Source organism: Micromonospora sp. LOL_023, from assembly GCF_048060115.1.
Classification (GTDB): domain Bacteria; phylum Actinomycetota; class Actinomycetes; order Mycobacteriales; family Micromonosporaceae; genus Micromonospora_E.
The window spans coordinates 56,455-113,057 of sequence record NZ_JBHMIM010000002.1 but is presented as its reverse complement, the minus strand read 5'-3'; the positions used below and the strand labels follow the sequence as shown (position 1 = coordinate 113,057).

The following is a 56,603-nucleotide window of genomic DNA, read 5'->3' as shown; positions in this document are numbered from 1 at the left end:
TTCGTCATCGTGAGTGGTCCCCGGGACGCCCCGCCGGTCGTCCTGCTGCACGGCGGCAGCTTCAACTCGGCGGCGTGGACAGGTGACGTCGCGACCTGGGCGCAGACCCACCGGGTGTACGCCGTGGACGTCATCGGTGAACCCGGACTCAGCGCACCGTCGCGACCTCCGCTCACCTCCGGCTGCTACGCCGAGTGGCTCGACGACGTGCTGGGCGCATTCGACATCGGTCAGTCGGCGTTCGTCGGTACCTCGCTGGGCGGCTGGCTGGCGCTCGACTACGCGCTGCGCCGACCGGAGCGGATCACCCGGCTCGCGTTGCTCGTACCCGGTGGCATCGGCCGCCAGAAGAACGGCGCGGTCATCGCGGCGCTCTTCCTCCTGCCGTTCGGGGCGTGGGGTCGGCGCGCCGCCGTCCGACTCGTACTCGGCCCGCCGCCGGCGGTGTCCGCCGTCGCAGCGGAGTCGGCGGAGCTGGCCGACTTCCTGCTGCTCATCCAGCGGAGCTACCGTCGACGCCGCGACCGGCTACCGATCTTCAGCGACGACCGACTGCGCCGCCTCGACGTGCCGCTGCTGGTCGTCGCCGGAGCGAAGGACCGGCTGCTGGACTCCCGGCAGACCGCCCGCCGGGTGCGACGACTGCTGCCGCGAGCGACCGTCGTCCTGCTGCCCGACACCGGGCACATCCCCATCGGCTACACCCGGACCGTCCAGCGGTTCCTGATCGGCGAGGACGCGCGCCAGGCAGGTGGATGATCGGGAATCGGCGGCGGTAGGCTGCGGAATCCGGTCCGGGACCGCGACGGAGGGATTGCCTTGCGTACGGATTTCGTCGTCCTCTTCGAACGGGCCGGCCGGCAGTTCTGCGACCTCGTCGCGCAGGTCGGTGACGGCCAGTGGAGCGCTCGGACGCCGTGCTCCGAATGGGACGTGCGAGCGCTGGTCGACCACGTGGTCCGCGGCAACGTCGCGGTGGTCCCGGTGCTCTGGTGCACAGCTGGGATCTGGCCCAGGCGATCGGCGTCGAGGACACCCTCGACCCGGTGATGGTCGAAGCCGCCCACGCGTTCGTCGAACCGGTGGCGGACTCCCTGCCGACGGGGTACTTCGCGACCGCACCGCAGCTGGGGGCGGACCCGGACCGCCAGACCCAACTGCTCGCCCTGCTGGGCCGGGACGCGCGGGCGTGGAACCGGCCCCGGTAGCCGTGGGAGGGACGCTGTGCCCTCAGCGCCGAACGGGCAACAGGTAGGAGCCGGCCCTGCCCGCCGTGAGGTTGGATAGAAAGCCGACCCGACCCCATTGGCGAACCTCAGCCCATGACGGGCCGGGACCCAATGATCGTCGAGCAAGGACACCGACCGGCGCTACAGGGACAACCGTCGGCTGCCGATGATGCCGTACAGCCGGCTCACGCTCAGCAGCCCGTCCGGGTTTCTCATGGTGTGCGACTTCTCTCGATCAGACGCAGCCGGCGTTCTCGCCGGTGCCCTCGCCGCGATGCGGTAGCCAGGTTCTGGTTCGGTCCCACCACTACAGAGCCGGTCGACACCGCATCGGCGGGACGTAGATCTCCGGGATCTCATTCATGATCCGCTGTACGGTCTCGGCAACGTCCAATGCCGTCGTGTCGATGCCGATGTAGCGGTAGCCGGCGTCGGATGCCTCGCGGATGGTCCGATCTTCCGGGATCAGATCGACCCGGTCACGCCACTGCTGTGTCGTCCGCTTCGCCCGGGTGAGCCGGCGCTGGTCGCGTACGGCTCGGTCGACCAGCAACTCGACCAGGAACACCGCCGTCTGGGGCGGCAGGAGCTGCCGGAACGCGCGATAGTCGTCGTAGTCGCGCAGGAAGCTGCCGGTGAGGACATTGACATAGCCGGCAGCCCAGAAGTTCGTCACCAGAGCTGCGATGTTGCGTCGGAGCAGATCGAAGAACCCGTCGTCCATTGGGCACGGGTTGGTCTGCCCGATGTCCTCTGCGTCGACCCGCGTGCCGTCAGTCGTGCAGGGGAGCAGCGCACGCAGGATCGTCGATTTGCCGGCGCCCTCCTCGCCGGTGACGAGGACGATGTTGTTGACCGCCGGGGCAGCCGGATCCGCTGATCGCTGCCTGGCCGGCAGGGGCGTCATCGGCGTACCTGGTCGGGGAGGGGCTCGCGGCGGGCCAGCCACTGCGCCGGGATCCCGCCCGGTCCGGAGCCGGTGTACGCGGCCACGACGCCACCGACGATCGCTGCGGTCGTGTCGACGTCACCGCCGGCCTCGATACAGGCGTGGATCGCCGCCGGGTAGTCGGCGAGCCGGGTGGCGGCGACCCACAACGCGAACGGAACGGTGTCGAAGGCCAGCACCTGCGACCCGTTGCCCAACTCGTACGCGGCCTCGGCGACGCTGACCCCCAGCAACCGTTTGGCCCGGACGATCCTCGCGTGCAGTCGGCCGTCGATCAGGTGGGCCAGCACCACGTCGAGCAGTTCGGCCGGCTCGGGCCGCGACCGGGTCAGCCGGGACCAGCCGGCTTCCGCCGCTGCGACGGCGACCGCCGCCGCGCCCAGGATCGCTTCGGGGTGGGCGTGGGTGACTTCCGCCGAACGCCAGGCCAGCAGAGCGGCGGTCCGGTTGTCGCCGGCGTGGAAGGCGCCGAGCGGGGCGACCCGCATCGCCGCGCCGTTGCCCATCGACCCCTGGCCGTCGAACGCCGCTGCGGCGGCCTCCCGCCAGGCGACACCCTGCCGGATCTGGCGCAGCAGGACCACCGCGCCGGCACCGTAGCCACGGTACGGCTCGAAGTGCTCGGCGAACCGGGCCGCCAGGTGGTCCTGGTCGATGCGGTCGTGCTCGCGCAACTCGGCGACGATCGAGCAGGCCATCTCGGTGTCGTCGGTCCACGGCCAGGGCCCGGCCGGCGGATCCCCGTCGAGCAACGCGGCAAGACTGCTGCCGGGGACGAAGAACTGGGCGCCGAGGGCATCACCGACGGAAAGCCCGTCAAGACTGTCGTAGCAGAGGTCGAGCGACGTCATGTTGATGCAGACTCTGCCAGTTGCGGCGGCGGTCCGGTAGCCCTGGCTGTCATCCGGTGCCCGTGGTGGCACGTCGACGGTCACCCCAGGTTCCTTTCCCGTACGGCGATGAGCAGTCGGTCGACGGCGGCCCGGTCAGGTTGGTCTGGTAGCGCGGTGCCGGCCGCCGCGTCGTCGAGCTCGGCCAGCAGGTCCGCCGCCCAGCGGGTGACCGCCGCCCACGGCAGCTCGCCGCGCCGGACCGCCAGCAGCCGGTCCCGCAACGGTCCCACGTCGACCAGGACCTGCCCGGTGCGCAGCACATGCGCACCGGCGGTCAGCAGCCGGATCATGTGCATGGCCTGCTTGTGGTTGGTCTCGCCGGTGCGTTCCCGGCGGGCCGCCACCCGGTCGAGCTGGTCGCGGGCGTAGCCGCCGTACGTCTGGGCGAGTCGCGTCGACAGGAACGCCTGCCGGGCCGCCACCAGCTGCTCGCCGTCCTCGCGCAGCGTCTCGACCAGCGGGGACCAGAGCACCTCCAGGACGGTCGGGTTGCCCTGCAGCGCCAGGGTGCAGAAGCGTTCGAACTCCCAGGAGAACTGCTCCGGCGCCGGCCCGTCGAGGTGGGTGGGCGGTTTGTCCAGCTGCCAGAACGCTCGGGTCGGGGCCACGTACACGCCGCGCCGGTCGTAGTCGGAGTCCGGCCCGTGCAGCCCGTACGCCCGGGATCCGACGACGACGGCGAGTACGGTGTGCCGCTCGACGAGCTCAACCACGCTCGGCAGGGTACTCCCGCTCAATAGAGCTGAAGGTAGATATAGCGGGTGTCGCCAGGGCCGGGGCGGCTGTGGCCGTCGGCGCGCCAGCCACGCTCGGCGTAGAAGCGCTGGGCCCGAACGTTGTGTTCCCACGCCTCCAGCACCCCACCGGTCCGACGGGTCCGCCGCAGGTACGCGATGAATGCGTCGTGCAGCAGCCCGCCGATCCCCCGACCCCAGCAGTCGGGAAGTACGTGGATCTGGTGCAGTTGGCCGACATGGGCCGGGTCGACGTGACCGGCGGCGGCGGGTCCCATCGCCGCGCAGCCGACGATCCGGCCATCGAGGACAGCGGCGACGGTGAACAGCTGCGGCGAGGTGACCGCGTTCGCCCAGGCGGCACGGCGTTCGGCGTACGCCTCGGGCGACGACAGCGACGGGTCGTCCGGGTCCAGCCCACCGGCCGCCGTGTAGTAGGCGGTGCGGGCCAGCGTGTGCACCTCGGTCAACTGATCGACATCGGCGAGAGTCGCCTCGCGTACGAGTGCCGGTGCGGGCTGGCGGTGGGGAAGGTCGACACCGTCAGGCGAGGTCATCCGGTGTCTTCTCTGGTCAGTCGGCGAAGGTGAGGCCGCGTTCGGCCAGTGCGGTGGCCAGGATGCCGACGGCCTTCTGACCGACTCCGTGCATGGCGCTGTTGGCGGGTCGTCCGATTGGCGGCAGGTCACGGCAGATGGCGAGTGCTCATCCGCCATGGTAGCGAGGCCGCGGCATTGCTGTGAGCCACTGGCCGACGGTGGAGAAGTCGGCATCGGTGAGGCCGAGCTGCGGGTCGACGCGGTGCAGTAGCGCCCTGCCGGGGTGATGCACTGCGACCCAGTGTCGGTCCAGGTCGGTGATCTCGTCGTCGAGCCAGACGAAGGTGCGCCCGGCCGCCCACCTGGTGAGGAACGCCGTCTTCCAGTGCACGCCACGCGGCGGCTCGTCGTCGGAGTCCGGCCACGGGACGACCGGCAGCTCAGGCAGGCCGAGTAGCGGCGAGATCACGTCGTTCGCCTCGGCCAGCCAGGTGGTCGCCCAGACGAGTTGGCAGTCGAGCGCCAGCAGCCGGCGGCCGTCGTCCGGATCGACCCGCTCCAGCAGCGGATTGCCGATCGAGTCACGATGAGCCGCACGGTGGGGCGAAGGTGACCGGCCGGTCGTGCGAGCGGCGAAGGGAATCAGCACTCCGTCGACGTCGAGGAAGACGTACGGGCGGTCGGCGGGCACGGGTGTCGGTCGTCGGAGGGGGTAGGCCGGTCGGGTCAGCGGCCGGACACCGTGGTGAGGAACGCCGTCCATGCGCCGGCGGGGAAGAGCAGCGCCGGGCCGTGCGGGTCCTTCGAGTCGCGTACGCCGATCGTGCCGCCGGCTAGCGCGGCCACCTCGACGCAGTTCGAGCCGCTGGCGCTGCTGCGGCTGCTTTTGCGCCAGTGAACGCGGGACAGTTCTGGTGCGGTCATCCCGCGTCTCCTCTGGCCGGTCGGGGTCAGTCGGGAAGCTCCTCTGCCGCCCGAGCCAGGAACCTGCCGGACTCGTCCGGGTCCATGGCCTTGGCGCGGAGGTGGTCGAACATGAGCTTATATCGCGCCACGTGGGCATCCTCCTCCAGCAGCAGGGTGTTCGCATCGTTCTCGATGTAGACGATGGGCGGGTCGAGGATCGGGTCGGCGTAGCCGAGGATGGTGAACGGGCCGGCCATGGCGGCGTGGGCGCCCGCCCCGAACGGCACGATCTGCAGCTCGATCGACGGCTGGGCGCAGGCATCGATGAGCCGGGTGAGCTGAGTGCGCATCACCTTCGGGCCACCGACGACCCGGCGGATCGCCGCCTCGTCGAGGACGATCCAGAGTCTCGGCGGCACATCCCGCGACAGCAGCGACTTGCGGGCGAGCCGGGCGGCGACCCGCCGGTCGATCTCGTCCGCGTCGGCGGTGCTGCGGCCGGCGTGGATGATGGCGCGGGCGTACTCCTCGGTCTGCAACAGTCCCGGCACGTACAGGCACTCGAAGCTGCTGATCGCGGTGGCCTCCGCCTCGAAGCCGACGTAGTCGTCGGGCAGTACGTCGCCGTACGCGCTCCACCAGCCCTTCTGCCGGGCCTGCTTGGCGAGCGCGGTCAACGACTCGCGGTCCTCGTCGGACGCCTCGTAAAGGCCCAGCATTTGCTCGGTGTCCTTGAGCGTTATCCGTGAGTGGCCGTGTTCGAGCCGGATGACCTTGGTGCGGTGCCAGCCCAAGCGGCGGGCGACCTCCTCGGCGGTCAGACCGGCCGAGTCGCGGAGCCGACGTCCGTACTCGATCGGGCTGACCTGTCCGAACCGGCGCGGGCCGCCGTCGCGCACGCCCTCGGACCCGACACCGGCCCGGCCGGGCACGCCGAAGCGCTGGTCAACCGCTACCTCAACGAGCGCGAGCGCCGCCGGCCGGTGGCGCAGACCAACGGCAGCGGCGACGGTCCGGGTGGGATCGGCAACCTGCCGGACTGGTTGCGGCACGATCGGCGTGGCCGGTACACGCTGCATCTGACCTTCGCCGCCGTCGACTTCGACACCGCGCGGGAGCAGGCCGTCGGGCGGCCGGGCTCGGCGGGCTCTGCTGGGGCGACGGCGACGCCGACAGTGCCGGCACCGGCGACGCTGACGGCGCACTGCCGTGACCGGCACCCCGGTCACGCCGCCGTACCCCCGGGTCGCGCCGTGCCGGCACTGCGGCCGGCCGGTGCTGCGCGACAACGACGGCGTCTGGATCCACGCCGACCTGTCGTACGTCTGCCGCGATCGGTGGGGTGGCATCACGGCCACCACCGCCGCACCCGAACCACCCGCCTGGTACGTCCAGCAACACTCTTCCGACCTGATCCCCTGAGGGGATTTTGATCCCGCTAGGGGATCACGCTCGAAGAGATGTCGGTGTCAGCGGTGGCCGGTAAGGGAAGTGGTGGGCAAGAGCTCACCGGTACGGGTCGCGGCCCGGCCCGCGTACGGCTGCGGTCGCGGCCTGGGCGATCTCGGCTGCCGCTCCGGCCGGGAGATAGACCCGGGTGGTCGCGTTGCCGTGTGGGGTCAGCAGGTCGGCGCGGGTCAGCGCCTGGATGTCGCGGATGGCCTGGTCGCGGCTGAGACCTTCGTCCTGTTGATACGTGGTCCGCCGTAGCTCGCCGGCGGCGGCGGCGTAGAGCGCCGAGACGACCCGTTCGGGCAGGCCCTGCTGCTCGGTGAGGCGTTCCAGATCCGTCCACAGTCGAACTGTCCACTCGTGGCGTCGTTTCACCCGTTGCGCCTGCCGATGATGCGCCGCCAGCACGAACCGCAGCCAGGGGTGGGCGTCGCGGTCGGGTTGGAAGCTGCCGTCCTGGGCGGATTGGAGTGCCGCGTAGTACTGGACGGTGTTGATCTGCTCGCCCAGCCACTCCTCGATCGAGGAGAACTCGGCGGCGAGTTCCCCGGTGCGGGCGAGCACCAGGGTGTGCAGGGCACGGGCGGTCCGGCCGTTGCCGTCGCGCCAGGGGTGGATGCCGACGAGGTTCAGGTGTGCCATCGCCGCTCGCGCGTACGCCGGCGCGTCGAGGTCGCCGTGGCGGAGCCATTCGGCCAGTTCGCCCATCAGCCCGGGGACCCGCTCCGCGTCCGGGCCGGTGTACACGGGCTCCAGCGGATCGGCACTGGTCACGAAGATCCCGCCGGTCCGGTAACGGCCGGGCCATCTCGCCGGCTGATACTTGGTGATCATGAAATGCAAGGTCGAGAGCAGCGTCTGCGAGTATTCGAAGAAGTCCAACCCAGGCGTCTGCTGCACGTACGTCATCGCGTCGCGGTAGCCGACGACCGCCTGGCGGACCTCGTCGCTGGTCTCCGCCGACATGGGTGCCTGCTCGACGAGCGCGCGAGCGTCCGAACCGCTGATCGTGATGTGCTCGATGGTGTTCGAGCCCTGGATCGCGGCGGCGAACAGGCTGCGCCGCAGTTGGCCTGCCCAGCGTGGGGTGGCACGCAGCTGCAGCCGCAGGTCGGCCCGCATCTGGTCCAACTCGTGCAGCACCCGCCGGTCGGCGGCGTCGAGCCGTGGCATCGCGTAGAGCATGCCACCATGCTACAAGGGTGGTAGCATTTGCGGGTCAGGGTAGCCAGCCGGGGCGGACCAGGCCGGCCTCGTACGCGAACACGACCAGCTGGGCGCGGTCCCGGGCACCGAGCTTCACCATCGCCCGCGACACATGCGTCTTCGCCGTCGCCGGGCTGACCACCAGCCGGGCGGCGATCTCGTCGTTGGACAGCCCGGTGCCGACCAACGCCACCACCTCCCGCTCCCGCTCGGTCAGCTCCGCCAATCGCCGAGGTGCGGCCGGAGTCGCGGTGCGGGCGGCGAACTGCTCGATCACCCGCCGGGTCACGCTCGGCGACAACAGGCCGTCCCCGGCGGCCACCACCCGTACCCCCTGGATCAGCTCGGCCGGCTGCGTGTTCTTCACCAGGAACCCGGCCGCCCCGGCGCGCAGCGCCTCTCCGACGTACTCGTCCAGCTCGAACGTGGTCAGCACGACGATCCGTACCTGGGACAGCCGCGGGTCGGCGGCGATCTGCCGGGTCGCGGTCAGCCCGTCCACGCCGGGCATCCGGATGTCCATCAGCACGACGTCCGGGCTGGTCTGCCGGGCCAGCCGGACCGCCTGCGCGCCGTCGCCGGCCTCACCGACGACCTCGATGTCTCCCTCGGCAGCCAGCAACGCCCGGAACCCGGCCCGGACCAGCACCTGATCGTCGACCAGCAACACCCGGATCACGACGCGACCTCCTCCGGCGACGGTTCAGGATCAAGCGGCAGGATGGCCCGTACCCGCCAACCGCCGCTGCCGTCCGGCGCCGGACCGGCGGTCAACTCGCCGCCCAGCGCGGCGGCCCGCTCCCGCATCCCGGTGATGCCGTTACCCGCCGGGGCGGCCGCACCGGGGGCCGCTGCCGGCCCCGGCACATCGGTGCCGTCGTCGTCGACCTGGATCACCAACGCATCCTGCCGGTAGGTGATGGTGACGCTGGCGGCGGCACGCGGGCCGGCGTGCCGGCGGACGTTGGTCAACGCCTCCTGCACGATCCGGTACGCCGCCCGGTCCACGGCGGCGGGCAGCGGCCGGACCGTACCGGCGATCACGGTCCGGGTCGCCACGGCGGCGTCGTCGGTCAGCTCACCGAGGCGGTCCAGCCCCGGCGCGGGCGCGCGCGGCGCGGTCTCGCCGCTCGGGTACAGCGTGTTGAGCACCGTCTGTACCTCGCGCAGTGCCTCGGCGCTGGACTGCGCGATCGCGTCGAGCGCCGCGCGCGCCTGTTCCGGATCGCGGTCCATCAGGTGCAGACCGACCCCCGCCCGTACGTTGATCAGCGACAGATGATGCCCGAGTACGTCGTGCAGTTCGGCGGCGATCAGCAGCCGCTGCTCGGTGGCCCGGCGGCGTTGCCGCTCCTCGGCGAGCCGACGCTCCTCCAGGATGCCGTCGCGGATCTTGCCGGCGATGACCGTGCCGATCTCGGTGACCACGCCGGTGCCGGCCAACAGTGCCAACGCCAGCAACGCCTGCCGCAGCGTCGCACCGTCGACCAGCACCCAACTGGCGTACGACCCGGCGACGGCCGCTGCCACCAGCAATCGGTGACCGGCGGCCGTCGCCGCCGACGCGGCGATCATCAGCGCCAGCAACGTCACCCCGACCGGCAAACCCAGCAGGTGGTACGCCAGGGTCGCGGCGAGCACGATCAGGAAATTGCGCCTCGGGAACCGGTGCCGGTCGGCCAGCGCCAGCCCGCTGAACACCAGCAGCGCGTACCCGATGATCCCGACGCCGCCGGACTGCCAGCCGGCGGCGATCGCGGTGCCGACCGGCTGCACGATCGCGGTCAGCACCGCCAGGCCCGGTCCGGGCCGCGACGTCGCTTCAGCGTCAGGGCTCGATCGGCTCATGTGCGCACTGTAGGCCGGTCGGCGTGCAGGGCGGCAGCCCCGACGGAGGCAGCCCGGCGTACGCCCGGCGGAGTAGATCGGCCGGGCCGCTGCCCCGCGGGGAGCAGGCGCGGTGTCGTCGCCGCGCCGACGCGCCACCCCGGCGCGCGCCGACATGCTGTGGCACAAGCGAACCCCCAGTGAGGAGATCCAGCGATGAAGGCGATGACGCAGGACCGGTACGGCTCACCCGACGTCCTGAAGTTGTGCGACGTCGACACCCCGACCCCCGGCGACGGCGAGGTGCTGGTGCGGGTGCAGGCCAGCTCGGTCAACGCGTACGACTGGCACATCATGCGCGGCGACCCGTACGTGGCCCGGTTGTCGTTCGGGCTGCGCCGGCCCGACGTCAAGGTCCTGGGCCGGGACTTCGCCGGCCGGGTCGAGGCCGTCGGCCCGGGAGTGACCCGATTCCGCCCCGGTGACGAGGTGTACGGCGAAACTGCCGCGACGTTCGCCGAGTACGCGATCGTCGCCGCGGACCTGGTCGAGCCGAAGCCGGCGAACCTGAGCTTCGCGCAGGCGGCGGCGATCCCGCTGGCCGGCAACACCGCGCTCATCTGCCTGCGCGATGGCGCCCGACTGCGCGCGGGGCAGCATGTCCTGATCAACGGTGCCTCCGGCGGGGTGGGCCTGTTCGCCGTGCAGTTGGCCAAGGCGTTCGGGGCGCAGGTGACCGGGGTGTGCCGGGCCGGCAACGTGGATCTGGTGCGCTCGGCCGGCGCGGACCACATCGTCGACTACACCCGCGAGGACTTCACCCGTCCCGATGCGGTCCAGGCTGGCCACCGCTACGACGTGCTGCTCGACCTGGTCGGGAACCGGTCGCTGGCCGACTGCCGGCGGGTGCTTACCCGGGACGGGACGCTGGTGTTGTGCGGTGGCGGGGTGTCGACCGGCGGCAGCCTGCTCGGGCCGTTGGCGCTGTTCATCCGGGCCCGGATGGTGGCCGGCTTCGTCCGGCAGCGCATCGTCGCACCGATGGCGGTGCGCAGCCGGGCCAATCTGGCGACGCTGCGGGAGCTGGCCGAGGCCGGCAAGCTGACGCCGATGATCGACCGGACGTTCCAGTTGAGCGAGGCGGCCGCCGCCATCCGGTACGTCGAGACCGAACACGCCCGCGCGAAGGTCGTCGTGACCGTATGATCCTGCGCCGCGGGTCGGACGGGGCAGCGGCGGTCGACCAGCCGGCATATGGTCGGGATCCATGCGACGAGGACATGACGATGCGGATGCGTGAGCTGCTGGCCGAGGCGGTGGCGGCCGGCCAGGTGGACGGACTGCACGCGGCGGTGGTGGTGCGCGGCGGCCAGACCCTGCTGGAGCGTTACGGCACCGGTGAGGACTTCTCCTGGGAGCACCCGCTGGGGCCGGTCGGCTTCGGCCCGACGACGCTGCACGACCTGCGGTCGGTCAGCAAGAGCGTCACCTGTCTGCTGTACGGCATCGCGCTCGGCGACGGGCTGGTGCCGGCCCCGGCGGAGCCGCTGCTGGGCGGGTTTCCCGAGTACCCGGACCTGGCGGCCGACCCGGATCGGGCCAGGCTGACCGTCGAGCACGCGCTGACCATGTCGCTCGGGCTGCAGTGGCGCGAGGACATCCCGTACGACAGTCCGGCGAACGGCGAGATCGCCATGGAGTTGGCCCCGGACCGCTACCGGTACGTCCTGGAGCGGCCGATCGTCGGCCCGCCCGGTGAGAACTGGGTCTACTGCGGTGGTGCCACGGCGCTGCTCGGCAAGCTGATCGCCGACGGTGCCGGGCAGCCCTTGCCGGCGTACGGCCGGGAGAAGTTGTTCGCGCCGATCGGCGTCGAGCGGTTCCAGTGGATGACGGGCGAGGACGGGGTGGCCTCGCCCTCGTCCGGCCTGCGGCTCAGCCCGCGCAGCCTGGCCCGGATCGGCGAACTGGTGCTGGCGAACGGGGCCTGCAACGGCCGGCAGATCGTCCCGGCCAGCTGGATCAGCGACATGCTCCAGCCGCGGCTACCGACCAGTTGGGGGGCCGAGTACGGCTACCACTGGTATCTCGAAACAGTCGCCGACCATCGGATGGCATCGGCGATGGGCAACGGCGGTCAGCGGGTGATGATCCTGCCCGACCTCGACCTCGTGGTCGCCGTGACCGCCGGCAACTATGACGACCCCGAGCAGTGGCGTACCCCGGTGGCGGTGTTGGAGCAGGTCGTCCTGCCGGCTCTGGCCGCGAGTTGACTCGCGTTGGTCGACTGTTCACCTTGGGCCCGGCGGCCATCGAGCTAATGTGGATCGGGCTCTGCGGCACGGCGACAAGCGTCTCGTCCACGGCTGTGTCTTCCTCCGGGATCGAAGCTGCTGCCGCCGCGCCGCCGCCGCTACCGGAGGTGCACGAACGTTGCGTCGAGATCCGCTAACGGGCGCTACGGGCTGCTGACCTGAGTCGTCGGGCCCACCGGGTTTGCTTGGATGACCTTCGTCGACAAGGTCACCGGGACCGGTACGCACCGCCACGGTGCTCGACGGCCGTGACGGTGACCACGCGCTGCTCATCATCGATCTCGTACAGGACCCGGTAGTCGCCGCGTCGGCCGACCAGGCGCCTTCGTAGGGCGGGGGTGGAAGGGCCCAACGCTGCCGGGTCGTCCGGCCGCCAGCCGAACATAAGATCTGTCTTGACAAAAATAATCGTCGGTGAGATGTTGATCGGCATGTTGGACGTAGCGGTGATCGAAGACCCGGCCGCCGCCGAGGCCTCACTCGACCCGATCCGGGCCCGGCTCCTCGCCGAGCTGGCCGAACCCGCCTCGGCGACCATGCTCGCCGGCCGGGTCGGGCTGGCCCGGCAGAAGGTCAACTACCACCTGAAGGCGTTGGAGCAGCACGGCCTCATCGAGCTCGTCGAGCAGCGGCGCAAGGGCAACGTCACCGAGCGGGTCATGCAGGCCACCGCCGGTTCGTACGTGATCTCACCGGCCGCCCTCGCCACCGTCGCACCGGATCCGGCCCGCGCACCGGACCGGCTCTCCGCCCGCTGGCTGCTCGCCGTCGCCGCCCGCCTGGTCCGCGACGTCGGATCCCTGATCACCGGCGCGGACCGGGTGGACAAGCGGGTCGCCACCTTCGCGATCGACGGCGAGATCCGCTTCGCCTCGGCTGCCGACCGGGCCGCGTTCGCCGAGGAGTTGGCCAACACGGTCACCGCGCTCGTCGGCAGATACCACGATGAGACGACCCCCGGCGGCCGGCCGCACCGGCTGGTCGTCGCCCTGCACCCCAGCACCAGCACCAGCACCGACGAACCGCAGGAAGGCTGACCCGCGATGGGACACGAATTCGAGGTACGCAAGGAGATCGAGCTGCCGGCAACGCCGGAGCAGGTCTGGGACGCCATCGCCACCGGCCCCGGACTCGACTCCTGGTTCATGGGCCGCAGCGAGATCGAGCCACGCGAGGGCGGCACCACGCGACTCACCCTCGCCGGGCACACCGACGAGGCGACCATCGTCGGCTGGGAGCCGGGCAAGCGCTTCGCCGACCGGACCCCGACCGCCGACGACGGATCCTTCATGGCGACCGAGTACCTCATCGAGGGCCGCGACCATGGCAGCACGGTGCTGCGCATGGTGCAGAGCGGCGTGCTCGGCGACAACTGGGAGACCGAATACGAGGCGATGAAGGTCGGCTGGGACCTCTACCTGCGCACCCTCGCCGCGTACCTGCGGCACTTCCCGGGGCGGACCGCGACCCCGGTCACGGTCGTCCGACCGGGGGCCGGCGACCCGGAGCAGATCTGGCCGGCGGTCGCGGCGGCCCTCGGCGTGACCCACCCGATCGCCGAAGGCACGCCGGTGCGGCTCACCGTGCCCGGCACCGCGCCGATCGACGGCGTCGTCGACCTCAGTACGCCGTCGGCCTTCCTCGGCGTACGCACCGCCGGTGGGCTCTACCGCTTCATCCACTCCGGCCCGGAGCAGGGCAACGCGCTGTTCCTCAGCCACCACGTCTTCGACAGCGTCGCCGAGCCGGTCGACACCGAGCAGTCCTGGCAGCAGTGGCTGGACCAGCTTCCGATCTCCTGACCACCACCACCACCTATCCGAAAGGCTGTCACCAAGATGCGCAAGTTGATCGTCACCACGTTCCTCACCCTCGACGGGGTCATGCAGGCCCCTGGCGGCCCCGAGGAGGACGGCGGCGACTTCGCCCACGGCGGCTGGTCGGTGAACTACTGGGACGAGCTGATGGGCCAGGCCATGGGCCAGACCATGGGCGTCCCGTTCGACCTGGTGCTCGGCCGGCGTACGTACGACATCTTCGCCGCTCACTGGCCGAACGCCCCGGAGGAGGAGGCCAAGCCGCTCAACGACGCGACCAAGTACGTGGCCTCCCGCAGTCGGCCGACGTTGAGCTGGCGCAACTCGGTGCTGATCGACGGCGACGCGGCTGAGGGTGTCGCCGCGCTCAAGCGCGCCGACGGCCCCGAACTGCAGGTGCACGGCAGCAGCGATCTCCTGCAGACCCTGCTGCGGCACGGACTGGTCGACCAGTTCCGGACCTGGACCTTCCCGGTCTTGGTCGGCGGCGGAAAGCGGCTGTTCGGCGACGGCACCGTGCCCACCGCGCTGAAGCTGGTCGCCAACTCGGTCTCCACCACCGGCGTGGTGCTGAGCACCTACGAACCGGTCGGTGAGATCGCGACCGGCACCTTCGCCCTGGAGTGACCGCCGAAGCTCCGCACAGCGTCCGACGGCTCATCAGGCAGGCATCGGTCGAAGGATTACCACCGGCCCGAATCGGGAAAGGTCCGATCATGATGCAGCCTGCGGCCCCCGAGACGTACCCGCCGATGGATCCGACCGCACCGGTGCCGGACGACCCGGGGGAGCTGTCCCCGGACACTCCGGACACGCTGCCGCCGGCCCCGGTCGAGCCAGCGCCGATCCCCGAGACCCCGATCTTCGACGATCCGGACGGCGACCCGGAGCCGGTCTCCGAACCGGCCTGACCGCTCGGTCAGCTGCCCTTGGGGTGCCAGACGGTCTTGGTCTCCAGGAACGCCGTCATCCGCCGGGTGCCCGGGTCGGCACGCCAGTCGGTCGGCCCGTCGGCCGGGCGCAGCACCCGCTTGAGGTTGCCGGCGGCGGCCTGCTCCAGCTCGACGGCCAACTCCGGGTCGGTCACCCCGGTCAGGTCCAGCGCGTTGACGTCCAGGTGCGAGGCCAGCCACGGTGCCGTCTCGGCGACCGCGCCGGTCAGGATGTTCACCACCCCGGCGGGCAGGTCGCTGGTGGCCAGCACCTCGGCCAGGGTGACGGCGGCCAGCGGCCGGACCGGTGACGCCAGCACCACCGCGGTGTTGCCGCTGACGATCACCGGGGCGACGACGCTGACCAGGCCGAGCAGCGACGGCTGCGCCGGTGCGACGACGCCGACCACGCCGGTCGGCTCCGGCGCGGACAGGTTGAAGTACGGGCCGGCGACCGGGTTCGCACCGCCGTACACCTGGGAAAGTTTGTCCGGCCAGCCGGCGTACCAGACCCAGCGGTCGATCGCCGCGTCCACCTCGTCGGCCGGCTCGCCGAGCGCCACGAACTGCTCGCGCCGGCCCTCCAGCATCTCCGCGACCCGGTAGAGGATCTGACCCCGGTTGTACGCGGTCGCGCCCGACCAGCCCTTGACTGCGGCCCGGGCGGCGACCACCGCGTCGCGGGCGTCCTTGCGGGAGGCGAGTGCCACGTTGGAGTCCTGCACCTGGTACGTCCGTCCCGACTCGCTGCGCGGGAACTTCCCGCCGATGAACAGCTTGTACGTCTTGCGTACGGCCAACCGGGTGGCACCGGCCGAACTCGCCGCGCCGCCCGCCGTCACCTGAGCACCGTCAGACATCGAGGTACGCCTCCAGCCCGTGCCGGCCGCCCTCGCGGCCGTAGCCCGACTCCTTGTAGCCACCGAACGGCGACGTCGGATCGAACTTGTTGAACGTGTTCGCCCACACCACCCCGGCGCGCAGCCGGTCGGCGGCCCACAGGATCCGGGAACCCTTGTCCGACCAGATCCCGGCGGACAGCCCGTACGGCGTGTTGTTGGCCTTTGCGATGGCCTCGTCCGGGGTGCGGAAGGTCAGCACGGACAGCACCGGGCCGAAGATCTCCTCCCGGGCGATCCGGTGCGCCTGGCTGACCCCGGTGAAGATGGTCGGCGCGAACCAGAAGCCCTGCTCGGGCAGCTCGCACGGCGGGGACCAGGCCTGCGCGCCCTCGTCGGTGCCGGCAGCGGCCAGGGTGCGGATCCGGTGCAGCTGGGCGGCCGAGTTGATCGCCCCGACGTCGGTGTTCTTGTCCAACGGGTCGCCGACGCGCAGCCGCGCCATCCGCCGTTTCAGCGCGTCGAGCAGCGGCTCGGCGATCGACTCCTGGACCAGCAGCCGGGAGCCGGCGCAGCAGACGTGGCCCTGGTTGAAGAAGATGCCCTCGACGATGCCTTCGACGGCCTGGTCGATCGGGGCGTCGTCGAAGACGATGTTGGCGGCCTTGCCGCCCAGCTCCAGGGTGAGCTTCTTACGGCTGCCGGCGACGGCACGGGCGATCTGCCGGCCGACCTCGGTGGAGCCGGTGAAGGCGACCTTGTCGACGCCGGCGTGGCCTACGACGGCCTGCCCGGTGGCACCGGCCCCGGTGACGATGTTGACCACGCCGGGGGGCAGGTCGGCCTGCTGGCAGATCTCGGCGAACAGCAGCGCGGTCAACGGGGTCGTCTCGGCCGGCTTGAGCACCACGGTGTTGCCGGCGGCCAACGCCGGGGCGATCTTCCAGGCCAGCATCAGCAGCGGGAAGTTCCACGGGATGACCTGGCCGGCGACGCCGAGCGGGCGGGGGTCCGGGCCGAATCCGGCGTACGGCAGCTTGTCGGCCCAGCCGGCGTAGTAGAAGAAGTGCGCGGCGGCCAGCGGCAGGTCGACGTCGCGGGACTCGCGGATCGGTTTGCCGTTGTCGAGTGATTCGAGCACCGCGAGCTCGCGGCTGCGTTCGGCGAGCGCCCGGGCGATCCGGAACAGGTACTTGGCCCTGTCCCGGCCGGACATCGGACCCCAGACCCGTTGGTACGCGGCCCGCGCGGCGGCCACCGCCCGGTCGACGTCGCCCGTGCCGGCCTCGGCGACCTCGGCGAGGACCTCCTCGGTGGCCGGGTTGACGGTCTTGAGCGCGCCACCGTCGGTCGGGTCGACGAAATCGCCGTCGATGAACAGGCCGTACGAGTCGCGGATGGTGACGACCGAGCGGGACTCGGGCGCGGGCGCATAGTCGAACACGGTCATCGTTCAGTCCAGGGTGACGTAGTCGGGACCGGAGTAGACCCCGGTGGTCAGCTTGGCCCGCTGCATCAGCAAATCGTTGAGCAGCGTGGAGGCGCCGAACCGGAACAGGTCGGGGGTGAGCCAGTCGCCGCCGGCGGTCTCGTTGACCAGCACCAGGTACTTGATGGCGTCCTTGGTGGTCCGGATGCCGCCGGCCGGTTTGACGCCGATGCGCCGTCCGGTGACGGCATGGAAGTCCCGGACCGCCTCCAGCATGATCAACGTGACCGGCAGGGTCGCGGCGACCGGCACCTTGCCGGTGGAGGTCTTGATGAAGTCGCCGCCGGCCAGCATCGCCAGCCAGGAGGCGCGGCGCACGTTGTCGTAGGTGGCCAGCTCACCGGTCTCCAGGATCACCTTGAGGTGGGCGTCGCCGCAGGCCTGCTTGACCGCGACGATCTCGGCGTAGACCTCATGGTAGCGGCCGGCGAGGAACGCCCCCCGGTTGATCACCATGTCGATCTCGTCGGCGCCGGCCTCGACGGCGGCGGCGGTGTCGGCCAACTTGACGGCCAGCGGTGCCTGACCGGACGGGAACGCGGTGGCGACGCTGGCCAGGTGCACGCCGGAACCGGCGAGCGCCACGGCGGCGGTCGGCACCATCGACGGGTAGACGCAGACTGCGGCAACCGGCGGGCAGCCGGGGTCGGTCGGGTCGGGGCGGCGGGCCTTGGCGCACAGCGCCCGCACCTTGCCGGGGGTGTCGGCGCCTTCCAGAGTGGTCAGGTCGACCATCCGGATCGCCAGATCGATCGCCTGCGCCTTGGCGGTGGTCTTGACCGAACGGGTGCCGAGCATCGCGGCCCGCTGCTGCGCCCCGGTCTGGTCGACGCCGGGCAACCCGTGCAGGAAGGCGCGCAGAGTCGCTGCGCTGTGCCCCACCTCGGCCAGATCATGGCGCGCGGGTGTTGGTGTGGTCACCGCTGTCATGTCGGCGAGTCTACGTCCCCGACCGGTTGACGATCTTGGCGCTGGTCTGATCGGACGAGCAGACTTAACGACGCCGTTGGCCTACCGTTACATCATGTTGGTCCCGGTGACCCACCGTCCCTGACGTGCGAGCAGTGCACTTCACCGACACGTACCTGCCCCGCCGCGACGGCGTGGTCACCTCGTTGCGGACGCTGGCCGCGGCGCTGGCCGACGCCGGGAATCCGGGGCTGATCGTGGTGCCCCGGCACCCTGACCAGCCGGCCGAGCCCGACGTGCTGCGGCTGCGCGCGCTGCCCTGCGGCGTCGCCGACCTGCGACTGTCACCGTGGCTGCTGCGGGGTGCCGCCGCCACCGGCACCATCGCGGAGATCGCCGCCCATGCCCCGGACGTGGTGCATGTGCACACCCCGGGGCCGGTCGGGCTGCTCGGCGTCCTCACCGCCCGCCGGCTCGGTCTGCCGCTGGTGCAGACGTACCACACCGACCTGCACGCGTACGCCGACGCGTACCGGGTGCCGGCCCGGGCGCTCAGCGCGGGGGTGCGGCTGTACGCCCGTCGACTCGGCGTGCCCCGGCCGGCGGCGGCACCAGCTGGGCACACCCGCGACCACCGCCCGATGGCCAGCGGCGCGGTCGCCCGTCGCCGGGCCGCCATGGACGCCACGAACACCCTGCTGCTCGGTGGCGCCGACGCCGTCGTGGTGCCGACCCGCGCCGTGCTCGACCGGATCCACCTGCCGGTGCCGACCGACCGGGTGCACCTGGTGCCGACCGGCGTCGCGGCCCGCCGCACCACTGCCCGGGACATCAACGCCTTCCGGTACGGCCACGGCATCGCGCCGAGCGACCGGGTGGTGCTCTACGTCGGGCGGATCAACCGGGAAAAAGGGATCGGGTTGCTGATCGCCGCCTTCGAGCGGATCCTGGCCGGTTGTCCGAATGCTCGCCTGGTGCTGGTGGGCGCGCTCTACGAACCCCGCTGGCTGGCCGGGCTGCTGCGCACCATCGATCCCCGGGTGGCCGCCCGGATCATCCTCACCGGTCAGCAGACCCCCGAGGTGGTGGCCGCCGCGTACGGTGCCGCCGAGGTGTTCGCGTTCGCGTCGCGCACCGACACCCAGGCGCTGGTGCTGCAGGAGGCCGGGCTGGCCGGCGTGCCGGCTGTGCTGGTCGACCGAGGGCTGCACCAGCATGGCGCGCTGGCCGGTGCGGCCCTTTGCACCGACGCGGAGCCGGGGGCGTTCGCGGCCGGGGTGCTGCGGCTGCTGCGCGACCCGGACGCGGCACGCCGGCAGGTGGCCGCGGCCACGGCCCGCTGCGCCCAGCACACTCCGGCCCGGTACGCCGAAGCGATCCGCGAGGTGTACGCGTCGGCCGCCGGACTGACGAGTAGGTTCAACGACCGTGGACGTACTCGTAGTTGACCATCCCCTCGCCCAGTCCCGGCTGACCGCGATGCGCGACGCCCGGACCGACTCGGCGGCGTTCCGCGCCGCGCTGCACGAACTCACCACCATGCTGGTGTACGAGGCGGCCCGCTCGTTCCCGGTGGAGACCTACCCGGTGACCACCCCGGTGGCACCGACCGACGGCACCCGGCTGGCCAACCCGCCGCTGCTGGTCCCGGTGCTGCGCGCCGGCCTCGGGATGGCCGACTCGGCGCTGGCGCTGCTGCCCGAGTCGTCGATGGGTTTCGTCGGGCTGGCCCGCGACGAGCAGACCTACGAGCCCCGGGCCTACCTGGAGTCGCTGCCGGTCGACCTGGCCGGCATCCCGGTGCTGGTGCTCGACCCGATGCTGGCCACCGGTGGATCGCTGGAGCACTGCTGCCGATTGCTCGCCGACCGGGGCTGCACCGAGATCACCGTGCTCTGCGTGCTCGCCGCACCGGCCGGCATCGAGCGGCTGGAGCGGTCCGGGCTGCCGCTTCGGCTGGTCACCGCGTCGATCGACGAGCGGCTCAACGACAAGATGTTCATCGTGCCGGGGCTCGGTGACGCCGGTGACCGGCAGTTCGGCGGGATGCCCCGTTTCTGAGATCACGTCGCTGACGCCGCCGGCGGGCGCCCTGCCCAACCGGCGGTGGGTCAGCCGGTGGTGGGTCAGCCGGTGGTGAAGCTCCAACTGGTCGCCTCATGGTTGGCGAACGGCATGACTCCGTGGAAGACGGCCGGGCGCGCGGCGAAGACCAGTGGCAGGAAGTGCCGGTCGCTGGGCCACATCGGCACCCGGCCGGCGAGGACGTCGGCCAGGTCGGTCCAGACCAGGGTGCCCTCCGGACACTGCTGATGTGGCCGGCCCGACCAGGTCGGCACCCGGAACAGGAAGCCGAACCAGTTCTCGCCGTTGCGGCCGAAGCCGGGCCAGGAGATGGTCCCGGCCAGGTCGACCTGCGCACACTCCAGCCCGGACTCCTCGTGGATCTCCCGCCGCATTCCGCTGACCACGTCCTCGCCCGGCTCCAGCTTGCCGCCGAGCCCGTTGTAGTAGCCGAAGTGGATGTCGTCCGGGCGGGTGTCCCGCCGCAGCATCAGCACCTGATGTCCGTCGGGGGAGAGCACGTAGCCGAGGGTCGCGATGATCGCCTGCACCAGGCCACGATAGGCGCTGTGGCGTGGTCAGCCGCAGCGTCGGGCGGCCAGCGCGTCGGCCATCAACGCCTCGGGCGCCAGCATCTTGTCGGCCAGGACCGTCACCTCGGCCGGAAACGGCTCCGGGTCGAGTGCCGCCGGGTCCAGTGCCGCCGGGTCCAGTGGCACCGGGTCCAGTGGCACCGGGCGATCGAGGGCTGCCGGGCGCTCGGGCGCCGGCTGGAACATCTCGGTCGTCGGTGACATCTGCACCTGAGGGCTGGCCGGGAAGCGGCCGACCGGCGGTCGCAGTAGCCGATGAGCCAGCTCGGTCGCGGTGAACGAGGCCCGGGCCGCCGCCACCTCCGGGTCCACCTCGAACGGCGAAGCGGTCGGGAAGTAGCTGGCCAAAAAGTCACCGCGGAGCCGGGCCGCAGCGGAGCCGGGTAGGTCGACCACGTCGCCGGGCAGCGCCGCGTCGTCCAACGCGCCGGTACACAGCCCGAAGGCGTCGACGTCGCGCCGGTCGAGCAGCCGGCGTAGCTGCACCGCCGCTCCCGGCCCGGCCGGGTCGATCCGCTGCCAGTCCAGTTCGCCGGGAACCGCGGTGCCGCGCAGGAACGACCAGTGGTGGTGCAGCGAACGGATCAGGGACACGTCGTCCGGCTGCCGGAGTTGGTGTGCCCTCACCCTGGCCACCAGCTCCGGTGCGCTGGCGCAGGTTTCGGCCAGGGTGGAGCGGCGCAGCGTCAGCGGCACCCCGGCGGGCGTGGTGCCGGCGACCAGCCGGTCGAACTGGTCGGCGAACACCCGCCGGACCGCTGCGGACTCCGGCGAGTTCGCCGGGCCGGCCTCGTCGTCGATCAGCACCCGGGGTATCCCGTTCGCCTCGAAGAAGGTGGCCCGGGTGACCGGCCGGCCGAGGTAGACATCGCCGGGCAGGTAGAGAAACCGCTCCGCGAGACCGTCGATCTCGTGCACGGCGGATTCGACCGCGTACGGGTTGAAGGTGGGCAGCGCGGTGTGCGTACCGAGCAGGTCGCGGTGGTCCACGACGGTCAGCCCTGGTTGGTCTACGTCGAGCCACCCGGGTACCTGGTCCGCGGTGATCAGGAAGATCCGCCGGATCCAGGGGGCGTTGAGGTGCACGGACCGCAACAGGTGGCGGAGCTCTTCGCTGCCGACGCAGCCGCCCGGCGCGCCGGGCGGCAGCACCGCCGCAGAATGGCGGGCAGCACCAGCGGCCGGGCGGTGCCGGTCGGCGCGCCGGGCCCGCGGCACCACCGCGCCCAGCTGGGCGAGCGCCCGTTGCTGGCGGAGCCGCCACCGCGGGTCGGTCGGATCCGTCCAGCAGCAGACCAGGTCCACCGGGAAGTCCGGCCAGCTCGCCGGGCGCCGGGCGAACGCGGTCCGGGACCGGTACCGGCCGGATCCGTCGTCCGGGGCGAAGGCGGCGATCTCCGCTTCACTCAGCCGCACCGGGGTCGCTCCGGCGGACAGGGTGGCGGTGAAGTCGTTGGGTCGGGCCGCGTGCAGTCGGTCACCGTCGGCGGCCCAGAACTCGACGTCGCAGGCTGCCTGGTCGCCGTAGGCCAACTGGCCGGCGGCGTCGGTCACCGGCTGGAAGATCCGGACCACCGGTGCCCGGCGCAGCCGGCGGCCGGGTCTGACCCGCAGCCGGCGGGGGCGGCCACCGGCAACCGTCGTGCTCAGGGCGGCGAGGCCGCCGAGGGCGCGCAACGCGGCCGTACGCTCGTCGCCCGGCACCCCGACCCGGCTGCGTGGACCTTCGGCTTGCGGGATGACGAAGTGCTCGACTCCGGCATCGGTCAGCGCGTCGGTGACCAGCCGCAGGTTGCGGCGGTGCGCGTCGAGCGGGCTGACGGCGGTGTCCACGATGGCGAGCGTCGTCCGCCCGTCCACCGTCGTCCAGCGTCGAGGTGATCCGTCGGCGGTGGCGCGGGCCGGCCGCAGGCGTTCGACCAGCCCTTGGCCGGCCCGTTGGCGCAGGCGGGTGATCAGGCGGACGAACGGGGTCAGTCGGTGGAGTGGGGGCAGCGCGCACCGCCGGTGCGTCGCGGTGGTCCGGTGGGCGAAGCAGCGGCGAGCCAGCATAACCAGATCAACGATCTGTGATCTGAAAAGGTCGCGCCTTTGGATTATCCCGACATCAACTGATATTCAGGGCAACTGCCGCCTCGGTCCGCAACCTCGCCAGGGCCGCGCCGGCCTCCTGGCGGGCGGCGGCGGTGTCGCCGTCGACCACCGGCCGCACCACCTCGAGGTATGCCTTGAGCTTCGGCTCGGTCCCGGATGGACGGACCACCACCCGGGCGGTGCCGGTCCGCAGGATCACCACGTCGGCCCCGGGCGACAGGTCCTCGACCGAGGTGACCGGCTCACCGAGCAGCGCCGCCGGCAGGTTGGCCCGCAGATAGGCCATGGCCGTCGCGATCTCACTCGACTCGGCCACCCGCACCGACAGCTGGTCGGTCTGGTACACGCCGAACTCGGCGGCCAGCTCGTCGAGCCGGTCGGACAGGTCCTGCCCGGCGGCCTTGAGCCCGGCGGCCAGCTCGGCCACGGTCAGCGCGGCGGTGATGCCGTCCTTGTCCCGTACGTGGTCGGGGGCGACGCAGTAGCCCAGCGCCTCCTCGTAGCCGAACACCAACGGCACGTCGGCACCTTCGGCGAGGTCGCCGCCGGCCCGCACGATCCACTTGAAACCGGTGAGGGTCTCGGCGTACGGCTCACCACGCGCGGCGCACAGCGCCCGCAGCAGCGACGACGAGACGATCGTCGTGGCGTACCGGCCGTGTCGACCCTGGCGCATCAGATGGTCGGCGAGCAGGACACCCAACTCGTCACCGCGCAGCATCCGCCAGTCGGCTCCGGGCCCGGGCCGCACCGGTACGGCTACCGCACACCGGTCGGCGTCCGGGTCGTTGGCGATCGCCAGGTCGGCGTCGTGTGCGCGGGCCACCGCGACGACCCGGTCCATGGCGCCCGGCTCCTCCGGATTGGGAAACGCGACAGTCGGGAACTCCGGGTCCGGCTCGGCCTGTTCCGCCACGGCGATCGGCGCCTCGAAGCCGGCCATGGTGAACGCCTCCCGCAGTACCGCCGCGCCGACGCCGTGCAGCGGCGTGTACGCCACGGTCAGCTTCCGGGCACCCACCGGGTCCACCACGGCGCTCGCGGCGCGTAGGTAGCCGGCCACCTCCTCGTCGTCGAGGATCCTGCCGGGCCCCCCGAGCGGCACGTCGGCGAGGCGGCCGACCGCCCGGATGGCCGCCTCGATCTGCCGGTCCGCCGGCGGCACGATCTGCGCGCCAGCGCCGGCGACCCCACCGGGACCGGCGCCGAGATAGACCTTGTAGCCGTTGTCCTGCGGCGGGTTGTGGCTGGCGGTGACCATCACCCCGGCCGCGGCGTCCAGGGCCCGCACGGCGTACGCCAACACCGGGGTGGGCAGCGGACCGGGGAGCAGGTAGGCGTCCCGGCCGGCACCGGTGGCCACCTCGGCGGTGCGTACGGCGAATTCCCGCGACCTGTGCCGGGCGTCGTAGCCGATCACGATCGGCCCGGCCGGACCGCTGCCGGCGAGCCAGTCGACCAGCCCGGCGGCGGCGCGGGTGACCACCTGCAGGTTCATCCCGTTCGGGCCGGCGCGCAGCGGCCCGCGCAGCCCGGCGGTGCCGAAGGCCAGCGGCCCGGCGAACCGGTCGGCCAGCTCTGCGGCGCTGCCGGGCAGTTCGTCGAGCAGCCGCCGCAGTTCGGCGTGGTCGGCCTGGTCCGGCTCGTCGTCGAGCCAGGCCGACACCTCGGCGCGCAGCGCGCCGAGGTCACTGGCTCCCGCCGGCCCGTGGGGTGCCATCGCTCAGCCGGCCGCGGTCAGCTCGAACGACCGGACCATCTCGTCGAAGATCGGTTTGCTCTCATCGAACCGGGCATCGGGGGTGGTCAGAAAGAACGAGTACGCCTTGCCGTTGGCGACCAGGGCCCGCCAGATGCCGTGCCGCCGTTCCGACTCGGTGCCGCAGGTGTACTCGAGCTCGGCGGAGGGCTGGCCGGCCACTTCGGCCTCGATGAGCGCGAGCTCCTGGTAGGGGTCCTTGCAGCTGCCCTGGTTGGTCGACAGTCGGTCACCGGCGGCGCGGAGGAACGGCATCGGCCGGGTGCTGGGGCCCGCGTTCTCGACGAGGATCCGCACCCTGCGGCCGCTGTCGTCCGGGTCGGTGTAGTCGACCCAGACGCCCTCGCCGCCGGTCTTGACCCAGCCGTCCGGCACGTTGACCGACAGCCCACGGTCGTCGTACGTCTGGGTCTCGAACGGTGGACCGGTCGGTTCGACGTTGGTCGGAGCGACGAGGGTGGGCGGTCTCGGGTCTTCGCTGTCGCCGTTGAACAGCAGCGTGGCGGCGAGCAGGACGAGTAGGGTGGCGCCGGCCGCGGCACCGATCTGGACCTTGCGGTCCCAGCTCCTGACCCGGGTGACCAGCATGGTGCCGCCGTGCCGCAGCCCGGCGATGGCCTTGTCGAGCATCGCTCCGGCGGTGGCGCCGCCAGTGGCCGCCGGGCGATCCCGTGGCGGCGACCAGCCGTCCTGCGGCGCGTCGCTCCAGCTGGATGTCGGCATTGCTCCGGTGGGGGCGAGTAGCGCGTTGTCCCGCCCGCCGGGCCCGGCCGGGCCCGGCGGGGCGGAGCCGTAGCCGTGTCGACCGGACTGTTGCTGCGAGCGTGGCCCCGGCACACCGGCCTGGCCGAGCGGCAGCGCCGCGGTGGCTCCGTCCGCCGGGCTGTGTGGCGGGGCCGGGCTGACCGGTCCGGCTGCCGGCGAGGCCGGATTGGAGTTGTCGAGGCCGGCGGCCGACCACTGCGCGGCGCTCGGCATCTGCCGGCCGGCGTTGCGCAGCTGGGCGAGGCGGTCGGTGAGCGACTCGCCGGGGCCGATCATCGCCCGGCCGCCGATCTGGCCACTCGGCTGCGGCTGCGGCGGCACCGGTGGCGGTGGCGGCGCCGCCTGCTGCTGCCAGCTCGGTGGCCGCTGGACCGAGACCACCGCGTACGGGTCGGTGACCAGGTTGGCCGGCATCTTGCTGGCCAACGGGCCGGCGAGCAGCTCCCGCAGCATGCTGCGGGCGGTGGGCACGTCGAAACGTCGGGCGGGGTCCTTCTCCAGCAGGCCGAGCAGGATGTCGGTCAGCGGGCCGGAACGCACCGGCCGGGCCGGCGGATCCTCGACCACGGCGTGCATGGTCTCGATAGGGTCGCCCTTGTCGAACGGCGGGCGGCCCTCGACCGCGGTGTAGAGCGTGACTCCGAGGGAAAAGAGATCACTCGGCGGCCCGAAGTCCTGGCCCATGGCCCGCTCCGGGGAGATGAAGTGTGGGGAGCCGAGCACCATGCCGGGGGTGGTGAGCTGGACCTCGGTGGGCATCCGGGCGACACCGAAGTCGGTGAGCACGCAGCGACCGTCGGTGCAGATCAGCACGTTGGCCGGCTTGACGTCGCGATGCAGCACGCCGGCCGCGTGGGCAACCTCCAGCGCGCCGAGCAGCGCGATGCCGATCTTGGCGACCGCCCGTTGGGCGACCGGCCCGTCCTCGATGACCATGTCGGCGAGGCTGCGGGCGTCCAGCAGCTCCATCACGATCCAGGGCCGACCACCTTCGGTTACCACGTCGTACACCTGCACGACGGCCGGGTGTTGCAGCGCGGCGGCCGCGCGGGCCTCCCGCAGGGTGCGTTCGTACATCGCGTCACGGTCGCTGGGGGCGAGTCCCGGGGGAAGGACCACCTCTTTGACCGCGACATCACGTCGGAGCAGGGTGTCGGAGGCGCGCCAGACGGTGCCCATGCCACCGTGCCCGACCGCGGCACGCAACGAGTACCGGCCACCGATGGTGGTGCCGGGTGCCGCTCGTGTACTGGTAGAGCTGACTGGTCCGCCACTCCACGTCGGAATCTGAGTCACAGGAAATGCCGCCGAGAGAAATTGAGGGGCCGGGGAACCAACCTCTCTATCTTGCTGGGTCCTCCGGCGGAACGAAAGTCACCCGCCGAGGTTGGTGAGAAGTCCACTCTGTGTCGTTGTGTGATGGCCCAATGTACACCGGATCGGACTCTCGGTGCTGAACTGCTCAGCATGGCGTCACCTTGTTTGAGTCGGGCACAGCTCGGCCGCAAGAGTCAGATATCTGTCAGTTCTCGGTCGAACCGACAGTCCGATCGATCCGTGCATCGTTACCCACGGTAGGAGGTGTGGGACCGGTGGCTGCCCACGATGGTGACATTCGGGGCGGACCGCAACGGTCGGAGCGCCTCTACCAGGCATTCCATGACAATACGCGATGCGGTCACTACCCGAATGATGTTGCGCAGCGTTACCGTTCCCGGTCTACGCTGTCTGGGTCCCATCCCATCCACAGTGATCGAGAATCTGACGTGACGAGTGCGTTGACGCTGCCCATGGGCAGTGAGATGGCGTCGTCCTGGCCCGATCCACTGCCAGGTGCCCAACCGCTGCCGGCCGGGCTGGACCAGTTACTCGATGTTCGTGGTCCGGAACTCATCGCGACCCGGCGACATCTGCACGCCCACCCCGAGCTGTCCGGCCACGAATTCGAGACCACCACGTACATCGCCCACCAGCTCGCCACGATGGGGCTCACCACCCGCCTGCTACCCAAGGGCAACGGCGTCATCTGTGACATCGACGCCGGCCCCGCCGACGGGCCGGTACTCGCCCTGCGCGCCGACATCGACGCGCTGCCGTTGACCGACGCCAAGGAAGTGCCCTACCGGTCGACCGCGGCCGGGGTCTGCCACGCCTGTGGCCACGACGTGCACACCAGCGTCCTACTCGGCACGGCGATGCTGCTCGCCCAACTGGCCGCCCGGGGCGAGCTGCGCCAGCGGGTCCGGCTCATCTTCCAGCCGGCCGAGGAGATCCTGCCCTGCGGCTCGCTCGAGGTTATCGCCGCCGGTGGTTTGGAGGACGTGAGTCAGATCTTCGCCCTGCACTGCGACCCCAACCTGCCGGTCGGCAAGGTCGGGCTGCGGGTCGGACCGATCACCGCCGCGGCGGACAACGTCAGTGTCCGGCTCAGCGGCCCCGGTGGGCACACCGCCCGACCGCACCTGACCGTCGACCTGGTCAACGCCCTCGGCCGACTGGTCACCGAGGTGCCCGCCCTGGTCAACCGGCGGGTTCCGGCCAACTCCGGTCTGCTGCTCGTGTTCGGCCAGGCGTCCGCCGGCACCCAGTACAACGTGATCCCCAACGAGGCGAGCGCCGCCGGCACGCTGCGGGTACTGGACCGCCCCACCTGGGACGCGGCACCGGACATCGTCACCCAGATCATCCGCGAGGTCGTCGCGCCGACCGGCGCCACCGTCGAGATCGAATACCTGCGCGGCCGCCCGCCCGTGAGCAACGACGCGACGGCGATCGGCGTACTCACCGCCGCCACCAGCGCCGCGCTGGGTCCCGCCGCCGTCGCCGACACCCCGCAGAGCATGGGCGGCGAGGACTTCTCCTGGTACCTGGAGTACGTGCCCGGCGCGCTGGCCCGGCTCGGGGTCGGCCGGGTCGAACCCGGCAGCGACCTGCACCGCGCCTCGTTCGACGTGGACGAGCGGGCGATCGCCGTCGGCGTCCGCCTGCTCGTCCACGCCGTGCTGCAGGCAGCCGAGCCGGGCTGACCAGCCAGCTCAGGGTCCCGACCGGCCGGACCTGAGCTGGCGGGCGGCAATTGGCTGGCGGTCAGCGCCCGTCCGTACCGGCCGGATCCCGATCGTCGGCGTCCGCACGCGGACCGGGCACCGCCCCGCCGCCGCTGGCCGTCGGCGGCGGTCCGACCGCTGCCGACGCAGCCGCGCCGTCACCGGCGCGCGACCGCCGGATCAGCAGGAACATCCCCACCGCCGGTACGCCGAGCGCGATCAGCCAGGGCAGCAGCGCCCCGAACACGGTCACCAGCACCCGCAGCGAGGCGACGAACGCCTGCCAGCCGGCGGCCAGCCCGGCGAGGAAGCCGAGCTCCGACTCCTCCTCCGGGACCGGTGGCGCGTCCGGCCCGACCAGCTCGACGGTGATCCGCGACAACGTCACCAGATCGTCCAGACCGCGCTTCTTCGCCTGCAGCGAGGCCAGGTCGGCCTCCCGTTTGGCCAACTCGCCCTCCAACAGCACCAGGTCGGCTAGGGTGTCCGCCTCGGCGAGCAGGGCGCGGCCGCTGCGTACCCGCGCCTCCTGAGTCGCGATCCGGGCCTCCAGGTCGATCACCTCCTCGGTGACGTCCTGAACGCTCAGCTCGCGGCTGGTCTCCTCACCCAGGCCGCTCAGTCGCTGGACCACCCGGTCGAATTCGGCCGCCGGCACCCGCAGCTCCAGCGTCGCCCGGCCGTGCGAGCCGTACTCGGACCGCTGATCGCGGCCGACGAAGCCGCCGGCGGAGGTGGCGATCGTCGTCGCCGCACTGGCCTTCGCCGCCAGATCCGTGACCTGCACCGTGAGCGACCCGGCGTGGATGATCGACCGGTTGCCCACCCGCAGGTCCACCGGGCTGGTCGCGTCCCGGTCGCCGAACTGGACGCCGCCGCCCGCGGCGCTGTCCTCGTCGACCTGACCGCCGTCGGCGGCATCGGGTGGTGCCGCTCCCGCCTCCGCCCCCTGGGGCATCTCCACCGCCTCGCCGCCGCTGGCGTCGCTGGCGGAATCGTCGCTCGACATCGAGCAGCCAGTCAGGATCAGCAGGCCGAGCAGAGCGACGGTGCCGGCCGCCACGCCATGTCGGAGGCCAGCGCGTCGGCGGAACTGCTTGCTTGTCACTATCAAGGGGTGCTCCTCGGACTCGTCGCATACGTGTCACCGGGTGTCCTTCAGACGCGCGGCATGCGCCGCCGGGTTCCGGCAGACTGCGTAACGGCAGGTCACGATTCGGTTCTCAGGAGGTCACCGTGCGACCGACCACGTTCGGACGTCCCGGTTCACGGTTGGCAGACGCGTTCACCGGCCGACCGTCGGTGATCGTCCACTCAGAACCATCGGCCGGCACCACCCCGCGTTGAGCAGCGACGTCGTGGCCGGGGCAGGGGTGCCGAACGAAGTGGTACGGCGGCTGTACGTGTTGCCACCGGGCCAGTTCGTCGCGGCACGGGGCGAGGCGGTCGCGGCCGCTCGCGCCGACGGCGAACCGGCCGTCGCCCGGGCGATCGGGCAGCTACGTCGGCCGACGGTGGCGGCCTGGCTGGTCAACCTGCTGGCGTTGCGCCGCCCCGAGCTGCTCGACGGGCTGGCGGAGCTCTCCGGGCAGCTGCGCGTCGCCCAGCGGGAGCTGCGTGGACCGCAGCTGCGGGAGTTGTCGACCCGGCGGCGGGCGCTGGTGGACGCGCTGGTCGCCGAGGCGCGATCGCTCGCGGTCGAGGCGGACCCGTCGGCGGCGGTCGGCAAACTGCCGCTCACCGACGTGGCGGCGACGCTGTCCGCCGCGCTGTCCGACGAGCAGATCGCCGCGCAGACGCGGTCCGGCCGGTTGATCCGGGCGGTCGACTACGCCGGCTTCGGCGAGGTGCCCCGGCCGCGGCTGCGGCTGGTCGGCCCGGACGACGATTCATCGCCGGCCACCGAGACATCGGAGGCCACCGAGACGCCTGAGGCCACCGAGACGCCTGAGGCCACCGCGACACGGACGTCGGCGGTCGATCGACGGCACCCCGCCGGGCAGCCCCGGCAGGCCGGCGGCCACCGCGAGGCGGCGGCGGCCAGGGCCACCCGCGACGCCGCGGTCCGACGCAGACGGCTCGTCGACGAACTGGCCAGGGCCGACGCCGGGCAGGCGACCGCCCGGGCCGACCTCGCCCAGGCCGAGCGCGCCGAGCGCGAGGCGGCAGCGGCCGTCGAGGAGACGCAGCGTCAGCTGGCCGAGTGGGAACGGCGCCGCGCCGCGGCCGAGCAGGAGCTCGCGCGTCGTAAGGTGGCGCGCAAGACCGCGCAGCGGGCGGTCACCGCCGCCCGGCGGTACGTCGGTGACGTGGCGGCCGCGTTGGAGAGCCTGCCTGGGGCGTCGCCCGAGGAGCGGTGACTCAGGACGACCGTCGACCTCGGCCGGCGTGGCGAAAGGCGGCGACGCGGTGAATCCCGATCAGACGGCTGGCGCGTGCCGGCGCAGCGTGCACGAGCTGAGTACGGCGTTCAGCGAATGTCCGCGTACGTTGAGCCGGTCCCGGCAGCTGGGGCTGGGCGGCTGGGCCTTTCACGTCGCGGGGCGGGCCGGCGTACTCGGCACTGTGCCCGCCGAGGTCGCCGCCGCCGCGATCGGGTTCATCGCCACCGAGGCGGTGACCGACGGGTGGGAAGCGATCTGCGCCGTCACCACACCTGCCGAAGTGGCGGCGGTGAGCATGGCGGAGTGCTGCCGCTGGGGCGTCGAGCAGTTCGGCGACTTTCCACAGGTGCGGCGGCTGGCTGAGCTGGCCGAGGCGGTGGTCGCCGACGCCGACGCCACCGGGATGCCGCTGTTCGCCGCGTGGCGGGCGATGCCGCGTCCCGACGACGCGCCGGGTGCCCGGGCCGCTGTGGCCGTACGGCTGCTCGCCGAGCACCGGGCCGGGGCGCAACTGCTCGCCGTACGGGTGGCGGGGTTGACGCCGTTGGCGGCGGTGCTCGGCGGTCCGGAAGGGACCAGCGGCGCGGTCGCCGCCGGTTGGTCCCCACCCTGGCCGCCGGTCGGTCCGCTGGTCCGCCGCCGGCTGTGGGCGGATCAGGTCACCAACCGGTTGGTCGGGCAGGCGTTCGCAGTGCTGGACGCGGCCGGGCGGCGGGAGCTCGTGAGTCTGTTGGACGCCGCGCTGGCGCACCTGCGCCGAGGGTGAGCGTCGCGGTCCGGCCTTGGCGGTCAGGCCTTGGCGGTCAGGCTGTCGCGGTACGGGTCGGCCGGTCCCGCAGTGCGGCGACGTAGTCGTCCGGCGCGCCGGCCTTCTCCGCCGCGTTGGCGATCTCGGAGAGGTACCAGGCGGTGGGCAGCCCGCCCTCGTACCCGTCGAAGACGTACACCCAGGCGGTGATCTCGCCGTCGAGGGTGACCGCCCGCACGGTCAGCCGTCGGTAGGTGCCGGAGAGTGCGCCCTCGACTTCGTCGAGCTGTGCCGCGTCCCAGGGATGCACGTCGTAGAGTGCGACGAAGACTCGGTCGCCGGGGGACTCCACGATGGTGGTGACCGCTCCTTCCCAGCCGATCACCCCCTCACCTGCGAAGGTGAGCCGCCAGCCTTCCAGCCAGCCGGTACCCACCATGGGCGAATGCGGACAGTAAGCACGCATCCGAGCGGGGTCAAGGTTTGAGCCATACGCGGCGTAGTGACGCACGGCGATGACGATAGCCCGGCGAAGGGGTGGGGGAGAATACGAGTGAGCGTGTCGCGTGTCGGGCCGGTGGTGGTTCACCGTGCCCGACCGGGTAGATCGAGGGTATAAGTCCAGAATTGGGGAGAAAGTCGTTTTGAAGCGGATAGTGATAATCGGTGGTGGGCCGGCGGGCTACGAGGCGGCCCTGGTCGCGGCGCAACTGCGGGCCGACGTCACCATCGTCGAGGCGGACGGGGCCGGCGGGGCCTGCGTACTCTCCGACTGCGTCCCATCCAAGACCTTCATCGCCAGCTCCGAGGTGGTCACCAACTACCGGGACACCGAGGAGTTCGGCATCCACTCCGACGGGCTGGAAGCGGTCACCGTGGATGCCGGGGCCGTGCACGCCCGAGTCAAGCGGCTGGCGCTGGCGCAGTCCGCCGACGTGCACAGTAAACTGGTCAAGGCGGGTGTGACTTTCGTCGCCGGGACCGCGCGCCTGGGTGAGGACACGCTCGGTCACACCCACCGGGTGCTGGTGGCGCCAGCGGGTGGTGACACTGAGTACGCGATCGAGGCCTCGACGGTGTTGGTCGCCACCGGATCCACCCCCCGGATGCTGCCGACGGCGGTGCCTGACGGCGAGCGGATCCTGACCTGGCGCCAGGTCTACGACCTGCCGGAGCTGCCCGAGCATCTGATCGTGGTCGGCTCCGGTGTCACCGGGGCCGAGTTCGCCAGCGCGTACCTGGCGATGGGCGTCCCGGTGACCCTGGTCTCCAGCCGGGACCGGGTGATGCCGCACGAGGACGCCGACGCGGCGATGGCGATCGAGCAGGTGTTCCGCTCCCGGGGCATGACGATCCTGAACAACTCGCGGGCCGAGTCGGTGACCCGGACCGGCACCGGCGACGGGGTGGAGGTGCGACTCAGCGACGGCCGTACGGTGACCGGATCGCACGCGCTGATCGCGGTCGGCTCGGTGCCGAACACCGACGAGTTGGGGCTCGCCCAGTACGGGGTGACCGTCGCCGACAGCGGCCACGTGCCGGTGGACCGGGTGTCGCGGACCAACGTCCCGGGCATCTACGCCGCCGGCGACTGCACCGGGGTGCTACCGCTGGCCAGCGTCGCGGCGATGCAGGGTCGGATCGCGATGTGGCACGCGCTCGGTGAGGCGGTGGTGCCGCTGCGGCTGCGTACCGTCGCCGCGAACGTCTTCACCGATCCGGAGTTGGCCACGGTCGGGGTGTCGCAGGACGAGGTCGACGACGGCCGGGTCCGGGCCCAGCAGGTGATGCTGCCGCTGGCCGGCAATGCCCGGGCGAAGATGGCCGACCTGCACGACGGCTTCGTCAAGTTGTTCTGCCGGCCGGCCAGCGGTCAGATCATCGGCGGAGTGGTGGTGGCCCCGAAGGCCAGCGAGTTGATCATGCCGATCACGGTGGCCGTGGAGAACCACATGACGGTCAGCCAGTTGGCGCACACAATCACAATTTATCCTTCGTTGTCCGGATCAGTTGCTGAAGCTGCACGTCAACTGATGTGGAATGACGAGGAGTGACCAACTGAAGACTTTTCGGGGCGGCGGAAGCCGGTCAACACCGCGTACGGTTGACGCGGCACTATCGGCAACCACCGGATCTCCCCGTTCTCGGTGGTCGTGAACGGTGCCCGGGCTGCCGACAGGTCCCGTGTCGGCAGCCCGCACCCACCCCGCGCCGACGTTCAGGATCCGTGCGCCGATGCTCAAGATCAATGTGAGTGCCAGATACCCTACGTTGCGGTTCTAGGGTCTCTGACGCTCACATTGATCTTGAACGAGTCCGGCAAGCCGTGCCGGGGGCGGCCAACAACCCTCGTGCGGGAGGGGTTCATGAACGACGACGCCACCATTGGCGAGCGGATCGCGCACCTGCGACGCAGCCAGGGACTGACACAGGCACAACTGGCCGAGCGCGCCGAGCTGTCCATCGACGTGGTGAAGAAGCTCGAGCAGAACATCCGGCTCAGCGCCCGTGGCTCGACACTGTCCGCCCTCGCTCGCGTCCTCAAGGCACGAACTTCAGACCTGATGGGTGACGCGTCCGGTGCTGCCGCCCGAGCGGAGCCCGACCACCGGCCACTATCCCTCATGAGACTCCGGCGGGTCCTCACCCCGGCACGTGGCTACGGCGGGCAACCTGCGGCCATCCATGCGCCGCCAGCGCTCACCGACGTCACGGCCCAACTGCAGGCCATCGACCGCGCCTACCACCGCGATGACTACGCCACCGTTCTCGGTGCCCTGCCCAGCCTGATCACCGGAGCCCGCGCCGCGCAGCGGCCGCCAACGAGGCCGACTGGGTGGCCGCTTACGCCGCTCTCGCCCGTGCCCACCACCTCGCCGGGAACCTGCTGGCCGGCGACCGGCGAGGACACCTGATCATGGTGACCGGGTTCAATCCCGCCCGCGTCGAGATGCAGCGCGCCGAGACCGCAGCTGTCTCCGGCGACGCCGGCCGCGTGCTTGACCTAGCCTCACGCGTACCGATGCCCGAATCTGACGACGCGTCGTCGTGGAACCGGCACCGGCTCGATGTCGCGTGGGCGTACGCGGCGCTCGGTCGGACCCGTGACGCCACCGATGTGCTGTCCGAGGTTCGTCATCGGGCACCCGCCTGGCTGCGTCACCAGCGGTACGCACGCGACATCGTGTCCACTCTCATCACTACCCGTCGACGAGCAGCCACCGCCGAACTCTCGGACCTGGCGGCGCTGGTCGGAGCTGGGCAGTAGGACCAGCGTCACTTCACTCTGAGTGATCAACTCGGCACCCTTTTCTGTAGGACGGCGGTGCCGGGTCCCGCACCATCACACCGGCGGAACAGTGCCCGGCCCGCCGTCCGCTCAGCTGGGCGTGCGGCCGGGCACCCGCACCGACCGGGCTGAGCGGCGGGGCGGTAACGCCGGCCGGCACTACCTGCCATGAGAAAACCTGGGTCCGGCGGTGGTGGGCCGGTGCATGAGCCGGTGCGGCCGTCGTGGATGTGTGCGGTATGCCCGGACGGGACGCCGTGGCCGTGGCCGTGTCCGCCGGGTCGGGTGAGCGGCCGTGAGCATGGTGGCGAGTGCGTCGACGGGGCGGCGGGTGGAGCACGCCTGTTGCGGATGGTGCCGGGCCTGTTGGACGCCGCCCGGCAGTTGCACACGACGCGGCCCGAGCAGTCGGTGGTGCCGCTGGTGCTGGTGAAGGTCGGCGAAGCGGACCTGGCGTGGTTGGCGGCCGAACACCGGGCCGGTGGCTCGTCGAAGCCGACCGCGTCGCGCCGGCCGAGATCCGCTGCCGGCCCTCCGCGCGTACCGTCGTGGCTGACATCGCCCGCAGCGGGCCGCAAGCGGCCGGCGTCGCCCGACTGGCGACAACCCTCGGCCTGATCTACTGACCAGGCGACCCGCCAGGGTGTCCCCAAGTGCGATCCGGCCTGATCCCGCTGGGGGATCAATATCCCCCAGCGGGATCACGGTGAAAAAGACACCGGTGTCCGAGCATCGGCGGGAAAGACGCTGGCCGAAGGGTCGTGTTACCCGTACGCAACGAGTCACGCGTACGGTTCGGGAACCGTGAAGGTGCAGCTTGTCGCGTTCCGTGGTCTGATGTTTGGCTAGGGCGGAAGCGCGCTGACCGGAGTCGACGGATGAAGGGCGGGGCTGGCCGATGGCCGATCTGTTCGAGGACTACCGCCTCGGCCCCGGCTGGGACGAGATGTTCGGTGAGCCGGGCATGCCCCGGGAGACCTACGAGGCACTGCACGCCACGTTGCAGCCGCTGTCCAGCGCCGAGCTGGGGGTGCGGGCCGACGTGCTGGCCCGGGCCTTCCTCGATCAGGGCATCACCTTCGCGCTCAAGGGCGTCGAGCGGCCGTTCCCCCTGGACATCGTGCCCCGGATCATCGCCGCCGACCAGTGGAGGACCGTCTCGGCCGGGGTGGCCCAGCGGGTACGCACCCTGGAGGCGTTCCTGGCCGACATCTACGGGCCGGCCCAGGTCCTCGCCGACGGCGTGGTGCCCCGCCGGCTGGTGGTGACCAGCGCGCACTTCCACCGGGAAGCGGCCGGCATCGTGCCGCACAACGGAGTCCGCATCCACGTCGCCGGGGTCGACCTGATCCGCGACGAGCAGGGGGACTTCCGGGTCCTCGAAGACAACGTACGTGTGCCGTCCGGGGTCAGCTACGTGATGGAGAACCGGCGGGCGATGGCCCACGTACTGCCGGAGGTCTTCGCCTCCACCCGGATCCAGTCGGTCGAGTCGTACCCGACACAGCTGCTGCGGGCGTTGCGGGCCGCCGCGCCCGTCGGCGTCGCCAACCCGACCATCGTGGTGCTCACGCCGGGCGTGCACAACTCGGCGTACTTCGAGCACGCGCTGCTGGCCAGGGAGATGGGCGTCGAGCTGGTCGAGGGCCGCGACCTGGTCTGCGTCGGCAACGAGGTGGCGATGCGTACCACCGGTGGTGAGCAGCGGGTCGACGTCATCTACCGGCGAATCGACGACGACTTCCTCGACCCGGTGCACTTCCGGGCCAACTCGGTGCTCGGCGTCGCCGGGCTGCTCAACGCGGCCCGCGCCGGCCGGGTCACCATCGCAAACGCGGTCGGCAACGGCGTCGCCGACGACAAGCTGCTCTACACCTACGTCCCCGCGCTGATCCGCTACTACCTGGGCGAGGAGCCGATCCTGCCGAACGTCGAGACGTACCGCCTCGACGACGGGCCGGACGTGCTCGACCACGTCCTGGACCGGCTCGACCAGTTGGTGATCAAGCCGGTCGACGGCTCCGGTGGCGCCGGCATCGTGATCGGATCCCAGGCCAGCGACGAGGAGTTGGCCCAGGTGCGGGGTCGGCTCCTGGCCGACCCACGAGGCTGGATCGCCCAACGCGAGGTCGCCCTGTCGATGGTGCCGACCCTGATCGGCAACCGGTTGCGGGCCCGGCACGTCGATCTGCGACCGTTCGCGGTCAACGACGGCGAGCGGGTCTGGGTACTGCCCGGTGGGCTGACCCGGGTGGCGTTGCCCGAAGGTGCCCTGGTGGTCAACTCCAGCCAGGGCGGCGGCTCCAAGGACACCTGGGTGCTGGCGTCGCCGACCGCGACCCCACACCCGGACGACGCGCCGGTGCTCGCCGACCTGACGGTGCCCGGGGTCGAACCGCCGTCGGCCGCACCGACCCCGGACCCGGGCCCGGGCGGCGCGACCGCCTCCGAAGAGCAACAGCAACAGCAACAGCAACAGCAGGAGCAACGGGTACGCCAGGAGGACGGCCGATGCTGAGCCGGATCGCCGAATCGCTCTATTGGATCGGCCGGTACGTGGAGCGGGCCGAGGACACCGCCCGCATCCTCGACGTGCACCTGCACCGGATCATCTCCGACCCGTGGGTCGCCGAGGAGACCGCCTGCCGGTCGCTGCTCGGGGTGATGGGGTCGGGCGTCGACGATCAGCCGGTGTCGTCGGCGCGAGTGGTCGGGTTGCTCTGCCTCAACGAGCACAGCGCCAGCTCGGTCGTCGGTTCGCTGGCCGCGGCCCGGGAGAACGCCCGGGGCGCCCGGGAGACCATCTCGTCGGAGATGTGGGAGTGCCTCAACGCCACCTGGCACGGGCTGCCCGACGCCCGTCGCCGGGTCGAGCAGCAGGGCGTGAACGCCTTTTTCCGCTGGGTGCGGGAACGCTGCGCGTTGATGGCGGGGCTCACCGACGCCACCATGAGCCACGACGAGGGCTGGCAGTTCCTGGTGCTGGGCCGCAGCATCGAGCGGGTCGACATGACCGCCCGGCTGCTCTCCACCCACGTACGGGCCGGCGGCAGCATTCCTTCCTGGCTGACCCTGCTGCGTTCGTGTGGCGCATGGGAGACCTTCCTACGTACCTACCGGGGGTCGCTGGACGACCAGCACGCCGCCGAGTTCCTGCTGCTGGACCGGCTCTTTCCGCGATCGGTCTTCGCCGCGCTGACCACTGCCGAGTCCTGCCTGACCGAGCTGGAGCCGGCTGTCGGCTCGGGTGCCACCGGCCGTACCGGGGTGGTCACCGACGCGCAGCGGATCCTCGGCCGGGCCCGGACCAACCTGGAGTTCCGCGGCGCAGACGAGCTGCTGGCCGACCTGGGCACCGTGCTGGCCAACCTGGAACGCACCTGCTCACACCTCAACGACGCGGTGTCCCGGCGCTACTTCCGGCAGACCTCCGCGGTCCTCTGGCTGCCGGAGGCCGTCGCATGAACGTCGATTCCTGGCGGCTGAAGGTGGAGCACCGGACCGGCTTCAGCTACGCGGGCAGGGTCGGGTCCTCGTACAACGAGGCCCGGATGTCGCCGCGTAACGAGGCCCGGCAGGCGGTGCTGGAGGCGCGGATCGAGGTCTTCCCGCCGGCCCGGACCTACCGGTACGAGGACTACTGGGGCACCGTGGTCACCGCGTTCGACGTGCACAGTCCGCACGACGCGCTGGAGGTCACCGCGACGTCCCTGGTGGAGACGTTGCCGCCGGGGGACCTGCTCGACGCCGATGCCGGTGTCAGCTGGAACGATCTGGCTCGGCCGGATCACGTCGACCAGTGGCACGAGTTCCTGCTCCCCACGCCCCGGACCTCGGTGGACGAGGAGCTGACCGCGCTGGCCGAGTCGGTGCGGGCCGAGTGCGCCGCCCCGCACGCGGCGGCGTTGGCGATCTGCGACCGGGTGCGCGCGGAGGTCGCGTACACCACCGGGTCGACCGGGGTGCAGACCAACGCGGTGCAGGCCTGGCGTCAGCGCAAAGGGGTCTGCCAGGACATCAGCCACCTGGTGGTGGGGTTGCTGCGGGCGATCGGTACGCCGGCCCGATACGTCTCGGGCTACCTGCACCCGAGCCGGGAGGCGGCGATCGGCGACCGGGTCGTCGGGCAGAGCCACGCCTGGGTGGAGTGGTGGGCCGGCCGGTGGACGGCGTTCGACCCGACCAACGGCCTCCCCGTCGGGGAGCGGCACATCGTGGTCGGGCGGGGTCGGGAGTACGGCGACGTACCGCCGTTGAAGGGGGTCTACGCCGGCCCGGCCAACACCGGTCAGGGCGTGGAGGTGGCGATCACCCGGCTGCGCTGAGCCGCCGTCGACCGCCCTGCCGGATCTGTCGGGTCTCCTGGGCACAGGCGGCGATGCGGCGACGGCCGCGCCGGTCACTTCGAGCAGCACCCGCCGGCGGTCCGCCGGGTCGGCCGACCGTCGCACGTAGCCCCGCTCGGCGAGCCGGTCCGTCATCCGGGTCACCGCTCCGCTGGTGACCGCCAGACGTTGCGCCAGCTCACCGGCGGTGATGCCGGGACTGGCCGTCAACGCGGCCAGGCAGGTCAGGTCGGTGACGTGCAGGTCGAGCTGGTCACCGACGGCGGCCTGCAGCCGGTGCGCCTCCTGAGCGTAGCGCCACAGCGACTCCGTCCGTCTCCGGCTGTTCCGGCGCTCAACTTAGTGGGCTCACCAGCTGCCCGCCACCGGTAGGCCCTCGGTGTAGCCGGCGGTGCTCTGCACACCAACGACCGCCCGGTCGTGGAATTCGGTGACAGTCGCCGCCCCGACGTACGTGCAGGCGCTGCGTACCCCGGCGACGATCTCGTCGATCAGGTCCTCGACGCCGGGCCGGGCCGGGTCGAGGAACATCCGGGCCGACGAGATGCCCTCCTCGAAGACCGCCTTGCGGGCCCGGTCGAACGGGCTGTCGTCGGCGGTGCGGGCGCTGACCGCGCGGGCCGACGCCATCCCGAAGCTCTCCTTGTAGCGCTGGCCGTCGGCGTCGGCGTAGAGATCGCCGGGGGATTCGTAGGTGCCGGCGAACCAGGAGCCGATCATCACGTTCGCGGCACCGGCGGCGAGGGCGAGGGCGACGTCGCGCGGGTGGCGTACCCCGCCGTCGGCCCAGACGTGCCGCCCGCGTCTGCGGGCCGCCGCCGCACACTCCAGTACCGCGGAGAACTGTGGTCGGCCGACGCCGGTCATCATCCGGGTGGTGCACATCGCGCCCGGCCCGACGCCGACCTTGACGATGTCGGCCCCGGCGTCGATCAGGTCGTCGACGCCGCCGGCGGTGACGACGTTACCGGCGACCACCGGCACCGGCGGGTCCAGCTTGCGGACGGTACGCACGGCGGCCAGCATCCGTTCCTGGTGGCCGTGTGCCGTGTCGACCACGAGGGTGTCCACCCCGGCGTCGAGCAGCGCGGCCGCCTTGCCGGCGACGTCACCGTTGATCCCGACTGCGGCGGCGACCCGCAGCAGCCCGCCGTCGTCGACCGCCGGTCGGTAGAGCGTGGCCCGCAGCGCGCCGGCCCGGGTCAGCACACCGACCAGGCGCCCGTCGGCGTCGACCACCGGGGCGACCCGGCGCCGGCCCTGCGCCAACAGGTCGAAGCCGGTACGCGGATCGACCGACCCGGCGATGGTCAGCAGGTTGGTCGACATCACCTCGTGCAATTGGGCGAACCGGTCCACCCCGGCGCAGTCGGTCTCGGTGACGATGCCGACCGGCCGACCGTCGTCGACCACGATCACCGCCCGGTGAGACCGTTTCGGCAGCAGGTGGATGGCGTCGCCGACGGTCTCGGCCGGACCCAGGGTCAGCGCGGTGTCGTAGACCAGGTGGCGCCGCTTGACCCAGGCGATGACCTCGGCGATCACCTCGATCGGGATGTCCTGCGGGATCACCGCCAGGCCACCCCGGCGGGCGACCGTTTCGGCCATTCGCCGGCCGGCGACGGCGGTCATGTTGGCCGCCACGATCGGAATCGTGGTGCCGGTGCCGTCCGTGCTGGCCAGATCGACGTCGAGCCGGGAGGCGACGGCCGACCGGTTCGGGGCCAGGAAGACGTCGTTGTAGGTCAGGTCGTGCGCGGGTGCCGCGCCGGTGATGAACCGCACTCTGCCCATCATGCCCGGCCGGCTGTCGGCGCGCTCATCGCTTCCCCGGTATTTCCCAACGGCTTCCTCAGATTTCCCTCATTACTTGGTGCTTCTACCCGGGGACGATCTGTTCCTGGTCCTAACTGGGCGATCGGCGTACCGCAGCGAGAAAGGCCGTCACTGATGGCAACGAGCCAGGATCCGCACCGCCGTCGTCGAACAGCGACGACCCGGATGTTCGCCCGGTGGCGGCGGTGTGCCGGTGGGGTCGCGGTGGTGGCCGCGGCACTGGTGGGTCTGTCGTCGTCGGTGCCGCCGGGGGCGGTACCCGCCGACGGTGAGTTCCCGGTGGGGTGGCTGACGTCGTGGATCGACGATCGGCCGGGCTGGTTGCCCTGGGGCGGCCCGGCGGCGGCTGAGCTCCCGGTGTCGCCGGTCGGCGACGGAGCCGGCCCCGGCGGGTACACCTCGCCGGCGGCGACCCGGGCCGGCGGTGGGGCAGGCACCTCGCAGCGGCTGGTCGACGGGTTGCCGGGGTACGCCGGTCAGCTGGCGGCGGACGAGTCGGTGACGCCGGTGACGGCGGCCCGCCACGATCCGGCGACGAGCAGGCACGACGCCAGGTCGTCGCGGTCGACCATGACGGTGTACGACAACGCTGACGGTTCGACGACGGCGCAGCTGAGCACCGGACAGGTCAACTACCAGGCGGCGGACGGATCGTGGCAGCCGATCGATCCGACCCTGGTGCGTCGGGGTGGCCGGTGGGGGGTCACCGACAACCCGATGGGGGTGTCGCTGGGGGCGACATCCGGTACGGCAGCGGCATCCGACACAGCGGCGGGGCAGCCGCTGGTCGAGTTGCCGTTGCCCGGCGGCGGCGTACTCGGGTGGAGTCTGGCCGGCGCCGCGGCGGTGACCCCGGTGGTCGACGGCGCGACGGCGACGTACCGGCAGGTGTTGCCGGGCACGGACCTGGAGTTGGTGGCCCGGCCGGACGGGGTGAAGGAAACGCTGATCCTGGCGTCGCCGCAGGCCGGGTCGGAGTGGGTGTTCCCGTTGACACTGCGGGGGGTGACTGCCCGCATCGGGTCGGCCGGGTCGGCCGAGCTGGTCGACAACACGGGCGCGGTGGTGGCGTCGATCCCGCCGGCGTTCATGCAGGACTCGTCGGTGGACGCGAAGACCGGGTTGCCGGCGCAGTCGGCTGCCGTGTCGATGGACCTGGTCCAGGTGGACGGTGGGCCGGCGTTGCGGCTGGTGGCCGACCGGGGGTGGCTTGCCGACCCGGCACGGGTCTTCCCGGTCCGGGTGGATCCGACAGTGACCACCGGCCCCGATGGTGACGTGTTCGTCGACTCCGATCCGGCCACCGGCGCGACCGTGCAGAACGGGAACCACCTCCAGGTGGGGTACAGCGGGGGAGTCGGTTCCCGGACGTTCCTCAACTTCGACGTCTCGTCCGCGGTGACCGATGCCAAGCCGATCATCGCCTCGGCGTACCTGCGGCTGTTTCTGAACCACCGGGTGCGCTGCGACGCCAAGGACCTGCAGGTCGGTCTGGTCGAGCAGGAGTGGACGGTCGCGGAGTTGGCGACCGCCGCGCTGCCGGGGCCGGACCTCGAGCCGGGCTCGGTGCGCTACCGCTACTACACCGACAACGGTCAGGCGTGCGCCAACCCGTCGGCGGGCCCGACGAGTGGCCAGTGGGTGCAGGTCGACGTCCGTGAGCTGATCTCGGGCTGGGCGGTCGGGCAGCGCAACCTCGGTCTGGCGCTGATCGACGACGAACGGGTCCTGGCCTCCGGCGCGCGGTTCACCTCGGCGAACCACGGCAACGGGGCGTACGCGCCCCGGCTGGAACTGACCATGACGGCCAACCTGCCACCGCAGGTGAGCCATCGGTCCCCGGTGCACGGCGCGGTCGTGTCCACGCTGACCCCCCGGTTGTACGTGCGCGGCCACGACCCGGACAAGTCCGGGACGGTGCGCTACAAGCTCTGGCTGCACGACGACGCCGGCACGGTCCTCCACGTCACCGAGGGCACCGGCTCCTACTACGACGTCCCGGCCGGGCTGCTGCGGTCGAACAAGCAGTACTCGTGGACGGTGCAGCCGTTCGACGGTGCCGTCTACGGGGCCCGGTATCCGAGGTACACGTTCTATACCCGGGTGCCGCAGCCGGCGTTGGGATCCCGGCTGGTGCAGAACCCGGGGGTGGGCTACCACCCGGAGATCGGCAACTACACGACCACGGTGACCGAAGCGCAGGTGGCCGGGGTGGGCCCGGAGCTGGCAATCACCCGGTCGTACAACACGTTGGACACCCGGCGGTCGGGGGCGTTCGGGCAGGGCTGGTCGAGCCTGCTGGACGCCCAGGTGACCGGCCGGACCAGCACGACCGACGCGCTGCGTAGCGCCGTGGTTACGTACCCGGACGGTTCGGAGGCCGGGTTCGGCCCCACCTCGGACGGATCGTTCGTGCCGCCGCCGGGGCGCTACGAGGTGCTGACCGAGGTGCGGTCCGGCACGTCGGTCACCGGATACCGACTGACCGTCAAACACGGCACGACGTACGTGTTCGGCCGGTCCGCCGGCCTCGGGGTCTTCCGGCTCACGGCGGTGACCGACGCCAACGGCCGGACCCTGACGGCGACCTACAACGGCAGCGGACTGGTGTCGAAGTTGACCAACGCCGCTGGTCGGTCGCTGACGCTGACCTGGGCGGGCACCGCGAGCCCGTCGACCGGGTCGCACGTGACCAGGGTGACGACGGACGCGCCGGCAGCCGGGGGCAGCGGCTACGTGTGGCAGTACACCTACGGCAGCCACGACCGCCTGACGAAGGCGTGTACGCCGGTGTCGGCGTGTACCACGTACGGCTGGGGCAACGACGCCAACCAGGGGGCGAACGCGGTGCGCAACCACGCTGTCGGAGACGGCGGCCGGCCAGTTGCCGGCGGACACCCTGCCGCCCGGTGCGACGCACACCGACGCGGCGGCGCGCGACGCGCAGACCACGACGGTGTCGAACCCGGTGACGATCGTGTCGGTGACCGACCCGGGCGGGCATCAGGTCTCCTACTCCTACGACCTGCTGTCCGGGCGGAAGGTGTCGCAGACCGACGCGCTGGGCCGCACCACCCTGTACGGGTACGACACCGGTGGGTTCACCAGCCTGGAGTACGACCCGAACGGGATCGTCACCCGGTCGGTGCAGGACGAACGCGGCAACACCATCCAGGAGGTGACCTGCCAGGACCAGGCCGCCGACAGGTGTTCCAGCAGCTACTCCACCTACACGTTCTACAGCAGCGACCCGACGCATCCGAAGAGCGACCGGCTGACGGCGGTACGCGGGCCGGGCTCGTCCAGCGCGCAGGACGACACCTACCGGACGCAGTACTTCTACGACAACACCAACGGCAACCTGCGCAGCACGGTGGATCCGCTCGGGCGGCGTACGGAGATTGCCTACACCACCGGCGGGAGCGTCCCGGCCGGGCTGCCCACGCAGGTGCTGGACCCGTCGAAGGGCTGGCAGCTGATCACGTACACCTCGGCCGGTGACGTGGCGACGGTGGTCGACCCGGCGGGCGCGACCACCAGCTACACGTACGACCGGTTGGGTCGGGAACTGACCGAGACGGTGGTGATGCCGTCGTTCCCGCAGGGGCGGACCACCACCTACACGTACGACGCGATGGGCCGGGTGGCCACGCGGACCGATCCGGCGGTGACGAACCGGGTGACCGGCGCGGTGCACACGGCGGTGACCCAGCACGCGTACAGCCCGGACGGGTTGCTGACCCGGCAGACGGTCAGCGACGCCACCGGTGGTGACGTGGCCCGGGTCAGCGAATGGTCCTACGACGACCACGGCCGCCGGTCGCAGGCCGTCGACCCGATGGGCGACACCACCGGCTACCGCTACGACGTGTACGGGCACGTGGTGGAGCAGACCGACCCGGACGGGACGGTCAACGCCTACCAGCTGGACGTCAACGGCGACCTGCTGTCGCGCACGCTCAAGGGGTACACCGGGGACCCGAACGACCCGATCCCCGCTGCGGACCTGGTGGTGGAGTCGAACGTCTACGACCCGGCGGGCCGGTTGGCGTCGAGCACCGACGCGATGGGGCATGTCACGCGGTACACCTACACCGATGACGGGCGGACCGCGTCGGTGACCCGCACCGACGGGGACAGTTCGTTCCTGTTGGAGGCGAACAGCTACGACGCGGCGGGGAACCTGGTCGAGCACCGGACCGACAACGGGCAGACCGTCACGACGTACGCCTACGACGCGGCGGGCCGGCAGATCCGCAGCGTGCTCGACCCCGACGGGCTGCACCGGGTCACCGAGACCACCCTGTCGCCGGGTGACCAGGTGCTGTCCAGCGTCGCCCGGGACGGCTCCGGCGCGACGCTGGCCGTCACCGACCACGCGTACGACATCCTCGGCCGGGAGGTTTCGCAGACCCGGTACCGGTCGACGGACCGGACGACGACGCCGGTGGCCCGCTGGCGGCTTGACGAGACCAGCGGCACGGCGGCCGTCGACTCGGCCGGCAACAGCCCCGGTACGGCCACCGGTGTGACCTGGGAGAACGACGCCCAGCGGGGGCGGGTCGCGGCGTTCACCGGTGCCTCGTCGTCGCAGATCACCACGGCCGCCCCGGCGGTGGACACCACCCGGCCGTACACGGTGGCCGCCTGGGTGCGGGTCGACAACGACGGCAAGTCCGGCGCGGTGCTGACCGTGCCCGGTACCGCGCGGGTGAGTACGTCCCCCGCAAACCGCGACTTCGCCTTCCAGCTCCGGTTCGACCACACCATCGACGGATGGCGGGTGTCGACGAACGAGCAGCAGATGGGCGGATTGATCCGGTGTGAGTGTCCCTTCGGGGAAGGCACGGTGCAGGAGGAGCAGTGGCAGCACCTGGCCGTCGGCGTCGACCCGCAGGCCGACAAGTTCACCGTGTTCATCGACGGCGACAAGGTCGGCGAAAGCACCGGCGCGCGCTACCACAGCACGGCGATGGGCGGGCTGCGGATCGGCTCCGGGCTCGACGGGGCCATCTCCGACCTGCAGCTGTACCAGGGGATGTCGGCCGACGGCGGCTGGGCCGACCGGGTGGTCGCCGGCACCGTGCCGGCGGCCGACGCCACGGTGTCGCGCACCAGCCACGTGCTCGACGACGGCGGTCTGGCCACGGCGGTGCTGGATCCGCTGGGCAACACCACGAACATCGCCTACGACGAGGCCGACCGGCCGGCGGTGTCGACCGGCCCGCCGGTGCAGGCGGAGACCGGTGAACTCGACGCACCGGTGGTCACCGCCCGACCGGTGGAGCGGATCGGCTACAACGCGTTCGGCGATGTGGTTGCGGAGTCCGACCCGAACGGCGCGGTGACCCGGTACGCGTTCGACCGGGCCGGCCGGCCCTACGAAACCCGGCTGCCCGCGTACACCCCGCCGGGCGGGTCGACCCCGGTCGTCCCGGTCTTCACGGCGGCGTACGACAGCCTCGGCCAGGTCGTGTCGCAGACCGACCCGTTGGGCCGGGTCACCGGGTTCACCTACGACCAGCTGGGCCGGGTGGTGACCCAGGTGGCGCCGGACGGTGCCACCACGACCGCCCGCTACGACCTGGCCGGCAACCTGCTCGCGACCACCGATCCGACCGGGGCGGTGACCGGCAGCAGCTACGACCTGCTGGGCCGGACCACCAGCGTCAGCGAGGCGGTCCGCCAGACCGGCCAGACGCACACCACCACGATGGCCTACGACACCGCCGGTCGGCTGTCGGCGGTGACCACGCCGGCCGGGGTGACCACCGGGTACGGCTACACCGCCGCCGGTGAGCTGGCCAGCGTCGTCGACGGTGCCGGGCAGACCAGCCGGGTCGACCACGACGCCCTGGGCCGGCCGGTGCGGCAGACCAACCCGGACGGCACCTACACCATCACCACGTACGACCCGCTGTCCCAGCCGAGGGCGACGGCGGCGTACCGGGCGACCGGCGGGGCCGCCCTGGCCACCTCGGCCTGGACCTACGACGCCGCCGGCAACATGGTGGCGGCGACGGACGCGCGGGGCACCACGACCCGGTTGAGCTACGACGCGACGGGCCTGCCGCGCACCCAGTCCGAGCCGGTGGACGCGACGACGACGATCGAGTCGTCGTACGGCTATGACCTGGCGGGGAATCCGACCCGGTTCACCGACGGGCGGGGGCAGGCGTTCCGGACCACCTACAACGTGTGGGGGTTGCCACAGTCGCGGATCGAGCCGGCCACAGCGGCGTACCCGGACGCGGCGGACCGCACGTACACGACGGTGTACGACGTGGCGGGTCAGCCGGTGTCGCAGCGTGCGCCGGGTGGGGTGGCGCGGACCCTGGTCTACGACGACGCCGGTCGGCTGGAGCGCCAGTCCGGCTCCGGTGCCGAGGCGGCGACGCAGGACCGGACGTACGGCTACGACCCGGCGGGTCGGTTGGTGGAGTTCTCCGCGCCGGGGGGCACCAACCGGGTCGTGTACGACGACCGGGGGTTGCCGTTGTCGGTGACGGGTCCGTCCGGCGACGCGGCGTTCACCTACACACCGGACGGGTCGATGGCGTCGCGCGACGACGAGGCCGGGTTGACCCAGTACGGATACGACACGGCTGGCCGGTTGGCGTCGGTGAGCAACAGCAGCGCCGGGGTGTCGGTCGGCTACGCCTACGACGTGATGTCGGCGGTGTCGTCGATGTCCTACGGCGGCACCAACAACCGGCGGGTGTTCGACTACGACGATCTGCACCGGTTGACCAGCGACCGGCTGGTGCGGTCCAACGGCCAGGTCCTGGGGACGATCACCTACGGGTGGGACGCCAACGGCAACGAGACCAGCAAGACCGTAACCCGTGGCTCGACGACGGTCAGCAACACCTACACCTACGACCTCGCAGACCGGCTCACCTCGTGGGACGACGGCAATACGACGGTCGGCTACCGGTACGACGCGGCCGGCAACCGGACCGGGGTCGGCGATGTCGACTACGTCCACGACGCCCGCAACCGGCTGGTCTCCGACAGCACCGGCACCACCTACCGGTACACCGCCCGGGGCACCCGGGACCGGACGGTCACCGGTGGCACGACGGCGGTCGGGGTCGCGGACGCGTTCGATCAGATCGTCAGCCAGCAGCCGACCGGTGGTGGCAACGCCCGGGAGTACACCTACGACGCGTTGGGCCGGGCGCTGCGCAGCGACTTCCGGTACACCGGCCTCGGCAACGACCTCGCCATGGACGGCGCGGCGAAGTACCTGCGGGATCCGGACGGCGGTGCCGTCGCGGTCCGGGCGGGCAGCACCAGCCGGATGCTCTGGACCGACCTGCACGACGACGTCGTCGCCCAGTTCAACACCGCCGGTACGTCGGTGACCGGCAACCGCACCTACTCGCCGCTGGGTGAGGTGACGGCCACCAGTGGGATGGAGGGCAACCTCGGCTACCAGTCGGAGTGGACCGATCCGCGATCGGCGCGGGTCAACATGCACGCCCGCTGGTACGACCCGGCCGTCGGCCAGTTCGACAGCCGCGACAGCGTCACCGTCAGCCCGGTGTCGGATTCGATCCGGGCCAACCGCTACCAGTACGGCGACGGCAACTCGCTGACCGTCACCGACCCGACCGGTCACTTCGGCAAGCGGCTGCGCAACGCCTGGAAGAAGGTCTCCTCCGGCGTGCAGAAGGCCTGGAACACGGTCAAGGCCGGGGTGCAGCAGGCGTGGGAGCGAGTGTCTGAGTGGGCACAGGCGGCCCGCGAGCAGATCGCTGAAAAGTTCAACGACGTCAAGCAGGCTTTGTCGCAGGCCTATCAAAAGATGGCCGAGGCGATCAAAGGGGCCGTCGACCAGGTCGGCCAGTGGGCCCGTACGGCCCGGGACTGGATCGTCGAACACAAGGCCGACATCGTCGGCGCGCTGGTCGGGTTCTTCGTCGAAGCCGCCTGCATGGTCGCGATCGGCTGGACCGGGGTCGGCGCGGTCGCCTGCGGGGTGGCTTCCGGCGTGACCGGTGCCCTGGTCACCGGTGCCATGCAGGGTCAGACCGGCGTCGAGCTGCTGCGCACCGCCGTACTGGGTGGTGTCGCCGGTGGTCTGGGCGCGGCGCTGCCGATGATGGGCCCGGCAGCGGGCAAGGCGTTGAGCAAGGCCGGGTCCGCCGGGGCGAAGAAGGTCGCCGGCACCGGTGTCGGCAAGGCTGCGGCGTCGGCCGGCAGGGCTGCGGCGTCGGCCGGCAAGGCCGTCGGGCGCAAGGTCGACGACCTGTCGCGGGCGGTGTCGCGCGGCACCAGCCGGGCCACCCGGGAGGCGGCCGACTACGCCGATGACGCGGCCCGCGTCGGCGGCAGCCGGGTCGACGACCTCGCCGACGCAGCCGGCAGTTGTGTGCGGCACAGCTTCGCCCCTGATACCCGGGTACGGATGGCCGACGACACCACCAAACCGATCGCCGAGGTCGAGCTCGGCGACGAGGTGCTGGCTACCGACCCCGACACCGGGCAGACCACCGCCCGGCCGGTACGGGTCCTGCACCGCCACGCCGACCGGGACTTGACCGACGTCACGGTCACCGACACGCAGACCGGTGAGAGCACGGTCGTCGAGACGACCGCGCACCACCCGTTCTGGAACGCCACCACCGGACGGTGGACCGACGCCGCCGACCTGCGACCCGGCGACCGGCTGCGCAGCCCGGACGGCGAGACCACCCAGCGGGTCACCGCGGTCCGGGTCTGGACCGGCCTGAAGCGGATGAACGACCTCACCGTCGCCGGCGTCCACACCTACTACGTGGTGGCGGCCGACCGGCCGGTCCTGGTGCACAACTGCGGCGGCTACACGGACCTGTACCACGGCACGAGCCGGCAGGCGGCGGAGAACATCCGGAACAACGGCGTGGACACCGGATTCTCGTCACGGTCGAAAATGGACTTCGGGAAAGGGTTCTACACCACCCGGTCGCGGCAGCAGGCGGCCGACTGGGCGGGGAGTCCGCGGTTCGGTGGGGACGGCGTGGTGCTGCACTTCAAGGTGCCGAACGCGAAGCTCGACGCCATGGCGACGAAGAAGTTCACCGCGACCAGTCCCGATCTGGCCGACGTCGTGAAGCACTACCGCACCGGGGCCCGGGGCAATCCACTCGGCCGGCATCAGGTGGTGGAAGGGCCGATGCTGATGAACGTCGACAAGTTTGTCCGGCAGGGACTCCCCGCGCGCTGGAAGGGCAACCAGGTCGTCTTCTACGGCAAGGACGCCGGTCGGATACTGACCGCGGCCCTGCAGCCGTAGGAGAGTGAGGTGGACGTGTATCAGTTGGCGCTGTCAGCCGAGGTCCGGGATCTGCTGGACGCGACGGCGGACGAGATGGTCGAGCTGTTCGGCATCTCCCGTGCCGAGGCCGTCGCGCGGATCAACGAACGGTGGTACGGGCAGGACTTCTCCGGCGACGACGAGATGATCCTGCACGAGGACCGGCGGTACTGGGCGCTGTTCGTCTACTACGACGGCGAGGTCCCCGACTGGAGCGACGACGCCGACCGGTCCGGCTGGGTCGCCCGGCCGGCACCGGCCCGGGACTCCGGGCATTGGACCGTCCCGGGGTGATCACCCTGGGCCCGGTCAGCTGAGCTGACCGCACGACTACCGGCGGCGGGTGTTCCCGCCGACGCGTACAGCATCGGAAGCGACCGCGACGAGGCGTACTGCCTGATCTACGACGGCGACCGGTGGAGCGTCTACTACAGCGAACGGGGTCGCCGCACCGACGAGGTGCGGCACACCACCGAAGCCGAGGCCTGCGCGGACCTTGTCGGGCGACTGATGGGCGACCGCGTCGTGCGGAGCCGGAGTTCGGAAGGTCAGTTTGGTGAGTGAGGTCAGCTGATGGTGCAGATGGCCGTGCCGGCGCTGACGACCGCGCCGGCCTCAGCGGCCAGGCCGCTGACGGTGCCGGCCTTGTGGGCGTTGATCGGCTGTTCCATCTTCATCGCCTCCAGCACCACAATCAGGTCGCCCTCGGCCACCTGGTCGCCGTCAGCGACCGCGATCTTGATGATGGTGCCCTGCATCGGCGACACCAGGGCGTCGCCGCTGGCCGCTGCCGCGCTGGCGCCGCCCCGGCGGCGGGCCGGCTTTCGGGCCCCGGTCGGCGCGGCAGCCGTACCGCTGCCGAAGCCGGCAGGGAAGCTGACCTCCAGCCGCTTGCCGCCGACCTCGACCACGACGGTCTCGCGGGGTTCGGGGGCGTCGTGGGCCGCCGCCGGTGCGGTGTACGCCGGCACGGTGTTGTCGAACTCGGTTTCGATCCACCGGGTGTGCACGGTGAACGGCTCGCTGGTGAACGCCTCGTCGCGGACCACCAGTCGGTGGAACGGCAGGGCAGTGGCCATCCCGTCGACGACCATCTCGTCCAGTGCCCGCCGGGCGCGTTCCAGCGCCTCGGTGCGGGTCTCGCCGGTGACGATCAGCTTGGCCAGCAGCGAGTCGAAGTTGCCGCCGACGACGTCACCGGCGACGACGCCGGTGTCCACCCGTACGCCGGGGCCGGTGGGCAGCCGCAGCGCGGTGATGGCGCCCGGCGCGGGCAGGAAGTTGCGGCCCGGGTCCTCACCGTTGATCCGGAACTCGATGGAGTGCCCGCGTGGGGTCGGGTCCTCGGTGAACCGCAGCGGCTCGCCGGCCGCGATCCGGAACTGCTCGCGGACCAGGTCGATGCCGGCGGTCTCCTCGGTGACCGGGTGTTCCACCTGCAGCCGGGTGTTGACCTCCAGGAACGAGATGGTGCCGTCGACGCCGACGAGATATTCGACGGTGCCGGCGCCGTGGTAGCCGGCCTCACGGCAGATCGCCTTGGCGCTGGCGTGGATCTCGGCACGTTGGGCGTCGGTGAGAAAGGGCGCAGGCGCCTCCTCGACGAGCTTCTGGTGGCGGCGCTGCAGCGAACAGTCCCGGGTGCCGACCACGATCACGTTGCCGTGCTGGTCGGCGAGGACCTGCGCCTCGACGTGCCGGGGGCGGTCCAGGTAGCGCTCGACGAAGCATTCGCCGCGACCGAACGCGGCGACCGCCTCACGGGTTGCCGAATCGAACAGGTCGGCGATCTCGGCCATCTCGCGGGCGACCTTCAGGCCGCGCCCGCCGCCGCCGAACGCGGCCTTGATCGCGACCGGTAGTCCGTGCTGCTCGGCGAAGGCGACCACCTCGTCCGGGCCGGCGACCGGGTCGGCGGTGCCAGGCACGAGCGGTGCGCCGGCCCGCTGGGCGATGTGCCGGGCGGTGACCTTGTCGCCGAGGTCGCGGATCGCCTGCGGGCTGGGGCCGATCCAGGTCAGCCCGGCGTCGATGACGGCTTCGGCGAAGTCGGCGTTCTCGGAGAGGAACCCGTACCCGGGGTGGACGGCGTCGGCCCCGGACCGGGCGGCGACGTCGAGCAGCTTGTCGATCCGCAGGTAGGTGTCGGCTGCGGTCTCCCCGCCGAGGGCGTACGCCTCGTCGGCGAGGCCGGCGTGCAGCGCGCCACGGTCGGCGTCGGCGTAGACCGCGACGCTGGTCAGGCCGGCGTCCTGACAGGCCCGGATGACCCGGACGGCGATTTCGCCCCGGTTTGCGACGAGAACCTTGCGCACGCCCTGTCCTCCTCTGCTCACGGACTAATGCGGGAGTCTAACGGCCGGCTTCATCGCCTTGACCAGCGCTGAGGGTGGGATGAGGCACTGCCCAATAGGCTGCGGATGTGTCTGCCACCCGGATGATGATTCTCGGCCTGGTCAACTGGATGCAACCGGTGCACGGCTACGACGTACGCCGGGAGCTGCTGAGCTGGCGCGCGGACAGCTGGGCCAACGTCGCCCCGGGCTCGATCTACCACGCACTGCGCAAGCTCGCCGAGGAAGGTCTGCTCCGGCAGGTGGGGACCGCTCAGATCGGTGCCCGGCCGGCCCGGACCAGTTACGAGATCACCGCGGCCGGAGTCGACGAGTTCGAGAGCCTGTTGCGCCAGCACTGGCGAGGATGCCGGCCGCCGGCCGAACCGTTCCTCAGCGCCTTCGCGTTCCTGCCGGCGCTGCCCAGAGCGGAGGCGGTCGAGGCGCTGCGGGCCCGCGCTACGACGCTGCGGGCCGGCAACGCCACCGCCCGCGCTGAGCTGGCCGGCGGCTGGCCGAGGCAGAAACCGTCGTACGTCGGCTGGATGCTGGAGCTGACGATTGCGCGTACCGAGGGGGAGATCGCCTGGTGTGAGCGGATCGCCGACCTGATCGAGTCGGGCGTTTCGTACCACCCGGTGGAGAAGTCCGCCGATCCGGCCTGGTCTGGGTGGCAGGCTGACCGTGACACGTCATCCGGCGCGCAGGAGGGGGAGCCGGCGTAAGGCCGCATCGGATAATCAACGTTGACTATAGGGTTCGCGTGGGCATAGCGTGCCAGACGCGACGTGGGAGCTGGCACTGTTCGGTGTGCCCACGGGGGAGAATGGCCGGCACCCGCTGGCCCGGCAGGCCAGGAGCACATTTCTATGATCGAGACCAAAGGGCTGCGGAAGTCGTTCCGTTCCCGGCAGGGGCGCGCCGCGAAGACCGTCGATGCGGTCCGAGGCGTCGACATGCTGGTCGAGGAGGGCGAGATCTTCGGCTTTCTCGGCCCCAACGGAGCCGGCAAGACGACCACGCTACGGATGCTCGCCACGCTGATCGAGCCGGACGGCGGGGAAGCCGTGATCGCCGGGGCCGACCTGCTGCGCAACCCCGGCGAGGTACGCCGCCGCATCGGCTACGTCGCCCAGGGCGGCAGCACCTGGGACGAGGTCACCGGCCGCGAGGAGCTGGTGATGCACGCCCGGATGTACGGCATCGGCAAGTCCGAGGCACAGCGGCGGGCCACCCGGGCCCTGGCCGCGTTCCAACTGACCGAGTACGCCGACCGCAAGTGCAAGACGTACTCCGGCGGGCAGCGGCGGCGCGTCGAGATCGCCCTGGGCATCATCCACGAGCCGAAGGTGGTCTTCCTGGACGAGCCGACCAGCGGCCTGGATCCGCAGAGCCGCGCCCACATGTGGGACGAGATCCGCCGGCTGCGCGCCGAGGGTATGACAGTCTTCATCACCACCCACTACCTCGACGAAGCCGACGCGCTCTGCGACCGGATCGCGATCATGGATCACGGTGAGGTCGTCACCGAGGGCACCCCCGCGGCGCTCAAGCGGGAGATCTCCGGCGAGGTCGTCACTGTCGGGCTGCCCGTCGGTACGGCGGCCACCGCCGCCCAACTGCTCGACAGCCAGCCGTACGTGACCAAGCTGGAAACTCCGGACGAGGGAGGTCTGCGGCTGTTCGTCGATGACGGTGCCACCGCGATCCCGCAGATCCTGCGTGCCATCGACGGCGCCGGTCTCGAGCTCGGTTCGATCGAGCTGCACCGGCCCAGCCTCGACGACGTGTTCCTCACCAAGACCGGCCGTTCGCTGCGCGAGAGCTGACCAGGGAGACCACACGATGAAGTTCCTCCGCGACACCTGGCTGATCTTCCAGCGGCAGGCGTTCCTGCTGCTGCGCAACCCCGTCTGGATCTTCGTCGGGGTGTTCCAGCCGGTCATGTACCTGGTCCTGTTCGCCCCGCTACTCAAGCCCGCCCTGGCCCCGATGGGGGCGACCACCAACGCGGAGGTCTACCGCCTCTTCGTGCCCGGTCTGCTGGTGCTGCTGGCCATCTTCGGCGGGCTGTTCCAAGGCTTCGGTCTGATCGCCGAGCTGCGCGCCGGGGTGATCGAACGCTCCCGGGTCACCCCGGTGAGCCGGTTCGCCCTGCTGCTCGGTCGCAGCCTGCGTGACGTGGTGTCCCTGCTGCTGCAGGCCGTCATCATCACGGTGCTGGCGATCCCGTTCGGGCTCACCGTGCACCTCGGCTACCTGCTGCTGGCCTACCTGCTGCTCGCCCTGATCGCGCTGATGACCTCGGCGGTGTCCTACGGCGTCGCGTTGCTGGTCCGCAGCGAGGACGCGCTCGCCCCGCTGATGAACACGGTGGCTCAGCCGGTGCTACTGCTCTCCGGCATCCTGCTGCCGCTGACGTTCGCACCGCTGTGGCTGCAGGGGGTGGCCAAGTGGAACCCGTTCGCCTGGGCGGTCGACGGCACCCGGGCGCTGTTCGCCGGCAACCTCGGCGACGATGCCGTCTGGCAGGGGCTGCTGATCACCCTGGTGCTGGCCAGCCTCGCGGTCACCTGGGCGGCCCGCGCCTTCGCCCGCAGCGTCCGCTAGCCCGCAGACCACCCGTTGGGCTGCCCTCTGCACACGGCAACGGCACAGAGGGCAGCGGTTCCAGGTTAGCGCCGGCTGGCCCGGCCCGCCGTCACCGGCGGCGGGCCAGGGTCAGCCCGTCGGCGATCGCCAGCATCACCACGTCCACCCGGTCGTCGGCGGCGACCTGCCGATTGAAGGCGACCATCGCCTCGTCCTCCGCGCCCTGTGGCGCCAGGACCCGGCCATGCCGCAGCACGTTGTCGACCACGATCAGCCCGCCGGGGCGCATCCGGGGCACCAGCTCACCCCAGTACACCGGGTAGCTGATCTTGTCGGCGTCGATGAAGGCCAGGTCGATGTGCGGCTCGTCCGGCAGCGCCCGCAGCGAGTCGGCCGCCGGCCCGATCCGCAGGTCGATCCGGTCGTCGACGCCGGCGCGCTGCCAGTAGCGGCGGGCCACCGAGGTGAACTCCTCCGACACGTCCAGGCAGATCAGCTGTCCGCCCGGCGCGAGACCCCGGGCGATCGCGAGCGCGGACAGCCCGGTGAAGGTGCCGACCTCGACCGCCTGACGGGCGTTCACCAGCCGGGTCAGCAACGTCATCAGCGCCGCCTGCTCGGGCGCGACCTGCATCTGCGCGTTCTCCGGCAGCGCGGTCGCGGTCTCGGCGATGAGATCACCGACGACCTCGTCGGGTGGGGTGCCATGTGCGACGACATAGGCCTGGAGAGTATCGGTCATCGGCAGGGTCTTGGTGGTCATACGCAGACGCTAGCCGGTCACCGCCCGCCGTCGGTCTCACCCCACAGATCGGTGATGGCGTAGCCGACGTCGGCGACAAGCCGGCGCAGCAACGGCAGCGACAGCCCCACGACCGTGCCGTGGTCACCCTCGATACGCTCCAGGAACGGGCCGCCCAACCCGTCGATGGTGAACGACCCGGCCACGTGCAGCGGCTCTCCGGTGGCCACGTACGCCGCCAGTTCCTCGTCGGTGATGTCGGCGAAGTGCACCACGGTGGCCGCGGTGCGTTCGGCATGCGCGCCGGTGGCGAGGCTGGTCAACGAATGCCCGGTGTAGAGCACCCCGGAACGTCCGCGCATCCGCCGCCACCGGGCCCGGGCGTCGGCGGCGTCCGCCGGCTTGCCGTAGACCGCCCCGTCGAAGGAGAGCACCGAGTCGCAACCAAGGACCAGCAGATCGGTGCCGTCGGCGGCCCGGTCCGGTCGGAGTCGCTCGGCGACGGCGGCCATCTTCATCCGGGCCAGCGCCAGGCACAACTCGTCGGCCCGGTCCAGCGTCACCGACTCTTCGTCGACCCCGCTGACCAACACCTGCGGGGTGATTCCGGCGGCCTGTAGCAGTTTGTGCCGGGCCGGACTCGCCGAGGCGAGCACCAGCCGCGGACGCAGCGA

At 71.5% G+C, this 56,603-nt stretch carries 52 protein-coding genes and 1 pseudogene (2 of these 53 only partly in view); 28 read left to right on the top strand and 25 right to left on the bottom strand.

Going from position 1 to position 56,603, the window contains the following annotated elements; genetic code table 11:
• The 3 genes in view from ACFHVL_RS01650 to ACFHVL_RS01640 are tightly spaced (at most 60 nt apart) and all read left to right on the top strand, a layout consistent with a single transcriptional unit that may run on beyond the window.
• Positions 1-759: the 3' portion of an alpha/beta fold hydrolase gene (locus tag ACFHVL_RS01650; protein ID WP_416624903.1), read on the top strand. Its footprint begins 123 nt before the window's first position; 759 of the gene's 882 nt are visible here — the last part of the coding sequence; the start codon falls outside the window, past its left edge; its stop codon occupies positions 757-759.
• A 60-nt stretch (positions 760-819) separates the two neighbouring features.
• Positions 820-1,050, top strand: coding sequence for a maleylpyruvate isomerase N-terminal domain-containing protein (locus ACFHVL_RS01645; protein ID WP_416624902.1), 231 nt, complete (start codon positions 820-822; stop codon positions 1,048-1,050).
• Positions 993-1,208 carry a hypothetical protein gene (locus tag ACFHVL_RS01640; protein WP_416625073.1) on the top strand — a complete coding sequence of 72 codons (216 nt, stop codon included), beginning with the start codon at positions 993-995 and terminating at the stop codon, positions 1,206-1,208. The genes ACFHVL_RS01645 and ACFHVL_RS01640 overlap by 58 nt, the downstream gene beginning before the upstream one ends.
• A gap of 328 nt (positions 1,209-1,536) precedes the next feature.
• On the opposite strand, the gene ACFHVL_RS01635 is transcribed toward ACFHVL_RS01640, so the two are convergent.
• From ACFHVL_RS01635 to ACFHVL_RS01605, 7 genes are all read right to left on the bottom strand, one after another.
• Positions 1,537-2,136: a hypothetical protein gene (locus tag ACFHVL_RS01635; protein ID WP_416624900.1), complete on the bottom strand. Its 600-nt coding sequence runs from the start codon at positions 2,134-2,136 to the stop codon at positions 1,537-1,539.
• Positions 2,133-3,029: an ADP-ribosylglycohydrolase family protein gene (locus ACFHVL_RS01630; RefSeq protein WP_416625061.1), complete on the bottom strand. Its 897-nt coding sequence runs from the start codon at positions 3,027-3,029 to the stop codon at positions 2,133-2,135. The genes ACFHVL_RS01635 and ACFHVL_RS01630 overlap by 4 nt, the downstream gene beginning before the upstream one ends.
• Positions 3,030-3,109: 80 nt before the next feature.
• Positions 3,110-3,784, bottom strand: a complete 675-nt coding sequence (locus ACFHVL_RS01625; protein ID WP_416624899.1) for a DNA polymerase beta superfamily protein — start codon at positions 3,782-3,784, stop codon at positions 3,110-3,112.
• Positions 3,785-3,804: 20 nt separating this feature from the next.
• Complete coding sequence (locus ACFHVL_RS01620; RefSeq protein WP_416624898.1) at positions 3,805-4,362, bottom strand: GNAT family N-acetyltransferase; 558 nt, start codon at positions 4,360-4,362, stop codon at positions 3,805-3,807.
• A 148-nt stretch (positions 4,363-4,510) separates the two neighbouring features.
• Positions 4,511-5,035 (bottom strand): HAD domain-containing protein, encoded by a 525-nt coding sequence (locus ACFHVL_RS01615; RefSeq protein WP_416624896.1) that lies wholly within the window; start codon positions 5,033-5,035, stop codon positions 4,511-4,513.
• A gap of 35 nt (positions 5,036-5,070) precedes the next feature.
• Positions 5,071-5,268: a DUF397 domain-containing protein gene (locus tag ACFHVL_RS01610; RefSeq protein ID WP_416624894.1), complete on the bottom strand. Its 198-nt coding sequence runs from the start codon at positions 5,266-5,268 to the stop codon at positions 5,071-5,073.
• 26 nt (positions 5,269-5,294) lie between these two features.
• Positions 5,295-6,329, bottom strand: coding sequence for a helix-turn-helix domain-containing protein (locus ACFHVL_RS01605; RefSeq protein ID WP_416624893.1), 1,035 nt, complete (start codon positions 6,327-6,329; stop codon positions 5,295-5,297).
• Positions 6,330-6,459: 130 nt separating this feature from the next.
• On the opposite strand from ACFHVL_RS01605, the gene ACFHVL_RS01600 reads away from it, so the two are divergent.
• Entirely contained in the window at positions 6,460-6,672 is a 213-nt protein-coding gene (locus ACFHVL_RS01600; protein WP_416624891.1) for a hypothetical protein, read from the top strand.
• 84 nt (positions 6,673-6,756) lie between these two features.
• Here ACFHVL_RS01600 and ACFHVL_RS01595 read toward each other — a convergent pair whose 3' ends face one another.
• The 3 genes from ACFHVL_RS01595 to ACFHVL_RS01585 are packed head-to-tail and all read right to left on the bottom strand — an operon-like array spanning position 6,757 to position 9,756.
• Positions 6,757-7,887: a Fic family protein gene (locus ACFHVL_RS01595; RefSeq protein ID WP_416624889.1), complete on the bottom strand. Its 1,131-nt coding sequence runs from the start codon at positions 7,885-7,887 to the stop codon at positions 6,757-6,759.
• Between the two features lie 34 nt (positions 7,888-7,921).
• Positions 7,922-8,587 (bottom strand): response regulator transcription factor, encoded by a 666-nt coding sequence (locus ACFHVL_RS01590; protein WP_416624887.1) that lies wholly within the window; start codon positions 8,585-8,587, stop codon positions 7,922-7,924.
• Positions 8,584-9,756, bottom strand: coding sequence for a sensor histidine kinase (locus ACFHVL_RS01585; protein ID WP_416624885.1), 1,173 nt, complete (start codon positions 9,754-9,756; stop codon positions 8,584-8,586). Before ACFHVL_RS01585 ends, ACFHVL_RS01590 begins: the two co-directional genes overlap by 4 nt.
• A gap of 195 nt (positions 9,757-9,951) precedes the next feature.
• Here ACFHVL_RS01585 and ACFHVL_RS01580 point away from each other — a divergent pair, with 195 nt between their 5' ends.
• A complete protein-coding gene (locus ACFHVL_RS01580) occupies positions 9,952-10,941 on the top strand; it encodes an NAD(P)-dependent alcohol dehydrogenase (RefSeq protein ID WP_416624883.1) in 990 nt (329 codons plus the stop codon).
• 80 nt (positions 10,942-11,021) lie between these two features.
• A complete protein-coding gene (locus tag ACFHVL_RS01575; RefSeq protein WP_416624881.1) occupies positions 11,022-12,008 on the top strand; it encodes a serine hydrolase domain-containing protein in 987 nt (328 codons plus the stop codon).
• A 250-nt stretch (positions 12,009-12,258) separates the two neighbouring features.
• Here the strand turns inward: ACFHVL_RS01575 and ACFHVL_RS01570 are convergent, their stop codons facing one another.
• Positions 12,259-12,435 carry a type II toxin-antitoxin system RelE family toxin gene (locus ACFHVL_RS01570; protein ID WP_416625059.1) on the bottom strand — a complete coding sequence of 59 codons (177 nt, stop codon included), beginning with the start codon at positions 12,433-12,435 and terminating at the stop codon, positions 12,259-12,261.
• Positions 12,436-12,481: 46 nt separating this feature from the next.
• Between ACFHVL_RS01570 and ACFHVL_RS01565 the strand changes: the two genes are divergently transcribed.
• From ACFHVL_RS01565 to ACFHVL_RS01550, 4 genes are all read left to right on the top strand, one after another.
• The gene (locus ACFHVL_RS01565) at positions 12,482-13,087 is read left to right on the top strand and encodes an ArsR/SmtB family transcription factor (RefSeq protein WP_416624879.1); all 606 of its coding nucleotides are present in this window, start codon (positions 12,482-12,484) and stop codon (positions 13,085-13,087) included.
• A gap of 6 nt (positions 13,088-13,093) precedes the next feature.
• A complete protein-coding gene (locus ACFHVL_RS01560) occupies positions 13,094-13,852 on the top strand; it encodes an SRPBCC family protein (RefSeq protein ID WP_416624878.1) in 759 nt (252 codons plus the stop codon).
• A gap of 36 nt (positions 13,853-13,888) precedes the next feature.
• Complete coding sequence (locus ACFHVL_RS01555) at positions 13,889-14,494, top strand: dihydrofolate reductase family protein (RefSeq protein ID WP_416624876.1); 606 nt, start codon at positions 13,889-13,891, stop codon at positions 14,492-14,494.
• Between the two features lie 89 nt (positions 14,495-14,583).
• Complete coding sequence (locus ACFHVL_RS01550; RefSeq protein ID WP_416624874.1) at positions 14,584-14,778, top strand: hypothetical protein; 195 nt, start codon at positions 14,584-14,586, stop codon at positions 14,776-14,778.
• Between the two features lie 8 nt (positions 14,779-14,786).
• Here the strand turns inward: ACFHVL_RS01550 and ACFHVL_RS01545 are convergent, their stop codons facing one another.
• The 3 genes from ACFHVL_RS01545 to deoC are packed head-to-tail and all read right to left on the bottom strand — an operon-like array spanning position 14,787 to position 18,057.
• On the bottom strand, positions 14,787-15,659 hold the full coding sequence (locus ACFHVL_RS01545; RefSeq protein WP_416624872.1) for an aldehyde dehydrogenase family protein: 873 nt from the start codon (positions 15,657-15,659) through the stop codon (positions 14,787-14,789).
• Complete coding sequence (locus tag ACFHVL_RS01540) at positions 15,652-17,082, bottom strand: aldehyde dehydrogenase family protein (protein WP_416625057.1); 1,431 nt, start codon at positions 17,080-17,082, stop codon at positions 15,652-15,654. The genes ACFHVL_RS01545 and ACFHVL_RS01540 overlap by 8 nt, the downstream gene beginning before the upstream one ends.
• A 9-nt stretch (positions 17,083-17,091) precedes the next feature.
• Positions 17,092-18,057, bottom strand: a complete 966-nt coding sequence (gene deoC, locus ACFHVL_RS01535; protein WP_416624870.1) for a deoxyribose-phosphate aldolase — start codon at positions 18,055-18,057, stop codon at positions 17,092-17,094.
• Between the two features lie 125 nt (positions 18,058-18,182).
• On the opposite strand from deoC, the gene ACFHVL_RS01530 reads away from it, so the two are divergent.
• A complete protein-coding gene (locus ACFHVL_RS01530) occupies positions 18,183-19,484 on the top strand; it encodes a glycosyltransferase (protein WP_416624868.1) in 1,302 nt (433 codons plus the stop codon).
• Positions 19,465-20,097, top strand: coding sequence for a uracil phosphoribosyltransferase (gene upp, locus ACFHVL_RS01525; RefSeq protein ID WP_416624866.1), 633 nt, complete (start codon positions 19,465-19,467; stop codon positions 20,095-20,097). The genes ACFHVL_RS01530 and upp overlap by 20 nt, the downstream gene beginning before the upstream one ends.
• Positions 20,098-20,162: 65 nt before the next feature.
• On the opposite strand, the gene ACFHVL_RS01520 is transcribed toward upp, so the two are convergent.
• Genes ACFHVL_RS01520 through ACFHVL_RS01505 form a run of 4 tightly spaced genes read right to left on the bottom strand, consistent with a single transcriptional unit; the run spans position 20,163 to position 26,607 of the window.
• Entirely contained in the window at positions 20,163-20,651 is a 489-nt protein-coding gene (locus tag ACFHVL_RS01520; RefSeq protein ID WP_416624864.1) for an NUDIX hydrolase, read from the bottom strand.
• A gap of 27 nt (positions 20,652-20,678) precedes the next feature.
• Entirely contained in the window at positions 20,679-22,745 is a 2,067-nt protein-coding gene (locus ACFHVL_RS01515) for a hypothetical protein (protein WP_416624862.1), read from the bottom strand.
• A gap of 55 nt (positions 22,746-22,800) precedes the next feature.
• Positions 22,801-24,507, bottom strand: a complete 1,707-nt coding sequence (locus tag ACFHVL_RS01510) for a phospho-sugar mutase (protein ID WP_416624861.1) — start codon at positions 24,505-24,507, stop codon at positions 22,801-22,803.
• 3 nt (positions 24,508-24,510) lie between these two features.
• On the bottom strand, positions 24,511-26,607 hold the full coding sequence (locus ACFHVL_RS01505) for a serine/threonine-protein kinase (RefSeq protein WP_416624859.1): 2,097 nt from the start codon (positions 26,605-26,607) through the stop codon (positions 24,511-24,513).
• Positions 26,608-27,077: 470 nt separating this feature from the next.
• On the opposite strand from ACFHVL_RS01505, the gene ACFHVL_RS01500 reads away from it, so the two are divergent.
• Positions 27,078-28,337, top strand: coding sequence for an amidohydrolase (locus ACFHVL_RS01500; RefSeq protein ID WP_416624857.1), 1,260 nt, complete (start codon positions 27,078-27,080; stop codon positions 28,335-28,337).
• Between the two features lie 61 nt (positions 28,338-28,398).
• On the opposite strand, the gene ACFHVL_RS01495 is transcribed toward ACFHVL_RS01500, so the two are convergent.
• Positions 28,399-29,466, bottom strand: a complete 1,068-nt coding sequence (locus tag ACFHVL_RS01495) for a DUF4349 domain-containing protein (protein WP_416624856.1) — start codon at positions 29,464-29,466, stop codon at positions 28,399-28,401.
• Between the two features lie 235 nt (positions 29,467-29,701).
• Between ACFHVL_RS01495 and ACFHVL_RS01490 the strand changes: the two genes are divergently transcribed.
• Together ACFHVL_RS01490 and ACFHVL_RS01485 are read left to right on the top strand one after the other, a co-directional pair.
• Complete coding sequence (locus ACFHVL_RS01490; RefSeq protein WP_416624854.1) at positions 29,702-30,718, top strand: hypothetical protein; 1,017 nt, start codon at positions 29,702-29,704, stop codon at positions 30,716-30,718.
• A gap of 49 nt (positions 30,719-30,767) precedes the next feature.
• On the top strand, positions 30,768-31,508 hold the full coding sequence (locus ACFHVL_RS01485; protein WP_416624853.1) for an SCO6745 family protein: 741 nt from the start codon (positions 30,768-30,770) through the stop codon (positions 31,506-31,508).
• A gap of 37 nt (positions 31,509-31,545) precedes the next feature.
• Here the strand turns inward: ACFHVL_RS01485 and ACFHVL_RS01480 are convergent, their stop codons facing one another.
• Positions 31,546-32,001, bottom strand: coding sequence for a gamma-glutamylcyclotransferase (locus ACFHVL_RS01480; protein ID WP_282225613.1), 456 nt, complete (start codon positions 31,999-32,001; stop codon positions 31,546-31,548).
• 133 nt (positions 32,002-32,134) lie between these two features.
• Between ACFHVL_RS01480 and ACFHVL_RS01475 the strand changes: the two genes are divergently transcribed.
• The 7 genes from ACFHVL_RS01475 to ACFHVL_RS01445 all read left to right on the top strand — a co-directional run bounded on the left by ACFHVL_RS01475 (position 32,135) and on the right by ACFHVL_RS01445 (position 39,104).
• Positions 32,135-33,544: an NAD(P)H-quinone dehydrogenase gene (locus ACFHVL_RS01475; RefSeq protein ID WP_416624850.1), complete on the top strand. Its 1,410-nt coding sequence runs from the start codon at positions 32,135-32,137 to the stop codon at positions 33,542-33,544.
• Positions 33,545-33,856: 312 nt separating this feature from the next.
• Complete coding sequence (locus ACFHVL_RS01470) at positions 33,857-34,405, top strand: helix-turn-helix domain-containing protein (protein WP_416624848.1); 549 nt, start codon at positions 33,857-33,859, stop codon at positions 34,403-34,405.
• Positions 34,406-34,512: 107 nt separating this feature from the next.
• Positions 34,513-34,758, top strand: coding sequence for a hypothetical protein (locus tag ACFHVL_RS01465; protein WP_416624847.1), 246 nt, complete (start codon positions 34,513-34,515; stop codon positions 34,756-34,758).
• Positions 34,759-35,064: 306 nt separating this feature from the next.
• On the top strand, positions 35,065-35,397 hold the full coding sequence (locus ACFHVL_RS01460) for a hypothetical protein (protein ID WP_416624845.1): 333 nt from the start codon (positions 35,065-35,067) through the stop codon (positions 35,395-35,397).
• 280 nt (positions 35,398-35,677) lie between these two features.
• A complete protein-coding gene (locus tag ACFHVL_RS01455; protein ID WP_416624843.1) occupies positions 35,678-37,297 on the top strand; it encodes a circularly permuted type 2 ATP-grasp protein in 1,620 nt (539 codons plus the stop codon).
• Complete coding sequence (locus ACFHVL_RS01450) at positions 37,291-38,244, top strand: alpha-E domain-containing protein (RefSeq protein ID WP_416624841.1); 954 nt, start codon at positions 37,291-37,293, stop codon at positions 38,242-38,244. Before ACFHVL_RS01455 ends, ACFHVL_RS01450 begins: the two co-directional genes overlap by 7 nt.
• Positions 38,241-39,104, top strand: a complete 864-nt coding sequence (locus tag ACFHVL_RS01445; RefSeq protein WP_416624839.1) for a transglutaminase family protein — start codon at positions 38,241-38,243, stop codon at positions 39,102-39,104. The genes ACFHVL_RS01450 and ACFHVL_RS01445 overlap by 4 nt, the downstream gene beginning before the upstream one ends.
• Positions 39,105-39,188: 84 nt before the next feature.
• Here ACFHVL_RS01445 and ACFHVL_RS01440 read toward each other — a convergent pair.
• Both ACFHVL_RS01440 and ACFHVL_RS01435 read right to left on the bottom strand, forming a co-directional pair.
• Positions 39,189-39,368: pseudogene (locus ACFHVL_RS01440) on the bottom strand (MarR family transcriptional regulator); the annotation flags it as partial.
• Between the two features lie 105 nt (positions 39,369-39,473).
• The gene (locus tag ACFHVL_RS01435) at positions 39,474-40,910 is read right to left on the bottom strand and encodes a GuaB1 family IMP dehydrogenase-related protein (protein ID WP_416624837.1); all 1,437 of its coding nucleotides are present in this window, start codon (positions 40,908-40,910) and stop codon (positions 39,474-39,476) included.
• 165 nt (positions 40,911-41,075) lie between these two features.
• Here ACFHVL_RS01435 and ACFHVL_RS01430 point away from each other — a divergent pair, with 165 nt between their 5' ends.
• From ACFHVL_RS01430 to ACFHVL_RS01420, 3 genes are all read left to right on the top strand, one after another.
• Positions 41,076-44,462 (top strand): DNRLRE domain-containing protein, encoded by a 3,387-nt coding sequence (locus ACFHVL_RS01430; protein WP_416624835.1) that lies wholly within the window; start codon positions 41,076-41,078, stop codon positions 44,460-44,462.
• A gap of 85 nt (positions 44,463-44,547) precedes the next feature.
• Positions 44,548-50,241, top strand: a complete 5,694-nt coding sequence (locus ACFHVL_RS01425) for a polymorphic toxin-type HINT domain-containing protein (protein WP_416625056.1) — start codon at positions 44,548-44,550, stop codon at positions 50,239-50,241.
• Between the two features lie 9 nt (positions 50,242-50,250).
• The gene (locus tag ACFHVL_RS01420) at positions 50,251-50,556 is read left to right on the top strand and encodes a hypothetical protein (RefSeq protein ID WP_416624833.1); all 306 of its coding nucleotides are present in this window, start codon (positions 50,251-50,253) and stop codon (positions 50,554-50,556) included.
• Between the two features lie 272 nt (positions 50,557-50,828).
• On the opposite strand, the gene ACFHVL_RS01415 is transcribed toward ACFHVL_RS01420, so the two are convergent.
• Positions 50,829-52,577 (bottom strand): acetyl/propionyl/methylcrotonyl-CoA carboxylase subunit alpha, encoded by a 1,749-nt coding sequence (locus ACFHVL_RS01415; RefSeq protein ID WP_416624832.1) that lies wholly within the window; start codon positions 52,575-52,577, stop codon positions 50,829-50,831.
• A gap of 107 nt (positions 52,578-52,684) precedes the next feature.
• Between ACFHVL_RS01415 and ACFHVL_RS01410 the strand changes: the two genes are divergently transcribed.
• The 3 genes from ACFHVL_RS01410 (at position 52,685) to ACFHVL_RS01400 (ending at position 55,205) form a co-directional block, all read left to right on the top strand.
• Positions 52,685-53,320, top strand: a complete 636-nt coding sequence (locus ACFHVL_RS01410; protein ID WP_416624830.1) for a PadR family transcriptional regulator — start codon at positions 52,685-52,687, stop codon at positions 53,318-53,320.
• Between the two features lie 144 nt (positions 53,321-53,464).
• Positions 53,465-54,424, top strand: a complete 960-nt coding sequence (locus tag ACFHVL_RS01405) for an ATP-binding cassette domain-containing protein (protein WP_416624828.1) — start codon at positions 53,465-53,467, stop codon at positions 54,422-54,424.
• A 16-nt stretch (positions 54,425-54,440) separates the two neighbouring features.
• Complete coding sequence (locus tag ACFHVL_RS01400; RefSeq protein WP_416624826.1) at positions 54,441-55,205, top strand: ABC transporter permease; 765 nt, start codon at positions 54,441-54,443, stop codon at positions 55,203-55,205.
• Between the two features lie 91 nt (positions 55,206-55,296).
• On the opposite strand, the gene ACFHVL_RS01395 is transcribed toward ACFHVL_RS01400, so the two are convergent.
• Both ACFHVL_RS01395 and ACFHVL_RS01390 read right to left on the bottom strand, forming a co-directional pair.
• On the bottom strand, positions 55,297-55,950 hold the full coding sequence (locus ACFHVL_RS01395; RefSeq protein WP_416624825.1) for an O-methyltransferase: 654 nt from the start codon (positions 55,948-55,950) through the stop codon (positions 55,297-55,299).
• A gap of 17 nt (positions 55,951-55,967) precedes the next feature.
• Positions 55,968-56,603, bottom strand: partial view of a Maf family protein gene (locus ACFHVL_RS01390; RefSeq protein ID WP_416624823.1) — the 3' portion only. 9 nt of this gene lie beyond the right edge of the window; 636 of the gene's 645 nt are visible here — the last part of the coding sequence; its start codon lies beyond the right edge, outside the window; the stop codon is at positions 55,968-55,970.

What these genes read in the sequence shown, in the direction of transcription:
- ACFHVL_RS01570 (WP_416625059.1), bottom strand. Translation starts at nt 12,435, where the DNA reads ATGTTCGGCTGGCGGCCGGACGACCCGGCAGCGTTGGGCCCTTCCACC.
- ACFHVL_RS01605 (WP_416624893.1), bottom strand. Translation starts at nt 6,329, where the DNA reads ATGCAGCGTGTACCGGCCACGCCGATCGTGCCGCAACCAGTCCGGCAG.
- deoC (WP_416624870.1), bottom strand. Translation starts at nt 18,057, where the DNA reads ATGACAGCGGTGACCACACCAACACCCGCGCGCCATGATCTGGCCGAG.
- ACFHVL_RS01630 (WP_416625061.1), bottom strand. Translation starts at nt 3,029, where the DNA reads ATGACGTCGCTCGACCTCTGCTACGACAGTCTTGACGGGCTTTCCGTC.
- ACFHVL_RS01580 (WP_416624883.1), top strand. Translation starts at nt 9,952, where the DNA reads ATGAAGGCGATGACGCAGGACCGGTACGGCTCACCCGACGTCCTGAAG.
- ACFHVL_RS01450 (WP_416624841.1), top strand. Translation starts at nt 37,291, where the DNA reads ATGCTGAGCCGGATCGCCGAATCGCTCTATTGGATCGGCCGGTACGTG.
- ACFHVL_RS01455 (WP_416624843.1), top strand. Translation starts at nt 35,678, where the DNA reads ATGGCCGATCTGTTCGAGGACTACCGCCTCGGCCCCGGCTGGGACGAG.
- ACFHVL_RS01610 (WP_416624894.1), bottom strand. Translation starts at nt 5,268, where the DNA reads ATGACCGCACCAGAACTGTCCCGCGTTCACTGGCGCAAAAGCAGCCGC.
- ACFHVL_RS01585 (WP_416624885.1), bottom strand. Translation starts at nt 9,756, where the DNA reads ATGAGCCGATCGAGCCCTGACGCTGAAGCGACGTCGCGGCCCGGACCG.
- ACFHVL_RS01405 (WP_416624828.1), top strand. Translation starts at nt 53,465, where the DNA reads ATGATCGAGACCAAAGGGCTGCGGAAGTCGTTCCGTTCCCGGCAGGGG.
- ACFHVL_RS01430 (WP_416624835.1), top strand. Translation starts at nt 41,076, where the DNA reads ATGGCAACGAGCCAGGATCCGCACCGCCGTCGTCGAACAGCGACGACC.
- ACFHVL_RS01545 (WP_416624872.1), bottom strand. Translation starts at nt 15,659, where the DNA reads ATGTCTGACGGTGCTCAGGTGACGGCGGGCGGCGCGGCGAGTTCGGCC.
- ACFHVL_RS01445 (WP_416624839.1), top strand. Translation starts at nt 38,241, where the DNA reads ATGAACGTCGATTCCTGGCGGCTGAAGGTGGAGCACCGGACCGGCTTC.
- ACFHVL_RS01425 (WP_416625056.1), top strand. Translation starts at nt 44,548, where the DNA reads ATGCCGTCGTTCCCGCAGGGGCGGACCACCACCTACACGTACGACGCG.
- ACFHVL_RS01555 (WP_416624876.1), top strand. Translation starts at nt 13,889, where the DNA reads ATGCGCAAGTTGATCGTCACCACGTTCCTCACCCTCGACGGGGTCATG.
- ACFHVL_RS01510 (WP_416624861.1), bottom strand. Translation starts at nt 24,507, where the DNA reads ATGGCACCCCACGGGCCGGCGGGAGCCAGTGACCTCGGCGCGCTGCGC.
- ACFHVL_RS01565 (WP_416624879.1), top strand. Translation starts at nt 12,482, where the DNA reads ATGTTGGACGTAGCGGTGATCGAAGACCCGGCCGCCGCCGAGGCCTCA.
- ACFHVL_RS01395 (WP_416624825.1), bottom strand. Translation starts at nt 55,950, where the DNA reads ATGACCACCAAGACCCTGCCGATGACCGATACTCTCCAGGCCTATGTC.
- ACFHVL_RS01550 (WP_416624874.1), top strand. Translation starts at nt 14,584, where the DNA reads ATGATGCAGCCTGCGGCCCCCGAGACGTACCCGCCGATGGATCCGACC.
- ACFHVL_RS01560 (WP_416624878.1), top strand. Translation starts at nt 13,094, where the DNA reads ATGGGACACGAATTCGAGGTACGCAAGGAGATCGAGCTGCCGGCAACG.
- ACFHVL_RS01470 (WP_416624848.1), top strand. Translation starts at nt 33,857, where the DNA reads ATGAACGACGACGCCACCATTGGCGAGCGGATCGCGCACCTGCGACGC.
- ACFHVL_RS01400 (WP_416624826.1), top strand. Translation starts at nt 54,441, where the DNA reads ATGAAGTTCCTCCGCGACACCTGGCTGATCTTCCAGCGGCAGGCGTTC.
- ACFHVL_RS01635 (WP_416624900.1), bottom strand. Translation starts at nt 2,136, where the DNA reads ATGACGCCCCTGCCGGCCAGGCAGCGATCAGCGGATCCGGCTGCCCCG.
- ACFHVL_RS01575 (WP_416624881.1), top strand. Translation starts at nt 11,022, where the DNA reads ATGCGGATGCGTGAGCTGCTGGCCGAGGCGGTGGCGGCCGGCCAGGTG.
- ACFHVL_RS01515 (WP_416624862.1), bottom strand. Translation starts at nt 22,745, where the DNA reads ATGCTGGCTCGCCGCTGCTTCGCCCACCGGACCACCGCGACGCACCGG.
- ACFHVL_RS01595 (WP_416624889.1), bottom strand. Translation starts at nt 7,887, where the DNA reads ATGCTCTACGCGATGCCACGGCTCGACGCCGCCGACCGGCGGGTGCTG.
- ACFHVL_RS01465 (WP_416624847.1), top strand. Translation starts at nt 34,513, where the DNA reads ATGCCCGAATCTGACGACGCGTCGTCGTGGAACCGGCACCGGCTCGAT.
- ACFHVL_RS01620 (WP_416624898.1), bottom strand. Translation starts at nt 4,362, where the DNA reads ATGACCTCGCCTGACGGTGTCGACCTTCCCCACCGCCAGCCCGCACCG.